This is a genomic window from Bacillus sp. COPE52 (genome assembly GCF_003355115.1).
Lineage (GTDB): Bacteria > Bacillota > Bacilli > Bacillales > Bacillaceae_G > Bacillus_A > Bacillus_A toyonensis.
In genome coordinates this window covers 790,900-848,570 of sequence record NZ_CP031292.1, presented here as the reverse complement: position 1 = coordinate 848,570, position 57,671 = coordinate 790,900, and the positions used below count along the sequence as shown (strand labels likewise).

The window sequence follows — 57,671 nt, the reverse complement described above, 5'->3', positions numbered from 1 at the left end:
CAAATCTTCATTATTATTGCGCTTCACACTAAATAAAATAATCAATTGTACTTTTTTATCTCCCCACTCAACAGCCTTATCAAGTGTACAAAATATCAAAAATGTTTCCTCACTTAATAACTGCATCGGATGCGGAATCGCCACTAAATTTCCAACCGCTGTCGGAGATGTATTTTCTCTTTCCATAACAGAAGCATAAAAATTTTCTGGCACATAGTTTTTCTCAGCGGCTTTCTCACATAAAAATTGAATAACTTCTTCTTTCGTAGAAGCACTACGATTTAAAAAGATTAAATCTTCTTTTATATATTGCTGCACACTATTATTCACATGCGTAAACAATTGCTGACCAATCGATTTAATCTCTTTATCATCAAATATTGAGTTCACTTTTATAACTGGAACAGGCAAACCACTCGGTATATGAATCGTACTAATAATACAATCTATTTTGTCTTTATAAAGGTCTTCTACTTTCAATTGATAATAACCTGTAATACCTACAATCTCTAATTTATCTCGAAACTGTGATAAAATTTTATATTTTAATAGTTGTGCACTCCCTTGACCAGTCGCACAAACTAGTAAACATCTTTTCTTTTGATTCTGCTCCTGCAAACGGCTCATCGCTCCGCCGAAATGAATAGCAATATAACCAATTTCACTTTCAGGGATCGATTCACCCGTATATTCACCAATTATATCTCCAACGAGAACCGCAATTTCAAAAGCATACGGATAATTCTTTTTCACTTCTGCCAAAAGAGGATTTCTCGTATTTAACTTATACTTCAAACGATTTAATAACGTTTTTAAATGAACACCAAATCCAAATAATAATTCTTCATCATAATAAAAAATAAGATTCCGTTCTTCCGCTACTTTAAAAAGAATATGTTGCATAAATGCATATATATCTTTTCCTAATAGCTCTTCTACATTTTCATAGCGATCTCTCGCTGTAACAGCAGTACTTAACAAATGCACTGTCACATATAATACTTCTTCTTCTGGAAATAAAAGTTTTAACTCTTTCTCTAAATCTCCTAAAATCTGCTTCGCAATTGTATATTCTTTCTTTATTATAAGTTCTGATTGCTCCACATGCAGTCCTGTCATATAATGTTGACTTTGACAACGCTTTAATGCGATTGCAATATGAATAACTAGATTATCAATTTCTATATCAGATAAATATATTGTTCCACCCTCAATATACTTTAATATAATTGAACGAATGAGTGATATATGAGGTAACGATACATATGTATCCGTCTGCTCAAATTGCTCATGAAACGGAGTATGTTCATAACGTGGTAAACCATATTGTGATAAACAAGAACGAATATTAAATTCCTCTCCCACAATACGTATACCATAATACGGTCTCTTTTCAATTTGCAATGTATAGCGACCGCATATATCTGTAACATCTTTCATAATTAAATTTACAGTTGATTTACTCACGTAAATTTCTTCTGCTAACTGCGAAAGCTTCACATATCCTTCTGTCGTTAAAACACGTTGTAAAATATACGCAACTCTTTCTTCATAAGAAGTTGGGATCTTTTCCGTCTGTTTTTGAAATAGACTCACACAAAACTCTTCAAATATCTTCGTTTGTATAATTTCTAGTTCATATCCAGTCCCTCTTTGCGATTCGATTTTCGCTCCGTTTTCTTCCAATATATCATTTAATAATTTTATATCTTTTTGAATCGTCTTCGTTGATACATGTAATCGGTTCGCTAAAAAAGCTCGATTTAACATCGATTTCTCTTCTAAAAACTCCTCTAAAATAGAAATTAATCGCTGATGCACCTTTGTCATAGCTCTTCCTCTCGCTCTTTATATATAAAGGGGGAAAAGCTGCTGAAATCAGTAGTTTTTCCCCTTTATATTCTCTCTATTTCTTTAATGTAAATCCGAATTTATCCCAAGCATGTAAATAATCTAGTAAGAAAATCTCTTCTTCTATAATTCGACCAACTACATTTGTTTTTCCTGTATTCACCATATCTTTTAATGCAATTTGTAATTCACCTTTATACTGGCCATATTGCTCATTATCAATTAAAAGATCGCCACGCTTAATTTCACGCGTATTATGAGGTTTAAACTCTTCTTTTTTATATTTCACACGACTTTGTGTAGAACGAATCATATATTCAGATACATCCCCGCGATAAAAATGAGGTTCTTCTAATACGATAATTCTTTCTAAATTTGTCGTTGTATCGTATAGTTCTATATCAAATGTTTGTTTCTCTTTATTTAACGCACCTAGTGCTTGTAATTCTTCTTCTGAAGCATAAGCGTTCGCAATAATAACATCATCAATTAATTCTGTCGCAAATAAATGCTTCGCTTGCGTTGTCATCGGTAATTCACGATGCTCTTCTAACGTACATAAACCTTCTGTTACTGGCCAAGGTCCGTATGTTGCATCAAATGATGAAATAAATGCAGCTGTTCTCATGCCGTAATCTTTAAATTGTTTCGAGCATGTAATGAAATGATCGTATGATAACCCCGAATAGCGGTGCGGATAAAAATTATGACAGCCAATTAAATTCTCACGGTTTGGTCTATGACTCATAATGTTATCTACATACTTCGTACCATTACTCATATTAATCTCAATTTTCAAACCATACGGATTATAAGTCATAATTGATTCTTCTAATCCTGAGAAACCAACATCTAAACGAATACCGTACGCACCTAATTCATGGAAGAATGATAAATCATTATACGAAATACCTAATTGTTCAAAAACAGATGGACTAATATCAACTAATACTTGGAACCCTAATGCATTCGCATGAGAGATCGTTTCTTTAAATTCTTCAATAATTTTCTCTTTTTCTCCATCCACAGATAGTAAACATGTGAACACACGTGTAAATCCGTATTTACTTGCTAATGTTACATATTCCTTATCTTTCTCTACCGTTGAATGTTCTGGATAAATAGAAATACCTAATCGTCTCATATGTACACGCCTCTTTCTTCATTGTTTTGTAAACCTTTTCAAATATATGTAGTAAAAAAGTATATATCCCCTTCTCATTCACTACCTTTTGAATCCGCTTTCTTTAAAGAAAAAACAATTTCTATCATTCATAACAACTACAAGTCTATACATCTATACTTTACATCTTTTTTTCATAGTTGTGTAGCGTTTACACAAATTTGTCAGTTTTTCATTTTAAAAATTGTTATCCGCTTTCAAGACACCTTCCTTGACTGCTACATTGACCAATACATATACTCAAAAGAAAAGAGATAAAGTGAAACTTTAATCAGTGGGGGGTTTTGTTCATCCCCCACCGATTATTAGCCTTCACCAATCGGGCGTTTGCGGGCAGCAGGGCTTCCACCTAACTTCTTTGCTCCAGCCAGATTTTGAGGTGGGAATTTTACTGTCCGCAAATAGCGGAAAAAATGTATATAGGGGATGAATATATGGGAGAGGCAATACTCGTAAAACGAGAACCGTTATGGACAAAAGAGTTTGTTGCTTTAATTTTTGCAAACTTATGTATGTTTTTAGGGTTTCAAATGTTAATTCCAACTTTACCTGTTTATGTGAAAGAAATCGGTGGCACAAGTTCAAATATCGGATTGGTCGTCGGTATGTTTACCGTTGCGGCACTTTTTGTTAGACCGCTAACTGGAAACGCCTTACAGAAATTTAATAAAAAAATCATTTTAATGATCGGTACTGCTATTTGTTTACTCGCTATGGGCAGTTACCTTTTCGCCTCTACCATTTTTCTCTTGCTTGCCGTTCGTATTTTACACGGAGCTGGCTTCGGTATTACAACGACTACATATGGAACTGTCGTTTCTGATTTAATTCCAGCAGCTCGCCGCGGAGAAGGCATGGGATATTTCGGACTTTCTGGAACCATTGCAATGGCTCTCGGCCCACTAATCGGACTATGGCTTATGCAAGCATATAATTTCAACGTTCTTTTTTTATGTGCACTTTCATGCACAATCGTTTCATTAATTTTAACGAAACTACTTCAAATCCAAAAAACGAAACAACCACCAAAACAATCATCTGGTACTTTTCTCGATGGATTTATTGAGCGCAAAGCTTTACTTCCTTCATTATTAATATTATGTATTACATTAATGTACGGAGGAATCGGCAGCTTTATCACACTATTTGCTACCGAAGTTGGCATTGCTGATATTAGTCTCTTCTTTTTATGTAACGCGCTAGCAATCGCTGTAACTCGTCCATTTTCCGGAAAGTTATATGATGCGAAAGGCCATACATTCGTCATCATTCCAGGGGTTATTATAACGTTCGCAGGTATTATTTTATTGTCGTATACAACGACAATTCCGAGCTTAATTATTGCGGCAGCCTGTTATGGAAGTGGTTTCGGAGCGATTCAGCCTGCGCTACAAGCATGGATGATCGACCGAGTAGCACCGCACCGACGAGGAGTCGCAACAGCTACATTCTTCTCAGCATTTGACCTTGGAATTGGTGCGGGAGCGATTATTTTCGGATTCATTGCACATTTTACAAACTATGCGACTGTATATCGTTATTCTTCCCTATTACTTATTGCTTTTCTGTTCATTTACATTACAAGTATAAGAAAACAAAAGCACGGAGATAAAAATACAGAAAAAGCTGCTGGATAATTTAGCGGCTTTTTTTCTTGCAAAAAAAGACTACTTAATAAATATTAAACCCCATGTTGGCTTTATAAAACTACATGCATTTCCCTACATATTTTTTTAACTATCATCAAAAAATATACAATGAACTTGTAGAAGATTTCTTTGATATACAATTGAATAATACTATTCTAAAAAGTGTGATTTCTTTACAAAAACACTATTTACAAAAGACGAAAACCATTAAAATACAGCTGTTTCTTTAAAGGATTGTAAACTTTTCACCTCTTTGTAAATTTAGTGTAAATTTTACTAGCAAACCGTTTACAGTGCCTCAAGGTTTAGTTAATAATTACATCGTACATGAAATTTAAGGAGTGGAATGCGTGGAATATAATGTTCAAGAAATGATCTTCCAATTCATTGGTGGATTAGGTATTTTCTTATTCGGGATTAAATACATGGGCGATGGACTGCAACAAGCAGCTGGAGATCGTCTTCGCGATATTTTAGATCGTTTTACAACGAACCCACTTATGGGTGTACTAGCAGGTATGTTAGTTACTGTATTAATTCAATCAAGTTCAGGAACAACCGCTTTAACAGTTGGACTTGTAAGTGCCGGATTTATGACATTAAGACAAGCAATTGGTGTTATTATGGGTGCGAACATCGGTACGACAGTTACTGCATTTATTATCGGGATTAAAATCGGAGAATACGCTCTCCCAGTTATGGCAGTTGGAGCGATTTTACTATTCTTCTTTAAAAATAAAAAAGTACATTCTGTAGGTCAAGTTGTATTCGGTTTTGGTATGTTATTCTTCGGTTTAGAATTAATGAGCGCAGGTATGAAACCTCTTCGTTCATTAGAGGCATTCCAAGATTTAATGATTAGCATGAGTGATAATCCAATTTTAGGAATTATTGTCGGTACAGTCTTCACTTTAATTGTACAAAGCTCAAGCGCAACAATCGGTATTTTACAAGAATTATTCGGTCAAGGTGCAATCGATTTACAAGCTGCCCTTCCTGTATTATTCGGTGATAACATCGGTACGACAATTACAGCTGTATTAGCAGCAATCGGTACTTCAATTGCAGCAAGACGTGCAGCATTAGTTCATGTTATCTTTAATATTATCGGTACCATTATCTTTACGATTATATTGATACCATTTACAAATTTAATTCAATATTTCCAAACGTCATTAAACTTGAATCCAGAAATGACAATTGCATTTGCACATGGAACATTTAACGTAACGAATACAATCATTCAGTTCCCATTCATTGCAGTATTAGCCTGGATTGTAACAAAAATTATTCGTGGTGAAGATGCATCTATTAACTTCAAACCGCAACATTTAAATCCAATCTTTATTGAACAATCTCCAGCTATTGCTTTAACAGAAGCTCAAAAAGAGATTATCCGTATGGCGGAGTTTTCATTAGATGGATTAAAAGAAGCAAACCAGTTTTTAAATACACAAGACAAAAAACACGCTAATATGGCTACTCAATTAGAAGGAGCTATTAACAATTTAGATAAAAAAATTACCGAGTATTTAGTTTTACTATCAGAAAAACCACTTTCATCAGCAGATTCTGAGAAGCATTCTGTTTTAGCTGGTGTTGTTGGAGATATTGAACGTGTCGGTGATCATGTAGAAAACCTTGTAGAACTTGTAGATTTCCAAATTTCAAACCGCGTTTCACTATCAGACGACGCACTAACTGAATTAAATGAAATGCTTGAATTAACAATTTCAACATTACAAGATGCAATCAATGCTTTAACAAACTTTGACACTGAACTAGCTCAAACTGTTATTGCAAAAGAACGTAAAATCGACCAAATGGAACGTGTTCTTCGCAAACGTCACGTAATACGTCTAAACGAACGCAGCTGTTCAGGCGATGCAAGCATCATCTTCGTTGACATGGTAAGTAACTTAGAGCGTATCGGTGATCACGCTGTAAATATCGCTGACGGTGTTTTAGGTGAACAAGGAAAAATCAATCTAAAACAATCATTATAATAGGAAAGAGACGCTCAAGTTAGCGTCTCTTTTTTATTTCATATTTACAACTGTTCTTCCTTTTAACTTTCCTTGCAATATGAGCGAAAACTTCTCATCTAATTTTTCTAATGTACATTCTTCTGTATAAGATAATAGTTCTAAGTTTTTCCACTCTGTCGCTAACAATGCCCACACTTCTCTTCTCATATCTACTGGACATTGTACGGAATCTATTCCTACAAGGCTAATACCTCGCAAAATAAACGGATATACTGTTGTGTGTAATTCATGCCCTGCCACATTACCACATGTCGTTACACAACCGGCATATCGTACCAATTTCAATGCTGTTTCTAACATCTTTCCGCCCACAGTATCGATAACCCCGGCGTATATTCCTTTAAGCATTGGCCTTCCTGATTCATCACTCAACTCTTCACGCTGAATTACCTTCTTTGCTCCTAAACGTAGTAACATCTCTTCTTCTTCCAATTTCCCTGTTGCTCCGACTACGTTATATCCTAACTTACTTAAAATACTAACCGCTACACTACCTACACCGCCCGTAGCACCCGTTACTAAAACATCTCCCATATTAGGCATAATTCCTGCTCCAATGAGCTTATATACCGATAGTGCAGCTGTAAAACCAGCTGTCCCATACATCATACTTTCCTTCAAAGACATTCCTTCTGGTAAAGAAACAATCCAAGATGATGGCACGCGAATATATTCTCCGAATCCACCAGACGTATTCATACCTAAATCATACCCCGTTACAATAACTTGATCCCCTACCTTAAAGGAACCATCTTCACTACTCACAACTTCTCCTGCAGCATCGATTCCTGGCGTATGAGGATATATTCTCGTTACACCTTTATTACCAGTAGCTGAAAGCGCATCTTTATAATTTAATGAAGAGTAATGAACTCGTATTAGCACATCTCCTTCAGGTAAACGATTGATTTCTCTCTCGACAAGCTTTCTTTCAAATTGATTATTTTCTTTTTCTTTCACGACGATTGCTCGGAATGATGTATGACCCATTATGCTCTCTCCTTCATCCGTAAAATTCTTCTTTATTATATAGAAGAAATAAGTAGTACTACCAATTTCTTATTGGCTATATTTCAACAAATCTTACTTCTCTCTCACTTTCTCACAATATATATTTTCATTTCTACTAAAAAAACATATACTTATCCTACATCTGAAAAATAACATATAGAAAATCTGACTTTTTATAAATAAATTGAATTTTTACGAAATGTAAATGATTTGTAATGTTTTTTTTCGTCAAATTTCATTATAATAAGTGGATGTGAGTGTCGTATTTCAATCCAAATGAAGGAGTACAAGAAATGGAGCAAAACCCATCTTTGCAAGAAAATACACGCAATAAACCGAAAAAAAGTAAGAAAAAAACAAAAATTATTATAAGCGTCATTCTATTCTTTTTAATAGTAGGAGGCGGTTATACGTGGTTTTTAGTAAATAAAGCATCTTCTGCTGTTCGAAATGCCGCACATGATTTAGCACGCGGTGATAAATCTGATTTACGTGATAAAGCTGTAAAACCTATTACGAACAATGTCTCTGTCTTAATAATGGGTGTTGATGAAAGCGATGTCCGAGGAAAAGAATATGGTGAAGCTATAAGAACAGATGCGCTGTTGCTTGCAACTTTTAATAAAGACAGCAAAACTGTTAAACTATTAAGTATTCCACGTGACACATATACTTACATTCCAGTAGAAAAGAAAAAAGATAAAATTACACACGCTCATGCATTCGGTTCTGCTAAAAACGGTAAAAAGGGTGGACCACAAGCAAGTATCGATGCAGTTGAAAGATTAATGAATGTTCCTGTCGATTACTTTGTAAAATTTAACTTTAAATCATTTATAAAAATTGTCGATGATTTAGGCGGCATTGAAGTCGATGTACCTGTTGAATTTTCAGAACAAGATAGTAATGATAATGCCGATGCAATTCACCTGAAAAAAGGTGTCCAAAAGTTAAATGGCGAAGAGGCTCTTGCTCTTGCTAGAACGCGACACATCGATAGTGATGCAATGCGTGGGCAACGTCAACAACTCGTTATTGAAGCTATTTTAAAGAAAATAACAAACGTTGGATCTGTAACAAAAGTTGGCAACATCATTGATGATATTAACGGACAATTCGTTACAAACTTAACATTCGATGATATGCTTTCATTCTATAAATATGGCGCAGATTCTTCAGTTGAAAAGTTACAAATTCAAGGTGATGACTGCTATATGGAAAAAGGTGATGATACATGTAGCAAATCTGCTGGTGGCGGTCGAACATATTACTACAATCCAGATAAAAAAGCACTAGCAAATGTTACGAACGAACTTCGTACTCACCTTGGATTACCTGCCTATACAAAAACTGACTTTGATTCGAAAAAAACAGATTCAGAGAAAACGAAAGACACTAACTCTGAGAGAACAAAAGACACTAACTCTGAGAGAACAAAAGACACTGACTCTGAGAGAACAAAAGACACTAACTCTGAGAGAACAAAAGACACTAACTCTGAGAGAATAAAAGACACTAACTCTGAGAGAATAAAAGACACTGACTCTGAGAGAATAAAAGACACTGACTCTGAAAATACAAACAAACGTGAGTCAAGTAACAACAACCATAATGATAATAACAATGAAGATATAAAAACATCATCTAATAACAATGAATAAAAAGAAACCGTACTCTATGGAGGTAGAGTGCGGCTTCTTTTTTTAAACATAAAAAATCAGAACTTTCCAACTATCTTTTTTAATATTTTTAAATTATAATAAATAATAGTAATCTATTCCAATTATCAGGGGGCTCATACATATGAAAGCTGCAGTAAAACATAACATTTCAGATTTTAAAGACTACTTAAAATCCAACGATATATACATGGAAGAAAATATAGATGAAAATGATGGTTCGGTGCATTTTTCAGTAGGATTAGAAACAGAAGCTGGCGCAAAAATTCAACTTATCGCTGCTTTCGAAAATGAAAATCCGACTGTGGATATATACTGCTTCAATGTTGCTCACGTACCTGACGAAACATCAACAAATGACATTTTACATGTCATCAATGAATTAAACACATCTTACCGATTTGCAAAATTCACACTAAATAAGCAAAATGCAATTGATATTTCAACATCTCTTGCATTCTCAGAACCAAACTTTAATCCGGCACTTGTTTTTGAGCATACGAGAATGCTGTATAAATTAGCGAACGACGAATATAAAAACTTAATGAAAGTTATTTGGGCATAAAGTAAAACTATAATCAGTGACGTTTTACTACCCACAAAACAAAAGGATGGGCTGCAAGCAGCACCATCCTTTTACTTCGATATCATATCAACCCACATTTTAACAGCAGTTCCTACAATTAAAGTGGACAATACATATTGCAGTACTTTTTGATTTAGCCTCTTCCCGACTCGTGCTCCAAGTGGCGCAGCAAATATACTTGCAACCGCAATAATTAGAGCTGGAATGATAACTACTTGCCCAGTAATCACTTTTCCTGTAGTAATCCCTATTGAGGAAATAAACGTAATAGCGATAGATGTTGCGATCGTCATGCGCAGTGGTAATTTTAAAATAACTAGCATAATGGGAACTAAAAGGAACGAACCTCCAGCTCCTATAATGCCTGAAGCTCCCCCTACAACGAACGCTAACAAGCTCGCTAACCATTTATTATACTTCACGTCTCCACTATTGTTTTGTTTCGGTACAAACATCATAATAGCTGCAATTGTAGCTAATGCTGCATAAACAACATTCACTGTATGTTCCTCTAATATGTTAGCACCGAAACTCCCTATGAAGCTTCCTAGTAATATACTAGCTCCCATATACATAACTAACGTTTTATTCATGTCATTACTTTTTCGGTATGCCCACGCACCTGCAAAAGTTGCAAAGAATACTTGTACCGCTGTAATACCGCTCACCTCATGTGCAGTATAACCAGTAAACCCTAGCAATACTGGAATGTATAAGATCATCGGATAATTAATAATCGCGCCGCCAATCCCAACCATTCCTGATATAAACGATCCTATAAACCCAATTATAAAAAGTAATACGACTAAGCTCACCTTACATCCCCCGCCTTCTTAAAAGAAGGTGATTTAAATGAATAAGTTTACATTCCCATCCGAAGCATCTGCTAAATATGCTCCTACCCCAGCAAACTCTACCCCTTCCATAATCTCTTCCTCTTTTAACCCTAATAAATCTACTGTCATTTGACAAGCTACAAGTTTAATTCCTTGTTCTTTTGCCAAATCAATTAAATCCGGCAAAGGCATTGCGTTATGTTTTTTCATAATGCCTTTAATCATCTTCGGCCCCATGCCAGCAAAATTCATTTTTGATAATCCCATCTTATCGGCACCGCGCGGCATCATCTTCCCAAATACTTTCTCTATAAAAGTCTTCTTTACTTTCACATGCTCATCTTTTCTAAGAGCATTCAACCCCCAAAAAGTATGAAATATAGTCACTTCTTGATCATAAGCCGCTGCACCATTTGCAATAATATAGGCAGCCATCGCTTTATCATAATCTCCGCTAAATAACACGATTGTCGTTTTCTTCTGTTGTTCCATGTTGTTCCTCCTCTAAATTACCTATAGGGGTATTTAATTGTTTATAAAAAGGCTCAAATCTTTTATCTCTATGCTATATGACTTTACCTTCCCAAGCTAACATACCTCCTACCATATTGATCGCTTGAAAACCGTAACCTTCTAAAAATTGAACTGCTCTTGCACTTCTTCCTCCCGAGCGACAAACGATAATGTATTCATTATTTTTATCAAGCTCCTGTATTCGAAACTCTAGTAAGCCTAACCTAATATGAAGCACGCCTGGAATTTTCCCTTCCCTCACTTCTTCCACTTCACGAACATCAATTACATGTATCTCTTCATTTCGTAACAATCTTTCCTCTACTTCTCTCGCTGTAATTTCTTTCATCTTAATATTCCTTTCCTTACAAAGCGTTCATACCACCTGAAACATTTATAATGCGCTGAAATCCTAATTTCTTTAATACTTTTGCTGCTTGCTTACTTCTCATCCCGCTCTGACAAATAACGATTACTTCCTTATTCTTATTTAATTGATTTGCCTTACTAACTAACTCATTTAGCGGGATATTCTGAAAGCCCTTCATATGGTTCCCTCTATATTCGCCTACTGTACGAACATCGATAAAGTACTTCCCCTGTTTTCCCACTATACTTTTTAATTCTTTTCCATTTATATTTTGAACACCTTTCACCGGTAAGAACCGTGAAATAACAAACCATGCAGCCAATACAACGAAAAGCGTACTTACTATTGTGTTCATATAACTCCCCCTCTACATTTATAAAATTATTTCTTTACTACGCCTTCTTAATCCAAAACTTTAGTACATCGCTTTCTTCTGCATGCTTTACGATGTCATGACCAGTTTTGTTTGCCCACGCTGGAATATCCTTAATTGACCCTTTATCCGTTACATGTACTTCTAACACTTCGCCCGATTGTAAAGTATCCATCGCTCTTTTCGTTCTTACAATTGGCATTGGACATGCTAAATCTTTCGCATCTAAAACTTGTTTTATATTCATCATCTATTCCTCCAATTTGTTATTAATTATGAACTGCACAGCGGTTTGGACCAATCTCCATTTCACGTTCTTCTTCCACACTCGGATGAATTTTCCCCATATTCGTTTGACGAATTTCTTGATAAGCATTCGGCTGAGGTGGTAGATTCTCCGTTACAATTTTGCGAAATTCATTCTCATCTTTCATATTTAATCCTGCATTCACTTCAAACAATTGTTTTAAATTAGCACTCACAACCCCATTTTCATCCATTTCACTTATTTTTGAATAATGAGCTGGTAAAACAATTAACTCTTGAGATAATTCCTTATAGCGCTTATATAATGTATTTCGTAAATCGCTCACCCAATCTTCAGCCTTACCAGCAAGATCTGGACGCCCGATTGAATCTACAAATAAAATATCGCCCGATAATAAATAGGAATTATCTACAATAAATGATGTACTCCCAATCGTATGCCCCGGTGAGTATAGCGCATCAATTTCGATTTTGGTACCCCCCACCGTAATAACAGATCCTTCTACAAGTGGTTCGTATAAGAAAACGACTTCCTCCGCATCTTTTGGAGGTAACCAATACGTACCACCTACTTTTTCAGCTAACTTACGACCGCCAGAAATATGGTCTGCATGTAAATGTGTATCCATTACATTCGTAATAGTAACTCCATGCTCTTTCGCAAACTTCTCATATGATTCAATCGTTCTTACTGCATCAATAACTGCTGCTTCACCGTTAGAAACGACCATATAAGATAAACAGCCTTTTCCAAGACGATTAAATTGATATATACTCCCTCCGCCCTGTACATCTCCTACTTTGAGCGGCTTTACATATTCACTCCAAGCTTTCATCCCACCAGCTAAATAGGAAACATCGTTGAAGTCAGCATCCAACAATTGCTCCGCGACAAACTGCGAAGAACCTTCTTTCGCACATACGACTAAAATCTCTTTCTCTCTCGGTAATTCATCTACAATATGGTCTACACCATCTAACAAGTCAAAATAAGGTTTATTAATAGAAGATACTTGTTTCCCTTCAATTTTCCAATCTTCATAATCCGTCTCATTACGAACATCTAAAATAAACAACTCTCCGAATAAAACTTTCTCTGCAACATCTTTTGCTTGTAACATCTTAATGCCCATTTAATTACCCCCATAGGTATATTTTCGTTTTAAAAATTTTATTTCTCCACATTTCCTTGCCACCCTAACATACCAGGAATGACATTTTTCACATTTGAAAAACCTTTCTCTTTCAACATTTGGCAAGCTACATCACTGCGGTTACCAGTTCGGCAAACAACATAAATTTGCTTCGTCTGATCTAACGATGTACTGTCTAGTTCACCTAGTGGCACCGAAATAGCAGATGGAATATGACCAAAAGCAAATTCTGCTGCTTCACGAACATCTAATACAATGCACTCTTCTCCGTGAGATAATATATCCTGTAATTCCGCATTCGTAATTGTATGAGGATATTTCACAACTTCATTCACTTCATGTTCATGCGCTTTCCTCACATAATGCATCAATATAGCACCCTCGTGTTTCGTCCCGATATATTGATGCCCTATTTTATTCGCCCAACTTTGTATATCTACCGTAGATCCTTTATCTGTTGCCTCAATTTCAATCACTTGCCCTGATGCCAATCCTTCCATCGCCTTCTTCGTCTTTACAATAGGCATCGGACAAGCCAAACCTTTACAATCTAAACTCATATCCACTTTTATACTCATTATCGATTCCTCCATATTCTATATACATATACCTGTAGGGGTATATTAAAACGTTTTTGAAAATCTGTCAACACTTATGTTTGACAGATTATCGGCTTTTTACAAGTAATTGAACGGCTTCTTTAATTAACTCTTCATTTGAACCATTGCCACTTTCAAACTGTTCACGCAAACATTGCTCTAAATTTGTTCCAACAACTAATCCAATTGTACGATCTAATGCAGAACGAGATGCCGTTAACTGTGTAATAACCTCTCGGCAATCTTTTCCTTCTTCCATCATACGAAGCACACCGCGCACTTGGCCTTCAATACGTTTTAATCTATTTTTCATATCTTGATTGTATTCCACTGTAGACCACCTCCGTAATTATAGCTATATTATATATTACTTTATAACCTTGTATAACATCATATACCCTTTAGGGTATATTGTAAAGGGGGATGTTTGTTTCTCAACCTTCTAGCGGTTAAGTGGTCTACTCTACCTTATTCCTTATAAACTCTTTGTAAAAAGATAATCCATATCGCCACCTAACGCTGCAGCTGTATCACCAGTTTCTCTAAAATCATGTGTATAAATTTTCTCAAATGAACCGAAATCTACTTGCTTATAAAATTCAAAACAAGGGAATCCATCATGCTCTCCTTGAATATCAATACTACCATCCTGTTTCACACATACATTTAATACATAATCCACAGGAGGTGCATACACATTTAACGGATTACTAGCGCTTGCACTCATTTTGAATTGCACACCGTCAGAACTCCATACAATATGAGTACACACAATATTTTCAGTACTCGCTTTTCCTGTTCTTTTATTCACAGAACCGTCTGGATTTGTAACCTTCTCTGTCGTAATACCCGTATTTGCATATGAAAACACTTCTTCTTTATAGAAATCAACTACTACCTCTTGCTCAACTCTAGAGCGCATAGTATTTACCGTATGTGGTGTAAATTCACGTGAATCACCTTCAAATTGGATTACTTTTCCTGTTTCCATATCCTTCTTAGCTTCCGTCCAAGACATTGGAATAAATACACTCGCTCTAATTTTTACGATATGAATCATAAGATACACCTCTATAATTTTATTTTAGATACTGCATAATATCGAGTAAAACAGACCACAATATCGCTCCATAATAAATAGCTTTCTCTTTTACGCTTACTACTTCCTTCTGAAAAATAGCGCTATATTTACAGCTAGATTATCGTTTTAAAGCTATATTCCATCTCTCCAGCTAGTGCTGCTGGGGTATCATCCGTTTTTCTGAAATCATGTGTGTATATGAATTCAAACGAACCAAAATCTACTTGTTTATAAAATTCATAGCAAGGGAAACCATCATGTAAACCTTCAACGTGCACAGCGCCACGTTCATTAACTCGTATAGTCAAAAAATAATCAGCTGCAGGTGCTGCCGCATTTAACGGATTGCTTGCACTTGCTCTCATTTCAAACGAAACTTCATCTTCACTCCATACAATATTTGTACATACAATGTTTTCTGTACTTGTTTCTCCTTTTTGATACTCAATTGAGCCATCTGGATTTGTAATTTTCACAGTGACGATACAAGCATCTGCATATGTGAAAATTTCTCTTTTATAAAAATCAATATTCACTTCTTGTTCTAATCTTGAACGCTTTGTATTCACAGCGTATGGTGTAAACTCACGTGCATCTCCAGCATATTCAAAAACTCTTCCCGTTGCAGGATCCTGAATAGGTTTCAGCGAAGCATACGGTGCAAATACACTCCCTCTAATTTTAACGATATTAACCATGTGAAACCTCCATCGATTCTATATTATATAAATCATTATTTGTTCTACCAACATAATATAGTCAATTTGATTGACTGTATTATGTATAGTACAATAAGCATTACATATAGTCAACTTAATTGACTACAAGTGCGGAGGTTATATATATGGATCAAACATTTAACGAGTTAGATCTTACATCGCTTTTATCATTATCATTTAGCACATTAATTACTGAGCTACATGACAAATTAAGTGAATTAGGATTTGAAGATATTAGGCCAGCACATGGTTTTATGTTCAAACGCATCCTCCCTAATGGGGCAACTGGTATAGAACTAGCTGAATATTTAGGGGTTTCCAAACAAGCTGTAAGTAAAATGGTGGATTCTCTTGAGAATAGTGGCTACGTTACACGTAAAACACACCCTACTGATAAAAGGGGTAAAATCATTGTTTTAACCGAACGTGGTTTAGCAGTAATGAAGGCAAAAGAAGAAATAGTAGCTGAAATAGAGCAGCGATGGATTGAAAACATAGGTACAGAACGAATGCAAATGCTAAAAGAAGATTTGACAACATTCGTTACTAAAGAAAATACAGAGAAATTATCATCAAATATACGACCTGTCTGGTAAACAAAAAACGAATCCATTTTGATTCATCTTCTTCAAAATGGATTCGTTTTTCTATAGCTGTATTAAAAATCATGAATTTCTTTAAATTTTATTCTACTGAATATATTTTTTACGCGTTATATAATTCCATAACTCTCTTCACAACCAACTCCGCAGTATTCTCCTCCGGTGGCATCAATAAATTCGTAACCGGTCCATACACAACAGGGCTTAATTCCACTTCATACCCACCATATGAGAATTCTTCCTTCGTTGGTAAATAACCAATATATCCATTCATATATCCACCAAAGAAAGCTAATTCATTTTGAAGAATCTCTTTCATTTCTAGGGCATTTTCTGAAAAAGGTTCCATCGGTATGCCAGAGAAAATCCCATCATTAACTTGAAACAGTTGCACTTCTAAATCAATACTTAACCGCCGCATACCTTGCTCATATTTCTCTAAAACGATAGCAAGCCATTCATCCGCATTCACACCCCACTGCTTCTCAGCTAGTTGGGCCATTTTTTGTATCTCATCAATTTCAGGAATATCCTTCAACTTCATTTGCATAGTACTTGAAACTGTCCTTACATTTACAATTGGGCTATATGTAACTGTTGGCAACATCGTTAATACATGTCCACTAAGCATGTAAGCCATTTGGTTTAATGCTTCCCTTGAACCGCGATACTTCGCATTCACATTTCCAGCAGCACCTTGAACAATAATAACTGGGCAGTTTACTATTTTCTCAAGAAGCTCTCTCGTCATCCCCGGATAATCTGCTGACAATACATCACTATCACCTTTTAAAACGTTCGGATGGGCAGTACAAAATATTACAACTCCAGATAACTCCTTCGTTTCAACATCTCTTATTGCTAACATCCCAATTCGCTTATCTACAACACCCTCTATATTCGTTCCCATCTTCGCTTTTCCATCAGATGTTCTCTCTCTTCGGTTTACTCCAATATTACCTGTCGTAACACTCCATCCAACTTCACATAGCTTCAAATTGTTATTCGCAGTAACAGCACCGTGTACTACATTATTTTACTAAAAGCGTTTTATACGACTGTACTAGCGGATCATCACCGACCGTTTCTGGACCGGAATGCGTATGAGTATAAACAACCGTTATTCGCTCAAATGGCACATGAAGCCTACTTGCTACTTGCTCACGAATAAAATTCGTATCTTCTACTAACATCCCAATATTATCAATACTTATAAACACCGTTTTTATTACATCTTTTTCAAATACAAAGATTGTCCCGTAAATACGCTCCTCAATATTATTAATTCCTGTATCTCTATGGTATCCAATAAAATCGATACCTAAAGGTGGCGTAATATCTACCTTACATACCCCTACTTGGCTCATTTGAATCGCTCCATTTCTCTATGTAACTCCCTTTCTTCAAGAATAGCATATTTAACTTTGCTCCAAATAAAAAGAACGGACATAGCATGCTATGTCCGTTCTTTCCATCACACATACTTCCGATGCACCATCTTCCCATCATAAGAAAACACAACGCCCTTACTCTCCACAATCGACTCCATATGCACCGTTCTTCCCCACAGCTGATGAAGATATGGTAATACCTTTTCTAAGTATTTTAAATCGAGCTCGATTCCTTCGTAACTATGTTTAATGTATAATTCTCCGTTCTTTAAGTAGTCTCCATCTTCTACTACTAAGTACGGGAATCCACCATTTGTCCGCATATTTACGAGTTGATCACGTACATGTTCCCATTCTTTATCAATTACTTTATATTCTTTTCCTTGGCGCTGGAATAAGTACATATCTTCTCGCATAACAAGATTTTTATTTAAGTAGTTTCTTAGGAACGATACGTCCCATTCAATTTCGCGTACTTCAAACATTTTCTCTCGACCAGAACCAGGCTTCACACCACGCCTTTTCATTTCTTCTGTCGGGTTGTTGTAGCGTTCTTCAATATCTTCAAACATTTTAATACCGAGGTAGTATGGATTAATGCTTGTTTTTGATGGCTGAACGACACCTGCATTTAATTTCGCAAATTCGATTGCTTCATCAGATGTTAAGTCCATTTCACGCAGTATACGTTGATGCCAGTAGGAAGCCCAGCCCTCGTTCATGATCTTCGTTTCAAGCTGTGGCCAGAAATATAACATTTCCTCACGCATCATCGTTAATATGTCTCGCTGCCAATCTTCAAGCTCACGGCTATATTCTTCAATAAAGAGTAGTAAATCTTTCTCTGGTTGGGGTGGAATCTTCTTCTTTTTGCGTATATTCGATCGTTCCCTCTTTTTATTTCGATCATCTAAATTCCATAAATCATCGTATTGTGATGCTTTTTTCTTTTCCACTTCTTCCTCTTCTAAATCATCAATACTCCATGCAAGTTTCGGACGCATAAGCGACGGATCAATATGCTCTTGAATGGCAAGTACGGCATCTAAAAATGTTTCTACCTCTGCCTTTCCGTACTTATGCTCATACGCTTTCACACGGTCCGCTGTTGCCGCCATACTCTCTACCATATCCCGCTTCGTATTTGAAAAACGAATATTATTTTTGAAGAAGTCACAGTGTGCTAAAACGTGCGCTACGATTAATTTGTTTTGGATTAAAGAGTTCGTATCTAATAAAAAGGCGTAACATGGATCAGAGTTAATAACGAGTTCGTATATTTTACTAAGTCCTAAATCGTATTGTAATTTCATTCTGAAAAATTGCTTCCCAAAACTCCAATGTGAAAACCTCGTCGGCATCCCATATGCACCAAATGTATAAATAATTTCCGCTGGGCATATTTCATAACGCATCGGATAAAAATCAAGCCCAAATCCAGTCGCAATTTCCGTAATTTCCGCAATCGCATATTGCAGTGCTTTATCGTCACTTGCTCTCATTATTTTCCCTCCTTACACTTTCCCTTAAGAAAGTGTATGATGGGGAACAAGCTTTCATGAGGATTGATTGCATAATAAAAAGACACCCTCGTAAAAACGAGAATGTCTCATCTATTAATCTTCAATAATCTCCATCTTCTCCGTAATCGGTGTACGAGCTTTTCCTTCTGGCGCTTTTTCGAAATAACCAATATGAAGAATTCCAACGATACGTTGGCCTCTTGTTAAACCGATTCCTTCTATAAATAATGGATTATAGTTTAATCCACCTGATTTCCAAACACAGCCTAAGCCGCGTTCCCAAGCAAGCAATTGGAAATTTTGCATAAATGCGCATGTTGCAGCGTAATCTTCGTCACGCTGAATTTGACGCGGATCTTCATTCATATATACAACGATTTGTGCAGGTGTGCTTAAGAAACGATCAGATAAAATTTTACCGCGTTTCGCTCTTTCTTCTTCTGTGAAAGAGTTTAATACCGCATCTACTAGTTTCTTACGGCCGTCCCCAATGTATAATTTACAATTCCATGGCTCACGGTGTTTATGATTTGGTGCCCATGTTGCATCGTTTAATAGTTCAATTAATAATTCTTTGTCTACTGCTTTATCTGTAAATGTACGAACAGATCGTCTTTCTTTAATAACATTTGCGATGGAAGTATATGTAGTCATATTTTTCTCTCCCTTATTTTTCATCTATATGTATAAGTTTGTTATTGATATTGATTTTCAATTTCGATTATAACCTAGTTTTTCACTATTAATCAATGTTTTATGTTGGAAAACATATAAAAAACTTCTTTTTCTACTGTGAATAAAAAAACTTAGCTTGTTCACAAGTTTTTCACATTTTATGGAAATGATATGTGTAAAGTTTTCCACATTATCCATCTAGGAGGAGTTTACATGTACAAAAAAATCGCAGTAAGTATGACTATGGCCGCATTATTATGCGGGGTATCTACCTTCCCTGCTTCTGCTACCACGCCAAAGGAAGTTGCAATGCATCATCATAAACCTATTTCAGAAGAAGAAATGCAATCGCTCGAAAAACTCGGCTATAATAAACATGAAATTTGGAAAGCTGCCCACATTGCAAGAATCAGCAAAAAAGAAACTAAGGACGTTTTGGCTTACTATAAGCAAAATAAATCTTGGGAGAAAACCGCACAACATTTCGGTGTAGATCCAAGTAAGCTTAAAAAGCATCATATGAATAAGGAAACAAAAAAAGCATTACTGCAACAATTAGCAACGATGCAAAAATCCACACCAGATGGACTAAAACAAAAAATGAAAGAATATAATATCGGCTTACGTCAGCTCACGGTATTAACAATCATCTCTCAAAAAAGTAATACCCCTCTTGATGATGTACTAAAAATGAAAAAAGATGGTATGGATATTAAACAAATCGCGGAAAAATTAAATGTTAAAAGAGAAGATATACGAGCAGAGATGATTAAATTAGTGAAGTCTATTAAAGAGAAGCAAACAAATTAACACGCAAAAAAGGAAGAGGTATTCACTGCTCTTCCTTTTCTTTATGAACTTTCAACTTTGAAGTATAAATTCCCGTCTTTCCCAAAAACTAACATAAACAAATGATGTAGTAAGGGGTGAGAAATTGTTTCGTTTATCGTCTAAAAAGAAGAAAAAAACAATCTGTTCCATTCCAGATTTTATCCAAACTATGAAAGAATCTAGTGATTTCGTTTCTTATAACATCGTAGAAGATGGGACGCTATGTTTGTTTTATTATAAATCTACAGCTGAATCACTCCTCATTAATCGATTCATTTTAACACCTATAAAAAGAGAATTGGATCACATTGAAACTATAAATGATATAGCAAATATCGTCACACTCGAAGGGATTATTACCAACCCTTCTATTGATGATATTCGTGAAAAATTATTAGTTGGGTATGTACTCATACAGCTTAAAAACGATTCTCAAACAGCAGAATATGTACTTATTCGTGCTGAAAGTTCAGTTTTAGGTACACGATTATATAACGATACCGAAAATGAATATAGTGTAATCGGTCCAAAAGTCGGATTTGTTGAAAATATTGATACAAATACACACTTACTTCGCCGAAATATAGTAACAGAGCAATTAGTTTTCAAAGAAGTTATAGTTGGCTCTATATCAAAAACAAAGGTTATAGTTGCTTACATCGAAGGCATTACAAATGAACAACACATCAATACTGCAATGCAGCGCTTACAAGACGTTGACTTTGATGTTCCTTTTGATGCAACTATGATTGAACAGTTTATTAGCGATAATAGTAACTCACCCTTCCCTGTTTTACTACCTACAGAGCGGCTAGACCGCTCTGTGTACGCATTACTGAATGGAGGCGTTGTTATTTTAACAGACGGTTCACCATACGCATTAGCTGGACCAGCGACGTTACTTGATTTCTTCGTCTCGCCAGAAGATTATTATTTACCATGGATAGCAGGCTCATTTCTTCGAATGGTTCGCTTTTTCGGAGCAGCATTCTCGCTATTTTCATCAGCTATTTATACAGCTGTATTAACGTATCACTATCAAATGATTCCTGCGGATTTACTAGGTCCGATTATTTTTTCAAGAGCTAATGTACCCTTTCCGCCCATTTTAGAAGCACTTTTTTTAGAAATCACAATCGAATTGCTCCGTGAAGCTGGAGCACGCTTACCTACAAAAGTTGGACAAACAATCGGCATCGTTGGCGGGATTGTAATTGGCCAAGCATCTGTTCAAGCTGCTTTAACGAGTAACATTTTATTAATTGCAGTTGCTTTATCAGCACTCGCTTCTTTTACAACACCAACTGTAAAAATGTCTTCTACTATCCGGATACTACGATTTCCACTTATCCTTTTAGCTGGTGCATTTGGGGGCTTAGGTCTCATTGTAGGATTCGTACTCATATTAGCTCATTTAATTCGCTTAAAATCACTTGGATCACCTTATTTATTACCTCTATATCCATTTCGCGGTTTAGGGACAGCAGAAGGACTCCTTCGTTTGCCGTTTAGTCAAACTGCTGGACGTGCCTCTTTTCTGAGACCAAAAAAGAAATGGCGCTATGACCCAAACAAAGCGAAAGAAAAACGTGACGGTGAAGAGAAATGAAAAATATTTTATTATGCTTTTCCATTATCATTTTAATTGTTCAATCTGGTTGTACAGAAGCACATATAGTTGATACACAGCGAATGATTCACGTAGGTGGATTCGATATAATAAAAGATAAAAAATTTCGCGGAACCATTTTATATCCCGATTACACAAAGGGCGTACAATCTAAACCAGAAACTCAATCAACTCATGCAGGTACAATTGAAACAATCTCTCCCCTTCTAAACGCCAAATCTCCACATACGATCGCTGTAGGTCAAATGCGTGTTGTCCTATTTGGGAAAGCATTTGGTGAACATGGACTTGGAGATGTTATTAACAACTTACAACGTGATCCTAACATTGGCCGTGATGTGCAGCTAGCACTTGTAGATGGTTCAGCAGAAGAATTACTGAAACATGTCAAAACAAATGGATCACTTTATCTATCTGATTTACTGGAGCAAAATATAAAAAACGAGACAATCCCGCGGACAGCTTTAAATATTTTTTTATATAACTTCTATTCATCTGGATGCGATCCATTTCTTCCTTACATTCAAGTATCAGAAGACAAATCTGCTTCCATTAAAGGACTTGCTTTTTTAAAAAAGGATAAAGTGGTTATGTACACCGATAAAAAAGAATCTTTTTTATTAAAATTACTTATTAATCCAACGAAAAATGGTCGCTACGAAGTTCCAATACGTCAAGGTAAGCATAAAGGATTGATCGCTACTCAAAACTTATCTGGAAAAAGTGTTTGTTCTCTTTCGCAAAACGGTGATATTCCGAAAGTTAACATTCACTTAAAATTAAATGGACTCGTAAAAAATGCTCCCAGCTGGCTTGATTTATCAAAGAGTAAAAATGTAACTTACGTAAAAAGACATGTAGAAAAAACACTTGAGAAGGATTTAAACGAATTAATAAAACAATTCCAAGAAAATAAAATCGATCCAATTGGTATACGTGAAGAAATTCGTAGTCATTCAAGAACATGGAACATAAAACAAATTCAAGAAATGTACCCTAATGTAGACGTTGCTGTTCATGTGCAAATCAATGTCGTGCAATCTGGTATCGGAGAATAGTGGAGGTGCTATAATGGCTGAACAAGATAAAACACATACTGTTTCCCCTTATTTCACATTCCTTCTATTACACTCCCTTCAAATTGGAGTAGGTGTGTTAGGGTACCAAAGGATTATTGCGCAATTTGCCGGTTATGATGCTTGGATTTCTCTTATTATCGCTGGTATTGCAACTCACATCGTGTTATTTTGTATGCTGAAAATGTTAGAAAAAGATAATGATTTAATGAATATTCATACGACATGTTTCGGAAAGTGGATTGGAACATTTTTTTCCGTATGCTTTGCTGCATACCTTCTATTATTTTGCCTTACTGTTCTTCGTTCATATATTGAAGTCATTCAAGTTTGGGTCTTTCCTACAATTAAACCGTGGAAATTAACTTTACTATTTTTACTTGTAACTTATTACATAATTAGAGGCGGCTTTCGTTCTGTGACAGGAATATGCTTTTGGGGCGTCATAATCCCGATTTTCGTACTATTTTTCTTAGTTTTCCCAATGAAATACGCACATGTCCGTAACATTTTCCCAATTCTCGCTCATTCACCTTTAGACATTTTAACTTCAGCGAAAGCATCTGCATTAGAGTTTCTTGGATTTGAAGCAATCCTTATCTTTTATCCATTTATAAAAAAAGGAAAATCGTTAAATAAATGGGCACATAGCGGTATTGCTTTTACAACCATTCTATACGTAATATTAGCGATTGTGTCCATTATGTACTATAGCCAAGGGCAACTACATCATACAATTTGGCCAACATTAACGATGCTAAAAATCATTAAAGTTCCTTTTATCCAAAGGTTTGAGTATATTATTATTTTCTTATGGTATCTTATTATTTTACCTAATCTTTGTTTAACGATCTGGTCTTCTTGTTGCATTACTAAGAAATCTTTTCGCATACCATTTAACATTACACTGCCATTTTTTATCGCAACTATATTTATTTCATCCTTGTATTTCACAAACCGCGAAAGTATCAATACATTGAATACAGTACTGTCTCAAGCTGGTTTATATATTGTATACGCTTATATCCCAATCTTATTTCTATTCCATTCATTGCGGTGGCGCTTCAAAAATAAGTCGAAAGAATCTTCACCCGACACACCATGATATTTGATACAATTTGATTAATACATGTGTAAAGGGGACAAGCGTATGAAGAAATATGTATTTTCTTTACTTGCAGTACTGAGTTTAATTCTTGCTGGATGCGGAGCTACTAGTACAAATGAAAAAAAATCATCTGAATCAAAAGAAGAGCATGACCATGCATCGCACACGCAGCAAGCTGACATTCAAGAAAAAACAAAAGGAGTCGACACACTTCCGGCCTTCCTAGACAAGCTTGATCCACAAATGAAAGACATTTACACTGTCGCTGGACAAAATGCAGAGCTATTAGATTGGATTCCATGTTACTGCGGTTGCGGTGAAAGTGTAGGACATAAAAACAATAAAAATTGCTTTATTCGTGAAATTAAGAAGAATGGTGAAGTTGTTTGGGATTCCCATGCAACGACTTGCGTCAATTGCCTAGAAATCGCAGTTGAATCGGCTGCGATGAAACAAAAAGGAAAATCAACGCTTGAAATTCGTAACTATATTGACAATAAATACAAAGAAGGCTATGGCAAACCAACACCTACGCCAATGCCAAAAGCTTAAAAAACGAGGAAATACCTCGTTTTTTTCATTCACTTTTTTTCTTAACAAATTCTTTCAAGTGTATTTCTCCTTACTTATCACACACTATATATAACTCTCGGTAAGGAGGGTACACAGTGCAAACATATAACGACTATGATAAAGCTCTCTATTACACGTATTGCTGTAATTGGGATAAATTACTCGTTCTCATGGTTCAGACGAACGATCAATTATTTTCTAAGCGTATTGAGCATTTTTTACATGCTTATCAATACAGTAAAGAACTACCAGAAGTTGATAAACAATTGCAGCTCCTATTTCAATATATTGACCACGCATCTCAAAAGTCACATGTAGAAGAAGTAGAGCAAATTCAAATGTAAAATATAGCGCTATTCTCTTTATGAGAATGGCGCTTTTTAAAATGTTGATATCAATAAATGTTTCTCCTTATAAAACTTTTATTGATAAACATATTTTTTCTTTCTTTTCCCTACTACTTCATACTATAATTTAGTATGTAACTATTATAAGTGAGGTATAAAATATGGGACGAGAAAAAAAGCAAGAATATGCTTTACTTACTGCATGGGGAGCTTCATTTATTGCTACATTAGGAAGTCTATACTTTTCCGAAATCATGAAATTTGAGCCTTGTGTCCTTTGTTGGTATCAGCGTATTTTTATGTATCCATTTGTTTTATGGCTTGGTATCGCTGTAGTAAAGAAAGACTATCGCATTGCAAGTTATTCTTTACCAATCGCAAGTATTGGTGCTTGTATTTCTTTATATCACTATGCAATTCAAAAAATTGCAGCATTTTCAGCTGCTGGGGCAGCTTGCGGCCGCGTACCTTGTACGGGAGAATACATAAACTGGTTCGGCTTTGTGACCATCCCGTTTTTAGCACTTATCGGCTTTATCACAATCGCTGTTTGTAGCTTTATCGTAATCAAAAACAAATAAGGAGATGAAAGAATGAAAAAAATGCTTATATTTGGCGGTATTATTATTGCCTTGTTTGCAGCAATTTTCGCTGTCACACAAATGGAAGAAAAAAATGCTTCAACTAGCCAAAAAATTGATAATGCTACTGGTAGTCAAACAGATGGTGCTGACTACTACACAAATAAAATCTCTCTTTCAGATCTCCAAAAGAATTTAAAAGAGAAAAAAGAAGAAACAGTATACTTTTATCAAACATCTTGCGTTCATTGCCAAAAATTATCTCCTGTCGTAGTACCGATGGCTAAAGACTTGAATGTTGATATGAAAGTTATGGATATTGAAAAATTAGATGCTCCTTGGGATGAATATAAAATTCAAGGTACACCAACAATCATTCATTTTAAAGATGGTAAAGAAGTGAGCCGTATTAGCGGCGAACAATCGAAAGACAAATTAAAAGAATGGCTTGAGCAAACGAAGAAATAACGAGAAAAGGAAACTCCTTCTACACATGAAATGGGCGTAAAACCTCACACTAATGTATAAGGAGGGGGTTTTATGCCAGAAGTAAAATGCTCTGTTTCCAATTGCTCATTTTGGGGACAAGGTAACTTTTGTCAAGCAAGTGCTATCATCGTTCAGCCTGATGTAGATGAAGCTGGTCAAACTGAAAATGATTCGTATACAAGCGCGGTTTTAACAAACGAGACGCTAGAAAGCTCTGTAGCAACGAGTGTAGAAACTTGTTGCCATACATTTAAACCAAAATATTAAACATAAAAAGCATACGATGAATCGTATGCTTTTTTACATTCCCCTCCAAAAATCATGCATGATAAAAAAGTACAAAATAACGAGGACAACCGTCCCACATAGGGTAATGCGCCTATATATACTCTTTTCTCCTTCCCTTGCTTTTACAAAAGCCCAAATAAATCCGAAGAACAATATTAAATCAACATATGGAACATAAAAGGAAAAGACGAGAAACGCATACAAATACACAATGAATAAACAGGTCGTTACTAAGAAAACTTTAAATGCAAATTCGCTTTTCATAATGTAACCGCCCCCTATCTGTATTGTATTATATTCAGCAAAATACAATAGTTGCAGTTAAACTCCAAGTAGAAATAAGCTACCGTCTATAAAACGGTAGCTATTACGGAACATTGTATTTCCGTTTATATATATTACTTAAAGTCGAAGTAGGAATTTGCTCGTAACGAATTTTTTCTCCTGTTTCATCTACAATATATAAATTGTTTCCTATATAATATATTCCATTTTTTCGTTTTGAGTACACCGTATATCTTTCATTCGGCAATACCGTTTTTACTTTTGTTAACTGCCCATTCGGTTCTTGCCAATATATATCCGCGCGATCTACTAACGTAAGTATTCCAATTTGCTCTTCTTCTACTTTACGACCATTCCAGCTCACAACACGATAACCAAGTGTATTTGCCTCATATTCCGGACTCGTATGAAAACGAGAAATGATTACTTTTGTTTGTAACTGTACTCGGTCATATAACCATTTTATATCCTTGTCATGCATGCGAATACAACCATTTGATTCCCTACTTCCAATCGTCCATTCCCGATTTGTCCCGTGAATCGCATATTCCTTTTTATCTAGTCCAAGCCACCTCGTACCGAGAGGATTGTTTGGTGCACCACCACGTATCTTTTTTCGATGGTATTCTTTATTTTTATATTTAGTTATAATACAAAAATTACCTTCTGGCGTAGGTGTACGATCTCTTCCAGTCGTTATCGGAAACGTTCTCGTATAGTTTCCTTCTTCAAAGAAAGACAGCTGATTCGTCGTAAGATTAACTAATATTAAATGATCTGTATTAGCAAAAACGCTAGCTGGTAGGCAGAAAAATAGGATTACGATAAACAATACTTTTTTCATCTAAATCCTCCCTAGCACTAACATCATAATAAATGCAATTAGCTTTACTTTGCTCTTATAAATGAAAACTATCCATTTACGATAACGCCTCCGTTTACATGTATCATTTGCCCCGTAACATAAGATGAATCGTCAGATGCTAAGTATACGTATGCTGGTGCTAATTCATATGGCTGACCAGGTCTTTGCATCGGAACATTGCTTCCAAACTGTGACACTTTCTTCTCATCAAAGCTCGATGGAATAAGAGGTGTCCAAATCGGGCCTGGCGCAACACCATTTACACGAATTCCTTTTTGCACTAACGATTGAGAGAGAGATCTTGTAAAAGCAACGATAGCTCCTTTCGTTGCAGAATAATCAATTAAAGTTTCATTTCCTTCATATGCAACGATAGACGCCGTATTTATAATGACATCCCCTTGTTTGAAGTGAGAAAGTGCTGCTTTCGTAACGTGAAAATAAGAAAAAATATTAATACGGAATGTTTTTTCTAACTGTTCTGCTGTAATATATTCTAGTCCTTGCTGCGGATATTGCTGTGCGACGTTATTCACAACAATATTTAAACCACCTAACTGCGAAACAGTCTCTTCCACAATATCTTTACAATGTTGTTCATTACTTAAATCTCCCGGTAGTAATACACACTTTACACCTTCTTTTTCAACACGTTGTTTCGTCTCATTCGCATCCTCCTCCTCATCTAAATAAGCAATTGCAATATTTGCACCCTCTTTTGCAAAAGCGATGGAAACAGCTCGTCCAATCCCACTATCTCCCCCTGTAATTAACACATTCTTCCCCTTTAACTTTTCACTTCCCTTATAATTGGGCTCTTCAAACTGCGGAAGTGGATTCATTAATGATTCAATACCAGGCTGTTTATTTTGATGTTGGGCTGGCATTGTTAAAAAGCTTTTTTGCTGTGGCATAACTTCCTTCAGCTCCTTTTCCTTATCATGTGCACAATAAAAAACTACAATTCACACATAGTTTTACGATTAATATTCGAATTTAAGACACAAAATATGAATTGTTGTAAACTTTTTATACAAAACTATTGCAAAATAGTTAAAAAACGAATATTATATATAACTGTTGTGAAAATTATTCGTAAACAGAAAGGATGTTTATATGTTTAACCTTTCAAAACATAAAACTTCTATTAAAACTGAAATTATGGCAGGTATTATTACCTTCTTAACAATGGCATATATCATTGTCGTAAACCCTGTCATCCTTGGGGATGCAGGTGTTCCATTTGAACAAGCATTTACAGCAACAATTATCGCTGCTGTTGTCGGAACATTATTTATGGCGATCTTTACAAACTTACCAATCGCAATTGCACCAGGTATGGGATTAAATGCTTACTTCTCTTACTCTGTTGTAAAAGCTCATGAAGGCATGACTTTCGCAATTGCATTCTCTGCTGTATTCGTAGCAGGTATGATTTTAATTTTGTTATCATTCACATCTTTCCGTACAAAATTAATGGAAGCCATTCCTGAAAACTTAAAACACGCAATTACTGCTGGTATCGGACTATTTATCGCCTTTATCGGTTTACGTTTAACAGGTATCGTTACAAAAAACGATGCAAACTTAGTTGGACTTGGTGATCTTCACTCTGCTCCAGTTTTACTAGCATTAGCTGGACTTGGAATTACAATTGTCCTTATGTCTTTAAATGTAAATGGTGCGCTATTTATCGGCATGCTATTAACTGGTCTTATCGCTTTCTTCACAGGACAATTAACGTTCTCAAACGGTGTTACATCAATGCCTGGATTACCAGAAGGAATTATCGTATCAAATCCAATTACTGCTGTATCTGATGTAATTAACTACGGATTATACGGCGTTGTATTCTCATTCTTCCTTGTTACACTATTCGATACAACAGGTACACTACTTGGCGTTGCGCAACAAGGTGGATTTATGAAAGACGGAAAGCTTCCAAAAGCAGGACGAGCTCTTCTATCTGACTCATTCTCAGCAACAATCGGTTCTATGTTCGGAACAACACCATCAACAGCTTACATTGAATCTTCTGCTGGTGTTGCAGCTGGTGGCCGTACTGGTTTAACAACAGTTACAGTAGCTGTTCTATTCGCATTAGCAGCTTTCTTTGGACCATTAGTGAGCGCTGTATCTGGTGTATCAGCTATTACTGCACCATCACTAATTATCGTTGGTAGTCTTATGATGGGTTCAGTTCGCCACATCGATTGGGATTCATTTGATGAAGCATTCCCAGCATTCTTAGTAATCTTAAGCATGCCACTTACATCAAGTATCGCAACAGGTATCGCACTTGGATTTATTTCATACCCACTTATGAAAGTGGCAAAAGGTAAATTCCGTTCTGTTCACCCACTTGTGTATGTATTCGGAATCTTGTTCGCTTATCAATTGATATTCTTACCACATTAAAATCCCTCTTTCTGAGGGATTTTTTATTTTCAAAAAACATTTGACAACTGTACAGAATCATGGAATAATTCAAAATAGTTAAATATTTGATGTCTTATCAAGAGCAGGTGGAGGGATGAGCCCTACGAAGCCCGGCAACCGACCCATTTATGGGCACGGTGCTAATTCTTACAACACGTTGTGTTGAAAGATAAGAGTAATATGATAAGACGTCTTTTCTATATGAAAAGGCGTTTTTTATTTTCACTCCCTCCCCTCTCTTCTTAGTTTAGGAGGGATTTTTTTATGAAAAAATTGTGTTCCATCGTACTTATTTTTCTATTACTTACATTGACGGCTTGTACAAATGAACAAGATGCTATCTCTTCACAAAAGCAACAAACGGTGAAAAAAGTAACTACAACAGTTGAAAATCATTTACAAACAGAAATTCCAAAGCAAATAAAAAAGCCATTAAAAATCGCATTAATTATGCAAATGTCTATCGGAACTTTTTCCTCTCAATATATTGAGGGCGTCAAAAAACAAGTCGAGCTATTTGGCGGTAGTGTACAAGTCTACAATTCTGATAACGATTTAGCAAAAATGGCTGCAAATTTAGATACTGCTATTAATTCAAAAGTGGATGGTATTTTAATTGATCATGGCCGATCTGAAGCATTAAAACCTGGGGTAGAAAAAGCGTTACAGGCGAACATTCCCGTAGTCGCGTTTGATAACGATCTACGCTTACCAGGTGTAACGATTATTGATCAAGATGACTATAGTCTTGCATGGAAATCATTAAAAACGTTAGCAGAAGATTTGAATGGACAAGGAAATATCGCAGTCGTATGGGTTGGCGGATTTGCTCCAATGGAACGTCGTAACGTTATCATTGATGCTTTTTATAAACGGTATCCAAATATAAAAGAAGTTGCGCGATTCGGTACTGCTAGTAATAACACACCACTTGATACACAAACACAAGTAGAAGCTTTACTAAAAAAATATCCGAAAGAAGGAGATTTACAAGCCATTTTCGCTTCGTGGGATGAGTTTGCTAAAGGAGCTGTTAAAGCACTTGAACAAGCTGGTCGTACAGATATAAAAGTATACAGCATTGACTTAAGTAATGAAGATTTACAACTTATGCAAAAAGAAAACTCACCTTGGTCTGCTACGGCTGCAACGGATCCAGCTGAAGTAGGGAAAGTTCAAGTACGATTCTTATACAAAAAAATTGCCGGTGAACAAACGCCAGATATTTATTCACTAGAACCTTATTTAGTAAAGAAAAATATTTTACCAAAAGAAAATATAACAATGGATCAATTATCAAAACATATAAACGGTTGGGGAGACTCGAAAGATGCGTATTCTCCTTGGATGAAAAAATTAGAGAAGGAGAAAAAATGATGACATTCTCTCTTCAAAACATTACACATTCTTATCATGCCGCTACACCTGTTCTAGAAGATGTTTCTATCCATATTCAAAAAGGAAAAGTTCATGCCCTACTAGGAATGAACGGTGCTGGGAAAAGTACTCTACTGAAAATAGCAACTGGTGAAATTCAACCAGTTGCTGGCGATATAAAAATTGATAATCAGTCTGTTTCCTTTACTTCGCCACGCGATGCAAAAAAGCACGGTATTTCTTTCGTAACACAAGAAGTAGATCACGGACTTATTCCGGGATTATCTGTATTAGAAAATGTACTTATCGATCATTTAGCAATGCAAAATAAAGTACTATTTTCAAAGTCAAAATTAGTCGCACTCGCTAAACAACATTTGCAAACTGTACAGGTAGATTTAAATGTTTCGGAAGATGTTTCAAACTGCTCATTACATGAAAAACAATTACTTCTTATCGCAAGAGCTTTATCCAACAATACAAATTATCTTTTATTAGATGAGCCTACTTCTTCTCTTGGACCGAAAGAAGTTGAAACCTTCGGACAACTATTAAAAGATTTAACATCAAAAGGAATTGGCATCATCTTAATTTCTCATCGTTTATCAGAGATTCGAAATTTTGCGGATGATGTAACTGTATTACATAACGGTAAAGTCGCACTTTCTGAAGCGATTACAAAGGTTACAGATCAACAAATTGTGGAATCGATGACTGGAAAACAACTGACACTTCCTATTAATGCAGCACCAAAACAAGGGAACGAAGAATTATTTAAAGCACAAGAACTTCCATTACACAAAAAACATTCTCCCCTTTCTCTCACCGTACGGAAAGGTGAAACTGTTGTGATATACGGATTAATTGGCAGTGGCAAAACAACACTTGCTGAAACGTTATTTGGTGCTCATCATACTTATCACGCAGAAATAAACGGTCAAAATATAACGATTAAAACACCGCGAGATGCGATTAAAGCGAAAATCGCACTTGTACCAGAAGAAAGAAGAAAACAAGGCGTATTTCTTTCGGAAGACATTATAAGTCACACTAATTTACACCAATCAGGTTGGAGACGAAAACAAACCGAATTAAATAATGCTACTACGGCAATTTCTTCTTTCAGCATTTCACCGAATGACCCAAAAGCCTTTATTCATTCACTTAGCGGTGGAAATCAACAAAAAGTCTCGATTGCAAAGTGGCATGGATTCAAACCGAATCTATTTCTTTTAGACGAGCCGACTAAAGGTGTAGACATAGCTGCAAAACAAGACATTTTTCAATTCATTCGTAACATTACTGAAAACGGAAGTTCCGTAATTTACTTCACAGGAGAACAAGATGAAGCACTGCATATCGCTGATCGCATTCTTATACTGGCAAACGGAGAATTTGTAGGTGAATACTTACCAAACGAACTATCTCCTGAACAGCTTTTACATTTATCTGAAGGGAGTTATTCCATTGAATCTCATTCATAAAACAAAAACTAAGAAACTATATTTACCTACTCATCTTTTTTATCAATTTAGTACGATTGCTATCATTATAGGTGTTACAATTTTCTTCTCTATCGCCAACGATTCTTTTTTAACATACAACAATATTAGTGATGTTTTACGCTCCATTTCTATCGTAACGTTACTTGCAATTGGTGTTACCTTTACATTAATTGTAGATGGGTTTGATTTATCGGTCGGCTCTACCGCTAGTTTAGCAACCATTGCCACTGCTTCCTGTCTCATTTTATATCGACAAGAACTATTAGTCACACTCCTTGTTCCTATTCTTTGTGGGCTATTAGTTGGATTATTAAATGCACTACTCGTTATCCGAATTAAACTACCAGATTTACTAGCTACATTAAGTATCATGTATATCGTGAATGGACTACACTTAACATTTTCAAAAGGATCTTCTATTTATGAAGGAATGTCTGGTGCCAAAGGACATTTTATTCCATCCTTTTTATTTATCGGTCAAGGTTCTGTCTTAGGAATTCCAGTCCCTGTCATTATCATGCTTATTGTCGTTTTGATTGCATATGTATTTTTAGAAAAAACAACGTACGGTCGTTTCTTTTATATGACAGGTGGGAATCGAGAAGCTGCTAGACTAGCTGGTATTCCTACTGATCGTTACCGTGTATATGCTTATATGATTAGCGGTTTACTTGCCTCTATTGGCGGTATTATTCTATGTAGCCGTGTTGGCACAGGACAAGTTTCAGCTGGCGCCCCATTATTAATGGATGCAGTTGCAGCTGCCTATATCGGTTATGCAATGTTCGGTGCTAAGAAACCAAATGTCATCGGAACATTTCTTGGTTCCGTATTAATCGGGATCATATTAAACGGCCTTACAATGATGAACGTTCCTTATTATGCACAAGATATCATTAAAGGCAGTATTTTAATTGCAGCTTTAGCCTTTTCATTTATTAAAAAGAAACGTAAATAAAGTGAAACTTTAATAAGTGGGGGTTTTCTTCCCCCCACTTATTATTAGGCTTCACCAATCGCGCATTAACGGGCAGTTGATCCCCCACCTAACTTCTTTGCTTTCGCCGAATTTTGAGGTGGGGGTCTTACTGCCCGTTAATGTGCTACTTTCCTTTTGCAACAATCACACGAACTACTTCAACGCAAGGAGCAGAAGACCGTTTGCTATTGCTGTAACACCTAAGAAGATTGCTATCATCAGCTCTCCCATTATTAAATACATAAATAATAGAAGAAATGAAAACCTCCTCTACGACCAAACTAATTAAAAGAGGTTAGAAACCTTTAATATTTCTCATTTACCTGTAATTCTTTACTATACTTTTGAATGAACACTGATGAAATAATCATTACCATTCCTATACTAAAACTAATAAGCTGATCTAATAACATTTCATCATGCATGAGCAAACGAAATAAAAATACACCACCAAAAATAAGCAACATAGTAAATCCAGTATGTCTAAGTCCTTTATATACATTTTCCATATGTATCACCTCTCCACATACCTTTATCCATATTATACCATACCCCAAAAATTTGTATAACCAACATTCGGTATTGAAACCACTAATAAAAAAGACTGCAGAGAAATTCTTCTCCGCAGCCTAATATTTATTTTTGCAAAAACGCCTGTAAATCTGCAAATTGTCTCTTTGCATCCTCATAGCCTTGCTCATATAAACTTTGTAATTTTGCTGTATCTTTTTCCATACGATCTACTTGAAGCGGCACTTCTGGGCGAATAACAAATAAATTCCCAGCTTGTTCTTCTTTTTCAATGTAGTGAAGTGTTTCATTATACACTTCATAACGATTCAGCATCGTGTTAACAAGGTTCGGATATTTTTTATAAGCTTTCGCTGCAACCCATCCAAACTTTGATTTTTTCTTTGCGTAACCATGATTTCTCGTTAAAATAACGACTGATTTTTTAAATCCGTCTTCTTGCGCTTTACGAACTGGAATCGGATCAGAAATCCCGCCATCTAACAATTGCTTACCGCGGTAATTTACTACCGGTGCAATGAAAGGCAATGAACTAGACGCTTGTAATAAATTTAGCGCATCATCATTCGTTCCTTCTTTTTCAAAATAAACAGATTGCCCTGTTTCACAATCTGTTGTCCCTACAAGGAAACGCTCTGGACTATTGAAGTATGTTTCAAAATCAAACGGCACATGCTTTTCTGGAATTTCATGAAAAATGAAATCCATATCGAATAGTTGACGTTTTTTCCACAAGTTTTTATACGATAAATATTGTGGATGTGATGCATAATCAATATTGACTGTTTTATTTCTATTTCTTTGTCTGGAAAGATACGACGCTGCATGACAAGCACCAGCCGAGACACCAATCACATATGGAAAATATAAATCTTGTTCCATAAAATATTCTAATATCCCGCCCGTATATACACCACGCATACCGCCGCCTTCTAATACTAACCCCGTATTTTCAAGCATGTTACTCTCTCCTCTATATATATTGACTCTTTAATTATTCACTATGTTAAGTATCTTTTTCTATTATATATGAGTTCTTTCAGAAATTATATTCAAAAGGCTTGAGAAAAAAGTATTTTTTCTTCCAATTATATTTCCAAATGATCAGAGACATCCTTTATAAACCTTTGAATAAAATCTTGCTCTTCTTTCGTATATCCATCTAAAAGTAACAGCCACTCTTCTTCCGCTTGTTTATGCAACTTTTCATGAGCTTTATATATTTCATTTCCTCTTTCCGTTAAGCGGAAGAAAATTTCTTTTTGATTATCTAACATTTGCATCTTCTCAACGAACTGCTTTTGAAATAACTTTGTACAAATTTTAGAGATCGCGCCCTTCGTCATTCCCATTTCTGTTGTAATAGCCGTTACATTCATGAGACCATTTTGTCCGATACACTCGATAACATGTAACTCAGATAAAGACATACCACTTACACCTGTTTCACGAAGAAACTTCTCATTATTTTCTTTCAAATGCTCTTCTTTTTTATGAAAAAGTGTACGAATATCCGAAATTATTTCCATTTGTTTCGCTGTACGTTCCAATCCGTTCGCCTCCTAAGTTTCCAAAGAAACAATTTAACTATATACCATTTTAAAATCATTTCTCCATCTTTACAAGTGAGAAAATCATGTTAAAATAAATTTAGTTTCCAAGGAAACTAAAAATAAGGAGGTTAGCAATTATGGAAAAAACCAAACTGAATTTCATTTTATATGTTGTCTGTATGAGTGCCTTACTCAGTTCCTTCGCTCAAAATATTTACACACCGATCTTACCGATGATTCAAAATTCGTTTCATACTTCTCTTTATCTTGTAAGTTTAACCGTTTCACTTTTCACATTCATTCTTGCGATTATGCAGCTCATATATGGACCTTTAATTGATACAAAAGGAAGAAAATCTGTCCTTATCCCTAGTTTAATTATTAGTACAATCGGCTCAATTGGTTGTGCTTTCTCACCAAACATTTACTTATTTCTATTTTTTAGAGCTGTTCAAGCTATAGGAATAGCGGCTATACCTGTAGTTGCAGCAACGATTATCGGTGATTTATTTGAAGGAAAAGAACGCGGAAAAGCGATGAGCCTTTATCAAATGTTACTCGCTCTCGCACCTGCGATCGGCCCTCTTATAGGTGGTTATCTCAGCAGTATACACGGCCACTTATCTGTATTTCTGTTTTTATCTACAATTGGCATCATCTTATTAATTATAAACATTTCACTACTTCCAGAAACAAAACCAAATGTAATTAAACAACCTAAAGCAAAAAAGAATTACTGGCTTATCTTAAAAAATAAAACTGGATTTTCTATTACACTTATTGGCTTTATTCAATTTTGTATGTATTTCTGTTTCCTCGTTTTTTTGCCTAGCATATTAACAAATATATATCATCTACACGCAAGTGAAATTGGTCTTATGTTTGTACCAATGTCCCTTTCTATTATGTTAGGAAGTTATTGCTACAAATTTTTGCAAAAACAGTTCACAACAAAGCAAGCTTTATTCATCACTAGTTTCTTCAATATTATATGTATCACTTTATTCTCTTTCGCATATAGCAACAATATCCCAACCGTCATTATCGTTACCTCTTTATACGGTTTTAGCATGGGACTTTCTATGCCAACTCACACTACTTTATTAACGGAAGAATTCGTACAAGAACGCGCAACAGCTATCGGTATGTACAACTTCATTCGCTATTTTGGCATGGGTACAGGACCTATTGTAGGTGGGTTTCTTTTATTTAATCAAAATTACTTTTGGATTTTCTTTATAGGAGCAGTTACATTTCTACTTATAGTTTTATACGCAATAAAAATGTTACGTTTCTCTACCGCACAAAAGGCAAAATAGAGCCCCAGAAAGGTGGGCTCTATTTAAGCTCTTTGATCGGCAACAATATGAATATCAATATACTTTGTTTGTCTCATAATTTCATTTACAATAGAACCTTTTCGTATTTCTTCCCACCTTGTTCTTGCAGATTGTCCAAGTAAAATTTGCGTCACTTGTAATCTTTTTGCGACTTCAATAATAACATCCGCTGGTTTTCTCCCTTTCGCCTCTTCTAATACAAAACTCGCATCAAATTGATTGGTTAACGATTTCCACTCTTCAATCGTCTGCTTTTTTCCAGCTGAAATAAAATCTATATTTTCCCTCTCAACGTTTAATACGTACAATTCAGCATTTAACCGATCAGCCATGCGCCATCCCCGTCTTATTAATTTCTCCGCTGTTGAACTGTATTGTACACAAACGAGAATTTTTTCTTTTACGCCAATTGGTTCTATTACTGTTTGGCTAATTTTCTCGTCCATATCATCAGCAACTTCTCGAAGTGATAACTCTCTGAGTGCCCCTAGATTATTAAGCGTAAAGAAATTTTGTAAGCTTTGCTGAATTTTTTCTTCCTTATATATCTTTCCATCTATTAATCTCTTCCTTAATACCTCGGGCGTTGCATCAACGAGCTGAATTTCATTTGCTTTTTGTAAAATAAAGTCTGGAATACGTTCCCGTACTTTTACATTCGTAATTTGAGCTACAATGTCATGAACGCTTTCTAAATGTTGAATATTAAACGCAGATAATACAGATATACCGGCATCTAACAATTCTTGCACATCCATGTAACGCTTCTTATTTTTAGACCCAGGAATGTTACTATGTGCAAGTTCATCCACTACAACTACTTGCGGGCCACGCTTTATAATTCCTTCTACATCAAGTTCATAAAATACTTTTCCTTTATACTCTATTTCTTTTAAAGGAACTTTTTCTAAATCAGCAATTGCTTCTTCCGTCTCTTTTCTACCATGTGTTTCAATTAAACCAATTACAATATCAATACCGTCTTTTTTCATCTCTCGTGCATCAAAAAGCATTTTATAACTTTTCCCTACGCCTGGGGCAGCCCCTACGTATAGCTTTAATTTTCCACGATTTTGTTGACGAATGTATTCTAAATATTCCTCTGGCGTTCGCCTTTGAAACGTCGGTTTATAATCATCCGCATACAAAACACTCACAACCCTTCTTGCGAAACAACACTACCTCAATCCGTTAGATTGAGGTAGTACTGTTACTATTTCATTAATTTCTGTAATTCTAAGTTTAACTTTAAGACGTTTACGCAATCTTCTCCAAATAAACCGAAGGCAGCACCTTCTGTTTGCTCCTTAATCAATTGATTTAACTTTTCTTTCGGAATATTCGTTAATTTAGAGATGCGATCTACCTGCACAGACGCTGCCTTTGGACTAATGTCAGGATCAAGCCCTGAACCTGAATTCGTCACTAAGTCTATCGGTACTTCTGTAACTGGAACGGTTGGATTTTGTTTCTTCCAGTCTTCCATACTTTTCTCTACTCGTTTCTCTAAATCTGGATTAGACGGTGCATAGTTATTTGAACCAGATGCTTCTGCTTTATATTCTATACTAGAGACACGTCCATGAAAATAACGTGGATCTGTGAAATTTTGACCGATTAACTTCGAACCAACTATTTCATCCTTATCATTATATATAAGACTTCCATCCGCATTATCCTTCATTACCGCTTGTGCAATACCAGTTACAATAAGCGGGTATACGAGGCCGCACAAAACTAAAAATGTAAAAGTAATACGAATAATTGGTGATAGTATACTTTGTTTCTTCGCCATCTTTTTCCCCTCTTCCTTATATGAACAAGCCGACAATCATATCAATTACCTTAATTCCAATGAACGGAACGATAACCCCGCCAAGCCCGTAAATGAGTAAGTTTCTGCTAAGCAATGCATTAGAGCTCATCGGTTTATATGCGATTCCTTTCATCGCTAATGGAATAAGTAATGGAATAATAACAGCGTTAAATATTAATGCTGATAAAATTGCTGACAGTGGTGACGTTAATTTCATAATGTTCAATGCTTCCATTTGCGGAATCGCAAGTGTAAACATTGCTGGAATGATTGCAAAATATTTCGCTATATCATTCGCAATACTAAACGTCGTTAACGCACCACGTGTCATTAACAATTGCTTACCGATTCCTACAACCTCAATAATTTTCGTTGGATTCGAGTCTAGATCAATCATGTTCGCCGCTTCTTTCGCTGCTGTCGTACCACTATTCATCGCTAATCCAACGTCCGCCTGCGCTAATGCTGGAGCATCATTTGTACCATCACCTGTCATCGCTACAAGTTTCCCTTTATCTTGCTCTGCTTTAATAACAGCAATTTTATCTTCCGGTTTACACTCAGCAACAAATTCATCTACTCCAGCTTCTTTTGCAATCGTTGCTGCTGTTAACGGATTATCACCTGTACACATAACCGTTTTAATCCCCATTTGGCGTAACTGTTCAAAACGCTCACGCATACCCGGTTTTACTGTATCCTTTAAATAAATTAAACCGTAAATACGATTATCTACTGCAACTACAAGTGGTGTTCCACCCTCTTTTGAAATGAAATCTGCTTTTTGATTTACATCTTTCGGAATTGTTCCGCCTTGTGACCCAACCCATTCAATAACGGCACCTACAGCACCTTTTCTCACTTTCGTTCCGTCTTGTAAATCAACACCACTCATTCTCGTTTCTGCTTTAAACGGAACAAACTCACCTTGTTCTGCAAGTTCTCTATTATATGATATAGATTTTCCCTGCACATACTCGATAACAGATCGACCTTCTGGCGTTTCATCTAAAACAGAACTAATAGCAGCCCACTTTCCAACTTGCTCAATCGTTTCATTTCCTACTGGAAGCAGTGTATGTGCCATTCGGTTCCCGAAAGTAATCGTACCTGTTTTATCTAAAATAATTGTATTAATATCGCCCGCAGCTTCTACTGCTTTCCCTGACATCGCTAACACGTTAAATTTTGTCACCCGGTCCATCCCAGCTATACCAATTGCCGATAATAACCCACCAATTGTCGTTGGAATTAAACAAACTAACAATGCTACAAGTACAGCTGTATCAATTTGAAACCCTAAATAATTCGTGAAAATTGGCAACGTCACAACAACGATTAAGAAAATAAGCGTTAAACTCGTTAATACTGTATTTAAAGCAATCTCATTCGGCGTTTTTTGACGAGCAGCCCCTTCTACTAATGAAATCATTTTATCAATAAATGATTCTCCAGGATTACTTGTAATAACAATTGTAATCTCATCACTTACGACCATCGTTCCGCCTGTTACGGAACAAAAATCGCCACCCGCTTCCTTTATAACAGGGGCTGATTCTCCTGTTATTGCAGATTCATCGACAGACGCTAACCCTTTTATTACTTCACCATCATTCGGAATCATTTCCCCTTGTTTTACGATAACAACGTCACCTTTTCTCAGATCAGTTGCTGAAACTTGAACAATGTCTCCATTTTCTTTTACGACATTTGCAAACACATCTTTCTTCGATTGTTTTAAAGAATCGGCTTGCGCTTTACCACGGCCTTCAGCTAACGCTTCTGCAAAGTTAGCAAATAAAACTGTAAATAATAGAATGAGAGAAACTGTTATATTAAACCATCCTGGTACACTACTAGAACTGCTTGGGAGAAAAGATAAAATGAACGTAATGATAAACCCAATTTCCACAATGAACATAATCGGATTCTTTATCATTACTTTCGGATTCAATTTCGCAAAGGATTGTTTCATCGCATGCGTCACGATATCACGATCCAACGTTTTCGCTTGTCTAACTTCATCTTCTACAGCATGTATTTGTGAATCGTTCAATTGTTTTTCTTTTACTACTACCGGTCTCATTATTTACCCTCCATTACTTCAATGTAAGAAATTCTGCAATTGGGCCAAGTACTAACATCGGGAAAAATGTTAATGCACCAACAATTACAATCGTTCCAATAAAGATTCCTCCAAATAAACCATTATCCGTACGGAACGTTCCGACTGTTTCTGGTACTACCGTCTTCTCTTTCAATGAAGCTGCTACAGCTAGCATCGTAATTAAACTGAAATAGCGTCCTAAAAACATAACTAAACCAGTCGTAATATTCCAAAACGGTGTATTATCTGCTAATCCTTCAAATCCAGATCCATTATTCGCAGCTGACGATGTGTATTCATATACAACTTGCGTTAAACCGTGAAAACCGGAATGAGAAATCGCATCCGTTCCTAAACTTGTTGAAAGAGCTAATGCAGAAAATCCTAAGATAAGTAATGGATGAAATAGAATCGTTACTGCAATTAATTTCATTTCCTTACCTTCAATCTTTTTACCTAAAAACTCTGGTGTTCTTCCGACCATTAACCCAGATATAAAAACTGCAATAATTGCATACATAATAATATTAATAAAGCCCGCTCCAACACCGCCGTATACTGTATTCAACATCATATTTACGAGTGGAACTAAACCGCCAATTGGCGTTAACGTATCATGCATCGTATTAACGGCCCCTGTTTCAGCAGCTGTCGTTACTGTTGCGTATAGTGAAGAAAATACTGTTCCAAATCGTACTTCTTTCCCTTCTGTACTTCCTTGTACATGTTCGATACCCATTCCATTTAATGCCGGATTCCCGTTTAGTTCAGATGTCGTAATCGTTATAAATCCTAGTAAAAACACCATGAATAGTGAAACGAAAAGGATACGCCCTTGTTTTTTATTTCCTACCATTCGTCCGTACGTAAATGGAAGTGCTGTTGGTAATAACATCATAAGCATCATTTGCAAAATATTACTCATTTGTCCTGGATTTTCAAAAGGATGTGTAGAGTTTGCCCCGAAAAATCCACCGCCGTTATTCCCAAGTTCCTTAATAGAAACGAATGATGCAACAGGCCCGCGTAAAATACTTTGTTTTGCTCCATCAATCGTTTGTGCTGTAACCGCCCCATCTAACGTTTGTGGTACACCAAGTGCGACAAAGACTAACGCTGCAATAAATGCGATAGGAAGAAACACTCTCGTTAACGCCCTCGTAAAATCAACGAAAAAGTTACCAAGTTCTTTTCCAGCAAGTCCTCTTATAAAAGCCATAACAATCGCTAACGTCGTTGCTGGTGCCGCAAACATTAAAAATGTAATCCCGATTAATTGTGATAAATAAGATAAACCATTTTCACCGCTGTAATGTTGTAAGTTTGTATCAGCCATAAAACTAATCGCTGTATTAAAAGCGAGCGTAGGCTCCATCCCTTCAATATGCGCTGGATTTAATGGCAATACACCTTGTAATCTAAAAATGAAATATACAACGACAATCATAAATCCGTTGAGTAGAACTAATGATAATGCATACTGTTTCCACGTTTGATTGTATCCTTTTACACCTGTAATTTTAAAAATAAGTTTCTCAAAAGGCCCGAATACTTTATCTAGCATTTTGCTACCTTGAAAGGCTTTCTCTAAATAAATCCCCGTTGGCTTTGCTACTAAAATAAACAAGAGCATTGTAATAATGACTGCAACCCAAATCATAATGAATGATTCCCCCTAATTAAAACTTTTCTGGATTTAATAATGCGTATACTAAGTACACCGTAATCGCTGCAACAATAACCGATAAGGCAATCATCATGATTGCTTCCCTTCTTTCACAACTTTATCTGACCAACTTGCAAGACTTGCCATCGATGCTACTAATACAACAAAAATTCCGATCATCACAACATCTAACATAACAATCCCTCACTTTTAATGTTAAAATTTACCATTAAAATATTAAAAAAGAACACTGAGCTCTACTCAGTGTTCAAAAAATGAACAACAAAAAGTAAACCTCCTCTCTAAACGCTTACGAGGTTAGCTGTCGGATTCGGGCCTAAAGAGTAGCCCTACTTTCAAAACTGAAAGATTCACCCCAAGTGACGATGCACAAAATTGGTTCCCCCGCTCCATTTCTGGAACTCAGCGATTTTAGGTTTTTTTTGGAAATTTGATAAATGATTTATGAGAGTAAATATACTCCTCTATATTTCACTTGTAAAGAGGTAAATTACTTAAAATAAGAAAATATTACGCTATTTAAACGCTTACATTACGTATTATTAATATTCTTTCATCTGTTTTCTTGTCTTTTCTTTCTTTTTCATAGAAATGACCTTTTATATATAAAAAAAGAGCGAATGTATATAAGCACCCCACTTAGGCACACTTAACATTCGCTCTCGTTTTCATTCAGAATTTATTTACCACGTAAAAAAGCACGTAAATTTCTCCCACGGATATAAACTTGTGATAATTCTGCATGTAACTGCTCATATTCAATAATATCCGCCTCTAAATACAAAGCATCTTTTGATGGTAATAAAATATATGGACCTGGAAAAATAGGATCAATCTGTGCCAATTCTTGAACCCTCTCGATCGATACCGCCCAACGATTTGCTATATCTCCAAATAGTAGTACCTTCATCATTTCTTCCCCCGCCCTATTCAAAAAATAAAAACGAAATATTATCACAGTTCGTAAACACGACAAATTTAGCTCCAATTGTTTCATAGAGCCGCGCTGGATATCGTTTATTCCTTGTAACAACAGTAATAGGCGCTTGAAAAGAAAAACGAATGTGTTCTGTGAAGAAACTAACTGTTGGAAGCTCATCCCCTAGTAAAATCACCTTCTTAATTCGTGTGCACATACTAGTAAAATCTTTCTCCTTATTACAGCTATAAGCTGATTCAAACCCATAATCTCTAACTTCAGCCGCTATCTCTTCATTGACTGTAAAAATAATTAACTCATGCTGAAATGCTACTAGCTCTCTTAAACTCTTTACCTTGTTTTTTTCTCCAACACAAATAAGTGTTAGTTCCATGTACCTCATCCTCCTTAGCATAAAAGAATTCAAACGTAGATTGATATTCCCCTATACTAATCGGATCGATGAAGTGATGTATCCATCATGGCACCGTCCTCTCTCAAAACGCTTACGAAGTTAGCTGTCGGATTCGGGCTTTGAGAGTAGCCCTACTTTCAAAACTGAAAGATTCACCCCAAGTGACGATGCACAAAATTGGTTCCTCCGCTCCATATATTTGGACTCAGCGTATTACAAAAAAATGTATTCTGGCTGATATATTACTCTTGTATTTGGAAAAAGTAAACAAAAAAAGCCAGTTGTAAAACTGGCCTTTTCATTCTTCATGCTTATGCTTTATTCAATTTATACGCAAAATGATTCGTCGGTCCATGACCACTACCAATATTCAATGGCTCTTCAATTGCTATACTAATAAATCGTTTTGCCTCTTGAACTGCTTCGTCCATTGAGTATCCTTTCGCAAGTCCAGCTGTAACTGCTGAAGCAAATGTACAGCCACTTCCGTGCGTTTGTTTCGAAGGAATTCGTTCACTTCTAAATTCAATAAACTCTTCTCCATCAAAGAGTAAATCAATTACTTCATTACCTTGATATTCCGCATGTCCGCCCTTCATAAGCACATATCTAGCACCTAATTCGTGCAATACTTTCGCAGCTTTCTTACTATCTTCTATATTATGAATCTCCATCCCAGTTAACACTTCAGCTTCTGGAACATTCGGTGTAATAACTGTTGCTACTGGTAATAAATATTCCTTTAATGCTTGAACTGCTTCTTGCTGTAATAATGATGCTCCGCCCTTTGCAATCATAACAGGATCTAGCACAATATTATTCCAACCAAATTTCTTAATCTGTTCTGCCACAATTTGAATAATTTCACTACTAAATAACATCCCTAGTTTCACTGCATTTGGTGTTAAATCCGTACCAATTGAATTCAGCTGTTCCGTAATACCTTCTAATGGAACAGGATATACCCCTTGAACGCCAAGCGTATTTTGAGCAGTAATTGCCGTAATTGCCGTCATCCCATACACACCAAGCTCTTGGAATGTTTTTAAATCCGCTTGAATACCAGCACCACCGCCGCTATCAGATCCTGCAATTGTTAAAGCTTTATTCACTTCCATCTCACTCATCCTTTTCTATCCAAAATAGCGATGATAAATCGTCTTTGCTTCGCTTATATCTTTCGTTCCATGTACCAGTACACGGCCATCTTTGAAGGCAACTAACCTCTTTTCTTCAACAGAGAAAGATAGTAAATATGGATTTACATTTAAATCATTCACACGGCCTTCTAGTAGCTGTTTATATTGTTCAAAATCTATTTCTTCTTTATGAGGTGGTCTAATTTGAACTGTATTTCTCCCGCATAAAACTGCTGTTTTCGATGTGTTCTCTTTATTTAAATACGGATATAATGCATTCTCTCCGCACGAAGGACAATTATGTTTGCGAAGTTTTTGCACATTCATACATGAATACTCATTCTTCCACATATCAAACGATACAAGTCCATCTCGAAGTGATTTATAATCTTCTACTAACAGTTTAAGAGCTTCTGTTACTTGATGAGAAACGACAAGAGATACAGCAGGTGATATAATACCCGCTGTATCACATGTCGCCCCGCCAAGCGGAATCGATTGTAATAAACATGATAAACATGGTGTTTTACTAGGAAGAATTGTGTAAGAAAGACCGTAACTGCCTACACATGCACCATAAATCCATGGAATAGAATATTTTTGTGCTATATCATTCACAATAAAACGTGTTTCAAAATTATCAGTCGCATCAATCATTACATCAACGTTTGTAACAAGTTCTTCTAGCTCCTCAGCTGTTACATCTTGAACGAGGGCCTCTATTGTTACATCACTATTAATCTCTTCTAAACGCTTTTTAGCCGCTATAGCCTTCGGAAGATTATTTTTCACGTCGCTCTCTGCATACAATTGTTGTCTTTGTAAATTACTCCAATCGACATAATCACGGTCAACAATTGTTATCTTCCCAACACCAGCTCTTACAAACATTTCTGCATTTGCACTACCAAGTGCGCCTGCGCCGATAATAAGCACATGCTTTTCTCTTATCTTTTGCTGTCCTTCTTCCCCAATTGGAGAAAATAGTTCTTGGCGAGAATATCGATTATTCAACTACACTCATTCCTTCTAAAGGACTGCTTGCAGTTGCACAACGTTTACGTGCAATACGCCCCGCTTCAAAGCCTATGCGACCTGCCTCAATACCTAACTTCATTGCGTATGCCATCTTAATAGGATCTTTTGCTCCTGATACAGCCGTATTTAATAACACACCATCTGCTCCTAATTCCATCGCAAACGCTGCATCAGCTGGGCTACCAATACCTGCATCAACGATAACCGGTACTGTCGCTTGTTCAATAATGAAGCTTAAATTTAACGGATTTACAATACCAAGCCCTGAACCGATTGGTGATGCTCCTGGCATAATTGCATGCACACCTAGTTCTTGTAATTTACGTGCTAATACAACATCATCAGATGTGTACGGAAGTACGATAAACCCTTCTTCTAGTAACATTTCAGATGCCTTTAACGTTTCTACTGGATCAGGTAACAACGTTCTATCATCACCAATAACTTCAACTTTGATCATGTCACAAAGCCCTGAAGCTTTTGCTAATTTTGCAATACGAACAGCTTCTTCAGCATTTTTTGCTCCAGCTGTATTTGGTAATAACGTATATTTTTTCACATCAAGCTTCTCTAATAAATTAGGTTGCTTTGCATCAAATATATCCATACGACGTACTGCAAACGTTAAAATTTCAGCTTCAGAAGCGTCAATTGCTTTTTGCTGTACGTCAAAATCAGGGAATTTCCCTGTTCCTAATAAAAGTCTAGACTGAAATGACAATGGTCCAATGTTTAACATAATCAACCGCCTCCTACGAAAGTTACAATCTCAATTTGGTCTCCATCAAAAACAGATGTATCTGTATGATCATCTTTTTGTAAAATATCTTTATTACGCTCTACTACAACAATTCTGTTATCTAACTCTAAATGTGTAAGTAACTCAGCTACTGTTTTTACACTCTCTGGTACTTCAATTTGGTTACCATTAATTTTTAAATTCAAACTTCCATCCCCTTTCTAAACCGTTTTAGAAAGCAATGAATCTAGCAAGTGATTCTCCTGCTTTCCTTCTATTAAATCCGCCATATATTGACCAGAAACAGGGCTTAATAAAATGCCGTTTCGATAATGGCCCGTACAAGCATATAAACCTTTTATTTCTTCATGTTCTCCCATATAAGGAGCTTCGTGATTCGATTGTGGTCTTAATCCTGCCCATGCGCTTTCCCACTCTGCTTCTTTTAAAGCTGGCAATATTGTATAAGCACGCTCTAATATAGAAGTAATGCTTTCCGGTTGTACAGTTTTATTAAACGTATGCGACTTCATCGTTGCTCCAATTACGTAACGTCCGCCGCGCTTTGGAGCAATATAAAATCTTTCTTGGAAAATAGGTGCCTTTAAAAGTGGTTTTCTACTTCTTACCGCTACTACTTCTCCTTTAACTGGATATGTACCCCATTCGCGGTGAAAATGACCTAGTAACTTCGTGCTCCATGAGCCACCGGCAATCACCACTTTTTCGCATGTGATTATACCTTCGCTCGTAACAATACCAGTCACTTTATTATTTTCAATACGAATATCAAACACTTCTGTCTGTTCATATATATCCGCACCGGAAATTGATGCAGAATGCGCGAATGCTTTCGTAAGCTCTGGTGCAATAACGTGACCATCTTTCGGATAATATACCGCTCCTATAATGGATTCGGATAGAAATGGCTCTTTTTCCCGTAAATGGTCTCCCGTTAGAAAATATGAATCTTCACCTGTTTTCTGTTGCCAATCCATAATGTGAAGAATTCTTTCCTTCTCATCTTCGTTTTGTGCAATACGATATATCCCTTTCTCCTCATATCCAATATCAATACCCGTCTTTTCACGTAAAACTGTTGCAAGTTGTGGAAATATAGCTCGGCTTTCTCTAGCAAGTTCAAATAGCGGGTCATACGCATCCCATTCTGCTTGAACACCAAGCAGGCCAGCAGCTGCTTTAGAAGCTTCCGATGCAATTTTTTGCTTCTCTATAATTGCTACTTTATGTCCTCTTTCTGCTAGAAAATGTGCAACTGAGCTACCAATTACACCACCGCCAATAATCGCTACATCATACTTCTCACACATGTTTTTCCGCCCACTTTCTTATTGATTCCTTATAAGATTTCGCTTTGCTATATGGGTTACTACTACTTACAATTCCGGACATAACTGCTATACCGCTTACACCGTTAGTAAGAACATCTACTGTGTTTTCTGGGGTAATTCCTCCAATCGCTGTAATCGGTATAGATAAACAGCTTGCAATGTCTGAAATTTCTTCAAGTCCTCTCGCTGGCACACCTTTTTTACAATCTGTCGGAAATACATGACCATAAACGAGTGAATCCGCTCCATTTTTAAATGCTACTATCGCTTCCTCTAACGAGTGTACTGAATAACCGACATGCAAATAAGAAAACTTTTCTTTCACTAACCTTGCATCTGCGCTTCGGTATCCTAGTTGAACACGCGGAATGTTTAATAAAATGGCGATATCAATTCGATCATTTATAACAAGCTTAGATGCTGGAAAGCCTTTTTTCAAAAGACTTTCCACCCCTTCATATAATTCCTTCGTACTTTTCTCACGCTCACGAATATGCAAATAATCAATCTCACTCTCAATTTGCATCGCTACATTCACTAACTCTTCGAATGGCATATGGCCATTTGAGATTACATGGAGCTCATTTTTCATATTCATTCGCCTACTTTAAAATGTTTTCGAATAATTCATCGGCAGGAACAATTTCTTTCGTCATTCCTTTGTCTTTCAACCATTTGTTTTGTTTCTCCCATGACTCTTTTGAATCTGATAAAAATGGCTCATCTTTCGTTTCCATCTTCTCTAATAAAATTTTCATGCTTTCTTTTTCAACTTCTGGTACAAGCGGGAAGTTTTCTTTTTCTTGATGATCTAATAAAATATTTAATGCTTCATCAGGGCTTTTCTTCATAAAGTCATACCCTTTTTTTGCCCCACGTAAAAAGGCTTGCAATGCTTCTTTATCTTTTTTCAACGTTTTATCACCTGTTACGAAAACAAGTTCATGATAATTCGGCACACCATATTCTGCTGGATTAAAGTACGCTGGTTCATGGCCTTCATGACGCATAACAGGTACTTCATGGTTAATGTATGCTCCTGTTACAGCATCCACTTTTTTCGTAATTAACGCTGGTACTAAATCAAAGCCAACATCAACTACTTTCACCGTATCAGGATTACCACCAGCTTCTTTTATCATCGTTTTTAAATATGCTTCACTTAAAGGAGTTCCAGAATATCCTACTGTTTTTCCTTCTAAATCTTTCGGTGATTGAATACCTGCTGATTTCAGCGATACGACATGATTTAACGGTGAACGTACGACAGCTCCAATTGATTTCACTGGAATTTGTTCATTTGCTCTGGCCATAACAACATCTGGCTGATAATACAAACCAACTGTCACTTTCCCTGCTGCAGCTAAAGTTAATGGATCAGTTGGATTAGAAGGGAATTTTATATTTACCTTTATTCCTTCTTCTTTAAAGTAGCCTTTTTCAATTGCTGCATAAATAAAGCTATGTACCGCATTTGGGTACCAATCGAGCATAACCGTTATTTCTTTCTCTTTTTTACTTTTATCTGATGCTGAATTACTCGAACATCCTGCAATCATTGCAACTAATAATGTAAACACAAAGATGCGTTTTAAAAATTTCATGAATGCTTCCTCCAACTAATGAATTTCTTTTCTAATATGGAAATAAGTATGACGAAGAAAATAGCTAATAATGATAACAATACAATGGGTGCAAATACACCAGCTCCATCTAACTGTGTCATCATTCTCTTACTGAAATAACCAAGCCCAGCTTGTGCACCGAGCCATTCACCTATTGCTGCCCCAATTACACTAAGCGGAACTGCAATTTTTAAAGCTGAAAAAAAATAAGGAAGAGCAGACGGTAACTTTAACTTAAGAAAAACATCTTTCTTCGTTGCTCCATATGTAACTAAGAGCTCCTCCCATTCTTTTTTCGTACTACGCAGTCCGTCATACGTATTGACCGCAATAGGGAAAAACGTAATTAAAACTGTAACAACAACCTTACTCCAGATGGTATATCCAAACCATAAAACGAAAAGCGGAGCAAGCGCTGTAATAGGAATCGTTTGTGAGGCAACTAATAATGGATAAAATGCCCTTTCCATCCATGTACTCGCATTCATTAACATCGCTAGCCCTACACCTAATACGATAGAAATAACAACACCTATTAAAACGACGTATAACGTTGCCGGTAAATGAACCGTAAATAATATGTCTTTTAGTTTCCATATCTTCATTACAATTGCTGACGGTGACGGTAAAATGTACATTTCATCTACAATTCTTGCTCCTATTTCCCACATAACGAGTAAAATGCTAGAAAGTGTAATGGCATGAACTAATTCTTTCAATCGGTTCATCATACGAGTACCTGCCTTTGTAACATACTAAGAAGCTCATCTTTCAGCGCTAACACATCCGGTTTATATAAATCTTTTCGTGTTCTGTTATGATCAAGCGGCACAATCCGTTCAGTCAAAGTAGTTATCGGCTGCTGTTCCACCACTAAAATTCGATTCGAAAGAAACAACGCTTCTTCCACATCATGAGTGATAAATATAATTGGTTTTTCCCACTCTTTCCATTGTTCAAACAACCATTCTTGCAAAGATGCCTTCGTTAAAGCGTCCAATGCGCTAAACGGTTCATCTAGCAATAATATCTCTCCGCCTGTTAATAATGTTCGGATAAAAGATACGCGCTGCCTCATACCGCCAGATAAATCTTTCGGGTATTTTCCCTCGTATCCTTGTAAACCAAATTTATGTAGCAGTTCCTTTGCCTTTACTTGTGCTTCTTTCTTCTGTACACCCTGACATTCTAGTGGCAAAGCAGCATTCTCAATAATTTTTCTCCACGGCAGGAGCATATCTTTTTGAGGCATATACCCTACAGGATGACTTTTTGTTTCTGTCAGCTCTATCCGTCCAGTACTGACTTCTTCTAAGCCTGTAATAAGACGAAATAGAGTACTTTTCCCGCAGCCACTTGGCCCAATAATGCTTACAAACTCTTTCTCTTGTATAGAAGCATTTAATTCATCGATGATTGGCTTCTCATCATAATGAAAAGAAACATTATGAAACTGTAGTATGTTCTTGCTCCTCAAATCCCCACATCTCCTTACGATAGGACATATCCCAGAATAAATATTCAAATCGACTGGAATATAAGAAAATCTCCTCTAATCTTTCTAGCTCTCGCTCTGACTTTCCAATTGCCATTTCATCTAATAAATCTATTAACCAAATACAAAGGTTGCCGTATTCTTCAGAACTATATCCTTGAATCCACTCACCAAAGAACTCATGATCTCTCGCTCCAGGAATATCATTTAAACGCTTTCCAATTTCCCAATAACTCCACATACATGGAAGAAGTGCTGCTATTAATTCCGCAAGTGTGCCATTTTGAGATACAGACATCATGTAATTTGTATAAGCTAAATTTTTAGCAGATGGTTTTGCTGATTCTATCTCCTCTATAGAAATTCCAAGCCTTTTTGCATACTGTTTATGGATCGTCATTTCTCCATTTAATATTCCATCAATTTGTTCAGCAAATTTTCCCATTACTTGTGGATTCGTTGCCTTTACAACACCGATGGCATATAGCTTTGCATAATCTAACAAATATAAATAATCTTGAATAATGTAATACTGAAACTTATCTTTTTCTAACGTGCCATCCCCCATCCCTACTACAAATGGATGATTATGACTCATCTCCCAAACTGGTTGTACAGTTTCTAACAATCTATTACAAAATTTCATTTCTATTTCCCCCTTCAATATATGTATCTAAATAAAAAACCACTTCTATAATCAGAAGTGGTTACAACAAATAAAATTATAGCTTATTCGTTGTTCCACTTCCCTTCGCTAGTATTACCTAGATCAGGTGTTGTAAGGGTTAAGGATTATTCCTCTCTCAGCACGAAAAGCACCCCTAGTGGTTTCAATATAAAATTTTCAAATAAAAAAGCCCCGTTTCTATACGCAAAGAAACGGGGACTCATCATTAGTGTCCGAATTGCTTCCCTACGCTAGCATAATCTAGATCAGGTAATGAAAAGGATCAAAGACTTAAGGTCTTACTCTCAGCTGGCAACACCAGCTCTCCTAGCAAACTATAAAATTATCACTGTCAGTATAACACCCTAATAAGACATCATCAACTATTTTAATTTTCTCAATTGTCAACAAAATTACAGAGTTATATAATACTTATTATTCTATTTCGTAAAATAAAATCCCAATTAATTCTATAAAAAGGAATCATTATCCTGAAAAAATTTATTTTTATATTGATTTCATATTACATTTATGTGAATACACCCACTATATTATATCTTTATACTATAATAAAATTACAACTAACTATACAACTAGAGGAGGTCTCTATTATATGAATATGAAAGCTACAGCTCTAACAGCAACTACTGTCGCAATCGCCTCATTACTTCCTTCTATGGGCGAAACAAATGTACAAAAAGCAAACGCTGAACAATTATCTAATGTCAAAACTGGATATGTCAAAGTCGATCAAGTAGCCTTACATAAAGAAGATAATACAAATAGCATATCCCTTGATACAATTCGCTTTAATACGAAAGTTAACATACTTAAAACAACGAAGGATTGGTATAAAGTATCTGTTAATAATAAAGTAGGCTATGTACAAAAAGATGCTATTCTGCAAAAAAACAAACTTCAATCTACTAATCAATACATCGTCAATGCTAATGCATTGAACGTTCGCTCTGAACCTAATTTAGAATCTTCCATTTTAGATGTATTACCAAATGGTAAGTTCGTGACTATTCAAGGAGAACAAGGCGAATGGTATAAAATTTCACATAACGGTCAAACAGGTTATGTACAAAAAGCATTCGTATCTAATGGTTCGCAGCCCTTAGTAAAAGGAATCACAGTTCAAAATGATACGAAATATACTGTTGCAACACCTAAATTAAATGTACGTAGCAATGCTAGCACAAATGGCACTCTACTTGGTTCTTTACAAAACGGTACACAGGTACAAGTAGTAGAAACAGTAGGAACTTGGTATAAAATTCGTTTTGGCACAGGATACGGGTATGTGGCCAAACACTATGTGGTACAAAATCAACAGCAATCACAAGCTCAAACAGCTCAATCTTCAGCTATTCCAGCAGTTTTCAAATTCCCTACTCAAGGAAAAATCAGCTCAACCTTTGATATACGCTGGGAACAAATGCATTATGGAATAGATATTGCAGCACAAGGTAACGTCTCCATTCAAGCTGCCGCTGCAGGTAAAGTTATTAAATCATATTATTCAGCTAGTTATGGCAATGTAGTGTTCATCGCCCATCAAATAAACGGGAAATTATATACAACAGTTTATGCTCATATGAAAGATCGCACTGTACAAGCTGGTGATCAAATACAAACTGGACAATTACTAGGTCATATGGGTAACACAGGTCATTCATACGGACAACACCTCCATTTTGAATTACATAATGGAGAATGGAATTTTGAAAAAACAAATGCAGTAAATCCACTGCCGTATTTAGTTAGGTAAATTGTATGCCACGCAATATACCTCTCTTCATTGAATACTTAGCCTTTTTAGGTTTAATCTGTTGTTTAATAATTTACAATACAAACACTGTATTTTTATCTATTATCATTGCTTTTGTTGCTCTAGAAATTATGATGGAGTCATTTCAAGTGCGACTAAAGCAAAAAGTTGCCCATGTTTATAATGCTATTTTTCTATTAAGTGCCCTTATAACAAATGTTATTAGTAATGGCTTTTATTTATCTACTATAATTCCCGTATTCTTTATGGCTGTTTTATTATTCATAGCTAGATACATTAATGTCCCTAATAATAAAAAACATGAACAAGAAGCTTAGAAAGAGGAGACACTGTGTACCAATCTTTCAAAGATAACACAATGAAATATATATTAAATTTATACGAAAAACTAAATACTTTTTTTGGTATACAAGGAAGTTATACTGCACAACTTCTCCTATATGGAATGTTATTTCTCATCTTAATCACTTTCTCCTTGTTTTACTAACAAAAAAGGATCTCACATAACATTGAGATCCTTTTTAATTTATATTAATTTTTCATATGTAAAATACTGTTTAGCCACAAGCATATTTTTCATAAATAAAACTAAGATTATATTTTTTCTCTAAACCCATTCTTTGTTCATCGTCACACCAATAGAAAAGAATATCATGAATCGTCGCATAACGCTTATTTTTAAGAAATAGTTTAAAGAATGACGGTAAACAATCATGTAATTGTATAAATATATAATTGCGTAGTATTTCCTCTTTATATTCAATGCCCTTACAAATATACAGTAATTCTTCACAATAATATGCATGCTGTGGAACTTGAATCATTTCGAAAAATGGCACGTATGATAATAACTTTCCGATAAAATGGTTATATCGATCCATTATCCCTATTGTCATATGTTCCATCATTTCTTTCATCACATATAAATAATCATCTACATGAGTTGTCTTTAGTGGGTCTAATCGATCTGAAATTTGAGAAAGTACAGCTCTTTGACAAGCTAAAACTACTTGACTAGGTCCATAATATGATAGAAAATCTGTACACTTACGATACTTTCGTAATAAGTCATGTGTATATAAATCATACACAAAAGTATTACAATACATCGCTAGACTCATCATATCACTATTCAGCTGCTCTTTTGACTGTGCTTTAGCCCTCTTACACATATAGAAAAATGTAAACTCTAATATTTCTTTTTGAGATAATAGATGTTTACAATTTGTTATACATTTCTCATTAAATTTAACTCTATCCCAAATTTCTACATCCCCATCTGTTAATTCCCCGACACGATATTTAATAACTAAATAGTTTAAAGCAACTGCTTGTGTCAAAAGATCCCATGTTTCATATTCCAATGAAGTTTGGACAAATTCAGCTAGCCCTTGTGTTACCATAAAAGTATTTGCCTCTTCATACCAACCAATCTCTTGACATAAACGAAGAATACGTACTAAGGTTGGAATTTCATCTTTATGAAACTGTGGTAAATTCTTTACTCTATTCATTCCATAAACGATAACTGCTGCTAAATTTTCTTCTTTATAAAATTCTTTTTCTTTCCATGCTAATATAGTTCGCTCTTTTCCTTCACCTTTTGGGTGGCAAGGTACAAGTAAAGATAATAATTCAGCAAAATTATTTGGTTCTATATATGTATCTGTAACCAAATTCCAATTTGGATCGCCCTGTACAGCCCTCATATAATTCCCCTTCCCTTTTTATCCCGCTATTTGCCTGGCAGTAAGACGCCCACCTCAAAATCCAGTGAATACGAGGAAGTTAGGTGGGAAATAAAACTGCCGGTAAAAGCCCGATTGGTTCAACGAATAATCATTGGAGGATGGACAAAACCCCCAATAATTAAAGTTTCACTTTATCTACGTAGGAAATATTAATTCATTATTACAACACTAAAAATAAATATTGTTATATTCAAAACCTAACATAATACTTATATCTATCAGTATATCACTTTTTCTCTTATTTAAAATTAGGAATGAAAAATTTAAATAAACTGTCGAAAACCTGAACTATGTACTTATTATATAATGTCTCAGATACATCACGCTAATATATTAGTTTAATCCACATATACTAGAATAATGTATCTGATTTTTATCCATCATTTATCCCACTATTTGCGGACAATAACACTTTCACTAATTAAAAGTTTAACTTTATTCCGTACGTTCCGAGATTTCACTTAAAGCGAACCCAGCTTGATCATCTGCCGCTTCTCTTATGGCTAAATCACCTAATGCTAGCATCCCGACAAGTTGACCGTCCTCAACTACTGGCAATCGTCTAATTTGATACTGTGCCATTAATTCTGTAGCTTTTTCAATAGAATCATCTGGAGAAACCGAAACAATGTTTGTCGTCATTACATTTGTAATTTTATTAGACCCAGGATGTTTTTCAGCAATCCCTCGAACAACTAAATCTCGATCAGTAACAAGCCCAACGACTTGTTCATTTTCAAGAACAGGAATCAATCCAACTGATTCTTCCTTCATTTTTACAGCAGCCTCATATACATTATCTAACGGTGTACAATGTACAATATGAGTACTCATAAAGTCTCTAACTTGCGTCATTTTTTATCTCCTCCTTTTAATACATACCATAGTTTTTCCTAAATCCCTTTATTTATTTGAGGAAAATAAGATGATAAAAAAGAGGATTATACACAATAAAAAAGAGCCAGCATATTGCTGACTCTTTCTTTATGACCCGTACGGGATTCGAACCCGTGTTACCGCCGTGAAAGGGCGGTGTCTTAACCACTTGACCAACGGGCCATGGCTCCGCAGGTAGGACTCGAACCTACGACCGATCGGTTAACAGCCGATAGCTCTACCACTGAGCTACTGCGGAATAAATATATGGTGGGCCTAAATGGACTCGAACCATCGACCTCACGCTTATCAGGCGTGCGCTCTAACCAGCTGAGCTATAGGC

At 35.9% G+C, this 57,671-nt stretch carries 62 protein-coding genes, 2 tRNA genes, 1 pseudogene and 5 riboswitches (1 of these 70 running past the window's edge); of the genes and pseudogenes, 21 read left to right on the top strand and 44 right to left on the bottom strand.

Features of this window, described 5'->3' with window-relative positions; genetic code table 11:
• A protein-coding gene (locus DPQ31_RS04155) for a BglG family transcription antiterminator (RefSeq protein ID WP_000169807.1) crosses the window boundary here: on the bottom strand, nucleotides 1-1,830 show its 5' portion. Its footprint begins 111 nt before the window's first position; the window shows 1,830 of its 1,941 coding nt (coding positions 1-1,830); it begins with the start codon at nucleotides 1,828-1,830; the stop codon falls past the left edge of the window.
• Nucleotides 1,831-1,906: 76 nt separating this feature from the next.
• Nucleotides 1,907-2,995, bottom strand: coding sequence for a DUF871 domain-containing protein (locus tag DPQ31_RS04150; RefSeq protein ID WP_001253372.1), 1,089 nt, complete (start codon nucleotides 2,993-2,995; stop codon nucleotides 1,907-1,909).
• A 473-nt stretch (nucleotides 2,996-3,468) separates the two neighbouring features.
• Here DPQ31_RS04150 and DPQ31_RS04145 point away from each other — a divergent pair, with 473 nt between their 5' ends.
• A complete protein-coding gene (locus DPQ31_RS04145) occupies nucleotides 3,469-4,671 on the top strand; it encodes an MFS transporter (protein ID WP_000503250.1) in 1,203 nt (400 codons plus the stop codon).
• A gap of 362 nt (nucleotides 4,672-5,033) precedes the next feature.
• Nucleotides 5,034-6,689 (top strand): Na/Pi cotransporter family protein, encoded by a 1,656-nt coding sequence (locus DPQ31_RS04140; RefSeq protein ID WP_000456282.1) that lies wholly within the window; start codon nucleotides 5,034-5,036, stop codon nucleotides 6,687-6,689.
• 33 nt (nucleotides 6,690-6,722) lie between these two features.
• On the opposite strand, the gene DPQ31_RS04135 is transcribed toward DPQ31_RS04140, so the two are convergent.
• Nucleotides 6,723-7,787, bottom strand: a complete 1,065-nt coding sequence (locus DPQ31_RS04135) for a YhdH/YhfP family quinone oxidoreductase (RefSeq protein WP_315969887.1) — start codon at nucleotides 7,785-7,787, stop codon at nucleotides 6,723-6,725.
• 248 nt (nucleotides 7,788-8,035) lie between these two features.
• Between DPQ31_RS04135 and DPQ31_RS04130 the strand changes: the two genes are divergently transcribed.
• Together DPQ31_RS04130 and DPQ31_RS04125 are read left to right on the top strand one after the other, a co-directional pair.
• Complete coding sequence (locus DPQ31_RS04130) at nucleotides 8,036-9,403, top strand: LCP family protein (protein ID WP_208731567.1); 1,368 nt, start codon at nucleotides 8,036-8,038, stop codon at nucleotides 9,401-9,403.
• Nucleotides 9,404-9,545: 142 nt separating this feature from the next.
• On the top strand, nucleotides 9,546-9,986 hold the full coding sequence (locus tag DPQ31_RS04125; protein ID WP_000642358.1) for a hypothetical protein: 441 nt from the start codon (nucleotides 9,546-9,548) through the stop codon (nucleotides 9,984-9,986).
• Nucleotides 9,987-10,057: 71 nt separating this feature from the next.
• Here DPQ31_RS04125 and DPQ31_RS04120 read toward each other — a convergent pair whose 3' ends face one another.
• The 10 genes from DPQ31_RS04120 to DPQ31_RS04075 all read right to left on the bottom strand — a co-directional run bounded on the left by DPQ31_RS04120 (nucleotide 10,058) and on the right by DPQ31_RS04075 (nucleotide 15,898).
• Complete coding sequence (locus DPQ31_RS04120; protein ID WP_016107861.1) at nucleotides 10,058-10,822, bottom strand: sulfite exporter TauE/SafE family protein; 765 nt, start codon at nucleotides 10,820-10,822, stop codon at nucleotides 10,058-10,060.
• A 33-nt stretch (nucleotides 10,823-10,855) separates the two neighbouring features.
• Nucleotides 10,856-11,335, bottom strand: coding sequence for a DsrE/DsrF/DrsH-like family protein (locus tag DPQ31_RS04115; protein WP_000437728.1), 480 nt, complete (start codon nucleotides 11,333-11,335; stop codon nucleotides 10,856-10,858).
• Between the two features lie 73 nt (nucleotides 11,336-11,408).
• Entirely contained in the window at nucleotides 11,409-11,705 is a 297-nt protein-coding gene (locus DPQ31_RS04110) for a rhodanese-like domain-containing protein (RefSeq protein WP_098710681.1), read from the bottom strand.
• A 16-nt stretch (nucleotides 11,706-11,721) separates the two neighbouring features.
• A complete protein-coding gene (locus DPQ31_RS04105) occupies nucleotides 11,722-12,081 on the bottom strand; it encodes a rhodanese-like domain-containing protein (RefSeq protein WP_001092541.1) in 360 nt (119 codons plus the stop codon).
• Nucleotides 12,082-12,118: 37 nt separating this feature from the next.
• Nucleotides 12,119-12,349: a sulfurtransferase TusA family protein gene (locus DPQ31_RS04100; RefSeq protein WP_002038023.1), complete on the bottom strand. Its 231-nt coding sequence runs from the start codon at nucleotides 12,347-12,349 to the stop codon at nucleotides 12,119-12,121.
• Between the two features lie 19 nt (nucleotides 12,350-12,368).
• Entirely contained in the window at nucleotides 12,369-13,499 is a 1,131-nt protein-coding gene (locus DPQ31_RS04095; protein ID WP_098912379.1) for an MBL fold metallo-hydrolase, read from the bottom strand.
• Between the two features lie 38 nt (nucleotides 13,500-13,537).
• Nucleotides 13,538-14,113 (bottom strand): sulfurtransferase TusA family protein, encoded by a 576-nt coding sequence (locus DPQ31_RS04090; RefSeq protein WP_106081034.1) that lies wholly within the window; start codon nucleotides 14,111-14,113, stop codon nucleotides 13,538-13,540.
• Between the two features lie 73 nt (nucleotides 14,114-14,186).
• Nucleotides 14,187-14,450: a metal-sensitive transcriptional regulator gene (locus DPQ31_RS04085; RefSeq protein WP_000456206.1), complete on the bottom strand. Its 264-nt coding sequence runs from the start codon at nucleotides 14,448-14,450 to the stop codon at nucleotides 14,187-14,189.
• Nucleotides 14,451-14,594: 144 nt separating this feature from the next.
• Nucleotides 14,595-15,179: a DUF3238 domain-containing protein gene (locus DPQ31_RS04080; RefSeq protein ID WP_097959558.1), complete on the bottom strand. Its 585-nt coding sequence runs from the start codon at nucleotides 15,177-15,179 to the stop codon at nucleotides 14,595-14,597.
• A 134-nt stretch (nucleotides 15,180-15,313) separates the two neighbouring features.
• Complete coding sequence (locus DPQ31_RS04075; RefSeq protein WP_208731566.1) at nucleotides 15,314-15,898, bottom strand: DUF3238 domain-containing protein; 585 nt, start codon at nucleotides 15,896-15,898, stop codon at nucleotides 15,314-15,316.
• 146 nt (nucleotides 15,899-16,044) lie between these two features.
• Here DPQ31_RS04075 and DPQ31_RS04070 point away from each other — a divergent pair, with 146 nt between their 5' ends.
• Nucleotides 16,045-16,515, top strand: a complete 471-nt coding sequence (locus DPQ31_RS04070) for a MarR family winged helix-turn-helix transcriptional regulator (protein WP_000372894.1) — start codon at nucleotides 16,045-16,047, stop codon at nucleotides 16,513-16,515.
• Nucleotides 16,516-16,624: 109 nt separating this feature from the next.
• Here the strand turns inward: DPQ31_RS04070 and DPQ31_RS04065 are convergent.
• The 3 genes and pseudogenes from DPQ31_RS04065 to DPQ31_RS04055 form a co-directional block, all read right to left on the bottom strand.
• A pseudogene (locus tag DPQ31_RS04065) lies at nucleotides 16,625-17,888 on the bottom strand (neutral/alkaline non-lysosomal ceramidase N-terminal domain-containing protein).
• A 107-nt stretch (nucleotides 17,889-17,995) separates the two neighbouring features.
• Nucleotides 17,996-19,414, bottom strand: coding sequence for a stage V sporulation protein SpoVR (spoVR, locus tag DPQ31_RS04060; RefSeq protein WP_001202698.1), 1,419 nt, complete (start codon nucleotides 19,412-19,414; stop codon nucleotides 17,996-17,998).
• A gap of 114 nt (nucleotides 19,415-19,528) precedes the next feature.
• On the bottom strand, nucleotides 19,529-20,089 hold the full coding sequence (locus DPQ31_RS04055; protein ID WP_002093832.1) for a nitroreductase family protein: 561 nt from the start codon (nucleotides 20,087-20,089) through the stop codon (nucleotides 19,529-19,531).
• Between the two features lie 234 nt (nucleotides 20,090-20,323).
• On the opposite strand from DPQ31_RS04055, the gene DPQ31_RS04050 reads away from it, so the two are divergent.
• The 9 genes from DPQ31_RS04050 to DPQ31_RS04010 all read left to right on the top strand — a co-directional run bounded on the left by DPQ31_RS04050 (nucleotide 20,324) and on the right by DPQ31_RS04010 (nucleotide 27,012).
• Nucleotides 20,324-20,920 carry a hypothetical protein gene (locus DPQ31_RS04050; RefSeq protein ID WP_000276987.1) on the top strand — a complete coding sequence of 199 codons (597 nt, stop codon included), beginning with the start codon at nucleotides 20,324-20,326 and terminating at the stop codon, nucleotides 20,918-20,920.
• A 124-nt stretch (nucleotides 20,921-21,044) separates the two neighbouring features.
• Entirely contained in the window at nucleotides 21,045-22,550 is a 1,506-nt protein-coding gene (locus DPQ31_RS04045; RefSeq protein ID WP_016107851.1) for a spore germination protein, read from the top strand.
• Nucleotides 22,547-23,629: a spore germination protein GerYC gene (locus tag DPQ31_RS04040; protein WP_087971095.1), complete on the top strand. Its 1,083-nt coding sequence runs from the start codon at nucleotides 22,547-22,549 to the stop codon at nucleotides 23,627-23,629. Before DPQ31_RS04045 ends, DPQ31_RS04040 begins: the two co-directional genes overlap by 4 nt.
• Before the next feature lie 13 nt (nucleotides 23,630-23,642).
• The gene (locus DPQ31_RS04035) at nucleotides 23,643-24,752 is read left to right on the top strand and encodes a GerAB/ArcD/ProY family transporter (RefSeq protein WP_199634330.1); all 1,110 of its coding nucleotides are present in this window, start codon (nucleotides 23,643-23,645) and stop codon (nucleotides 24,750-24,752) included.
• Nucleotides 24,753-24,797: 45 nt separating this feature from the next.
• Nucleotides 24,798-25,307: a PCYCGC domain-containing protein gene (locus DPQ31_RS04030; RefSeq protein ID WP_000761015.1), complete on the top strand. Its 510-nt coding sequence runs from the start codon at nucleotides 24,798-24,800 to the stop codon at nucleotides 25,305-25,307.
• Between the two features lie 116 nt (nucleotides 25,308-25,423).
• Nucleotides 25,424-25,672, top strand: coding sequence for a YhdB family protein (locus DPQ31_RS04025; protein ID WP_001195459.1), 249 nt, complete (start codon nucleotides 25,424-25,426; stop codon nucleotides 25,670-25,672).
• 164 nt (nucleotides 25,673-25,836) lie between these two features.
• Complete coding sequence (locus DPQ31_RS04020) at nucleotides 25,837-26,256, top strand: disulfide formation protein C (RefSeq protein WP_000532269.1); 420 nt, start codon at nucleotides 25,837-25,839, stop codon at nucleotides 26,254-26,256.
• Nucleotides 26,257-26,268: 12 nt separating this feature from the next.
• The gene (locus tag DPQ31_RS04015) at nucleotides 26,269-26,724 is read left to right on the top strand and encodes a thioredoxin family protein (protein ID WP_000738433.1); all 456 of its coding nucleotides are present in this window, start codon (nucleotides 26,269-26,271) and stop codon (nucleotides 26,722-26,724) included.
• Between the two features lie 72 nt (nucleotides 26,725-26,796).
• Nucleotides 26,797-27,012 carry a DUF1540 domain-containing protein gene (locus tag DPQ31_RS04010; RefSeq protein WP_098912375.1) on the top strand — a complete coding sequence of 72 codons (216 nt, stop codon included), beginning with the start codon at nucleotides 26,797-26,799 and terminating at the stop codon, nucleotides 27,010-27,012.
• A gap of 33 nt (nucleotides 27,013-27,045) precedes the next feature.
• Here the strand turns inward: DPQ31_RS04010 and DPQ31_RS04005 are convergent, their stop codons facing one another.
• The 3 genes from DPQ31_RS04005 to DPQ31_RS03995 form a co-directional block, all read right to left on the bottom strand.
• Nucleotides 27,046-27,297, bottom strand: coding sequence for a hypothetical protein (locus DPQ31_RS04005; protein ID WP_000834196.1), 252 nt, complete (start codon nucleotides 27,295-27,297; stop codon nucleotides 27,046-27,048).
• Between the two features lie 103 nt (nucleotides 27,298-27,400).
• Nucleotides 27,401-28,162, bottom strand: a complete 762-nt coding sequence (locus tag DPQ31_RS04000) for a L,D-transpeptidase (protein WP_208731565.1) — start codon at nucleotides 28,160-28,162, stop codon at nucleotides 27,401-27,403.
• Between the two features lie 68 nt (nucleotides 28,163-28,230).
• On the bottom strand, nucleotides 28,231-29,097 hold the full coding sequence (locus tag DPQ31_RS03995) for an SDR family oxidoreductase (RefSeq protein WP_208731564.1): 867 nt from the start codon (nucleotides 29,095-29,097) through the stop codon (nucleotides 28,231-28,233).
• 202 nt (nucleotides 29,098-29,299) lie between these two features.
• Here DPQ31_RS03995 and DPQ31_RS03990 point away from each other — a divergent pair, with 202 nt between their 5' ends.
• From DPQ31_RS03990 to DPQ31_RS03975, 4 genes are all read left to right on the top strand, one after another.
• On the top strand, nucleotides 29,300-30,601 hold the full coding sequence (locus tag DPQ31_RS03990; RefSeq protein WP_000482720.1) for an NCS2 family permease: 1,302 nt from the start codon (nucleotides 29,300-29,302) through the stop codon (nucleotides 30,599-30,601).
• A 91-nt stretch (nucleotides 30,602-30,692) separates the two neighbouring features.
• Nucleotides 30,693-30,798, top strand: a riboswitch (SAM riboswitch).
• A gap of 88 nt (nucleotides 30,799-30,886) precedes the next feature.
• On the top strand, nucleotides 30,887-31,999 hold the full coding sequence (locus tag DPQ31_RS03985) for a sugar ABC transporter substrate-binding protein (protein WP_098139560.1): 1,113 nt from the start codon (nucleotides 30,887-30,889) through the stop codon (nucleotides 31,997-31,999).
• A complete protein-coding gene (locus DPQ31_RS03980; protein WP_208731563.1) occupies nucleotides 31,996-33,483 on the top strand; it encodes a sugar ABC transporter ATP-binding protein in 1,488 nt (495 codons plus the stop codon). Before DPQ31_RS03985 ends, DPQ31_RS03980 begins: the two co-directional genes overlap by 4 nt.
• Entirely contained in the window at nucleotides 33,467-34,462 is a 996-nt protein-coding gene (locus DPQ31_RS03975) for an ABC transporter permease (RefSeq protein WP_087971091.1), read from the top strand. Before DPQ31_RS03980 ends, DPQ31_RS03975 begins: the two co-directional genes overlap by 17 nt.
• 326 nt (nucleotides 34,463-34,788) lie before the next feature.
• Here the strand turns inward: DPQ31_RS03975 and DPQ31_RS03970 are convergent, their stop codons facing one another.
• The 3 genes from DPQ31_RS03970 to DPQ31_RS03960 form a co-directional block, all read right to left on the bottom strand.
• Nucleotides 34,789-34,992, bottom strand: a complete 204-nt coding sequence (locus tag DPQ31_RS03970; protein WP_097959552.1) for a hypothetical protein — start codon at nucleotides 34,990-34,992, stop codon at nucleotides 34,789-34,791.
• Between the two features lie 127 nt (nucleotides 34,993-35,119).
• Entirely contained in the window at nucleotides 35,120-35,974 is an 855-nt protein-coding gene (locus DPQ31_RS03965; protein WP_000892699.1) for a patatin-like phospholipase family protein, read from the bottom strand.
• 128 nt (nucleotides 35,975-36,102) lie between these two features.
• Nucleotides 36,103-36,564 (bottom strand): MarR family transcriptional regulator, encoded by a 462-nt coding sequence (locus tag DPQ31_RS03960; protein ID WP_087971089.1) that lies wholly within the window; start codon nucleotides 36,562-36,564, stop codon nucleotides 36,103-36,105.
• A gap of 140 nt (nucleotides 36,565-36,704) precedes the next feature.
• Here DPQ31_RS03960 and DPQ31_RS03955 point away from each other — a divergent pair, with 140 nt between their 5' ends.
• A complete protein-coding gene (locus DPQ31_RS03955; protein WP_098139556.1) occupies nucleotides 36,705-37,886 on the top strand; it encodes an MFS transporter in 1,182 nt (393 codons plus the stop codon).
• Between the two features lie 23 nt (nucleotides 37,887-37,909).
• Here the strand turns inward: DPQ31_RS03955 and kdpDN are convergent, their stop codons facing one another.
• The 18 genes from kdpDN to tenA all read right to left on the bottom strand — a co-directional run bounded on the left by kdpDN (nucleotide 37,910) and on the right by tenA (nucleotide 52,885).
• Complete coding sequence (gene kdpDN / locus DPQ31_RS03950; RefSeq protein WP_087971088.1) at nucleotides 37,910-39,064, bottom strand: KdpD-like non-kinase potassium sensor; 1,155 nt, start codon at nucleotides 39,062-39,064, stop codon at nucleotides 37,910-37,912.
• A gap of 56 nt (nucleotides 39,065-39,120) precedes the next feature.
• Nucleotides 39,121-39,702 carry a K(+)-transporting ATPase subunit C gene (kdpC, locus tag DPQ31_RS03945; protein ID WP_208731562.1) on the bottom strand — a complete coding sequence of 194 codons (582 nt, stop codon included), beginning with the start codon at nucleotides 39,700-39,702 and terminating at the stop codon, nucleotides 39,121-39,123.
• 16 nt (nucleotides 39,703-39,718) lie between these two features.
• Entirely contained in the window at nucleotides 39,719-41,809 is a 2,091-nt protein-coding gene (gene kdpB, locus DPQ31_RS03940) for a potassium-transporting ATPase subunit KdpB (protein WP_140158630.1), read from the bottom strand.
• Between the two features lie 13 nt (nucleotides 41,810-41,822).
• Nucleotides 41,823-43,490 (bottom strand): potassium-transporting ATPase subunit KdpA, encoded by a 1,668-nt coding sequence (kdpA, locus tag DPQ31_RS03935; protein WP_000638325.1) that lies wholly within the window; start codon nucleotides 43,488-43,490, stop codon nucleotides 41,823-41,825.
• 19 nt (nucleotides 43,491-43,509) lie between these two features.
• Entirely contained in the window at nucleotides 43,510-43,590 is an 81-nt protein-coding gene (gene kdpF, locus DPQ31_RS03930; RefSeq protein ID WP_000972378.1) for a K(+)-transporting ATPase subunit F, read from the bottom strand.
• Nucleotides 43,587-43,691: a SipW-dependent-type signal peptide-containing protein gene (locus tag DPQ31_RS03925; RefSeq protein ID WP_000887889.1), complete on the bottom strand. Its 105-nt coding sequence runs from the start codon at nucleotides 43,689-43,691 to the stop codon at nucleotides 43,587-43,589. The genes kdpF and DPQ31_RS03925 overlap by 4 nt, the downstream gene beginning before the upstream one ends.
• Nucleotides 43,692-43,789: 98 nt before the next feature.
• Nucleotides 43,790-43,935, bottom strand: a riboswitch (cyclic di-AMP (ydaO/yuaA leader).
• Between the two features lie 261 nt (nucleotides 43,936-44,196).
• Nucleotides 44,197-44,430: a hypothetical protein gene (locus DPQ31_RS03920; RefSeq protein WP_002059283.1), complete on the bottom strand. Its 234-nt coding sequence runs from the start codon at nucleotides 44,428-44,430 to the stop codon at nucleotides 44,197-44,199.
• Nucleotides 44,431-44,443: 13 nt separating this feature from the next.
• A complete protein-coding gene (locus DPQ31_RS03915) occupies nucleotides 44,444-44,830 on the bottom strand; it encodes a hypothetical protein (RefSeq protein ID WP_141523614.1) in 387 nt (128 codons plus the stop codon).
• A gap of 93 nt (nucleotides 44,831-44,923) precedes the next feature.
• Nucleotides 44,924-45,072: riboswitch (cyclic di-AMP (ydaO/yuaA leader) on the bottom strand.
• Nucleotides 45,073-45,162: 90 nt separating this feature from the next.
• The gene (gene thiD / locus DPQ31_RS03910; protein ID WP_098139552.1) at nucleotides 45,163-45,969 is read right to left on the bottom strand and encodes a bifunctional hydroxymethylpyrimidine kinase/phosphomethylpyrimidine kinase; all 807 of its coding nucleotides are present in this window, start codon (nucleotides 45,967-45,969) and stop codon (nucleotides 45,163-45,165) included.
• Between the two features lie 15 nt (nucleotides 45,970-45,984).
• Complete coding sequence (thiF, locus tag DPQ31_RS03905; protein WP_199634326.1) at nucleotides 45,985-47,004, bottom strand: thiazole biosynthesis adenylyltransferase ThiF; 1,020 nt, start codon at nucleotides 47,002-47,004, stop codon at nucleotides 45,985-45,987.
• Entirely contained in the window at nucleotides 46,997-47,767 is a 771-nt protein-coding gene (gene thiG, locus DPQ31_RS03900) for a thiazole synthase (RefSeq protein WP_000932007.1), read from the bottom strand. Before thiG ends, thiF begins: the two co-directional genes overlap by 8 nt.
• Nucleotides 47,768-47,769: 2 nt before the next feature.
• A complete protein-coding gene (gene thiS, locus DPQ31_RS03895; RefSeq protein WP_001049505.1) occupies nucleotides 47,770-47,973 on the bottom strand; it encodes a sulfur carrier protein ThiS in 204 nt (67 codons plus the stop codon).
• A 15-nt stretch (nucleotides 47,974-47,988) separates the two neighbouring features.
• Nucleotides 47,989-49,098 (bottom strand): glycine oxidase ThiO, encoded by a 1,110-nt coding sequence (gene thiO / locus DPQ31_RS03890; RefSeq protein ID WP_087971084.1) that lies wholly within the window; start codon nucleotides 49,096-49,098, stop codon nucleotides 47,989-47,991.
• Nucleotides 49,091-49,711, bottom strand: coding sequence for a thiazole tautomerase TenI (gene tenI, locus DPQ31_RS03885; protein ID WP_087971083.1), 621 nt, complete (start codon nucleotides 49,709-49,711; stop codon nucleotides 49,091-49,093). Before tenI ends, thiO begins: the two co-directional genes overlap by 8 nt.
• Nucleotides 49,712-49,721: 10 nt before the next feature.
• The gene (locus tag DPQ31_RS03880) at nucleotides 49,722-50,723 is read right to left on the bottom strand and encodes an ABC transporter substrate-binding protein (protein WP_000670425.1); all 1,002 of its coding nucleotides are present in this window, start codon (nucleotides 50,721-50,723) and stop codon (nucleotides 49,722-49,724) included.
• Nucleotides 50,720-51,472, bottom strand: a complete 753-nt coding sequence (locus DPQ31_RS03875) for an ABC transporter permease (RefSeq protein ID WP_208732079.1) — start codon at nucleotides 51,470-51,472, stop codon at nucleotides 50,720-50,722. Before DPQ31_RS03875 ends, DPQ31_RS03880 begins: the two co-directional genes overlap by 4 nt.
• Nucleotides 51,472-52,221 (bottom strand): ABC transporter ATP-binding protein, encoded by a 750-nt coding sequence (locus DPQ31_RS03870; protein WP_208731561.1) that lies wholly within the window; start codon nucleotides 52,219-52,221, stop codon nucleotides 51,472-51,474. The genes DPQ31_RS03875 and DPQ31_RS03870 overlap by 1 nt, the downstream gene beginning before the upstream one ends.
• Nucleotides 52,190-52,885 (bottom strand): thiaminase II, encoded by a 696-nt coding sequence (tenA, locus tag DPQ31_RS03865; RefSeq protein WP_000666918.1) that lies wholly within the window; start codon nucleotides 52,883-52,885, stop codon nucleotides 52,190-52,192. Before tenA ends, DPQ31_RS03870 begins: the two co-directional genes overlap by 32 nt.
• A gap of 83 nt (nucleotides 52,886-52,968) precedes the next feature.
• Nucleotides 52,969-53,072, bottom strand: a riboswitch (TPP riboswitch).
• A 60-nt stretch (nucleotides 53,073-53,132) separates the two neighbouring features.
• Nucleotides 53,133-53,245: riboswitch (TPP riboswitch) on the bottom strand.
• A 274-nt stretch (nucleotides 53,246-53,519) separates the two neighbouring features.
• Between tenA and DPQ31_RS03860 the strand changes: the two genes are divergently transcribed.
• A complete protein-coding gene (locus tag DPQ31_RS03860; RefSeq protein ID WP_098977171.1) occupies nucleotides 53,520-54,680 on the top strand; it encodes an SH3 domain-containing protein in 1,161 nt (386 codons plus the stop codon).
• A 5-nt stretch (nucleotides 54,681-54,685) separates the two neighbouring features.
• On the top strand, nucleotides 54,686-55,018 hold the full coding sequence (locus DPQ31_RS03855) for a hypothetical protein (protein ID WP_001137815.1): 333 nt from the start codon (nucleotides 54,686-54,688) through the stop codon (nucleotides 55,016-55,018).
• A gap of 240 nt (nucleotides 55,019-55,258) precedes the next feature.
• Here DPQ31_RS03855 and DPQ31_RS03850 read toward each other — a convergent pair whose 3' ends face one another.
• The 4 genes from DPQ31_RS03850 to DPQ31_RS03835 all read right to left on the bottom strand — a co-directional run bounded on the left by DPQ31_RS03850 (nucleotide 55,259) and on the right by DPQ31_RS03835 (nucleotide 57,587).
• Nucleotides 55,259-56,410 (bottom strand): DUF3965 domain-containing protein, encoded by a 1,152-nt coding sequence (locus DPQ31_RS03850; RefSeq protein ID WP_001203043.1) that lies wholly within the window; start codon nucleotides 56,408-56,410, stop codon nucleotides 55,259-55,261.
• 477 nt (nucleotides 56,411-56,887) lie between these two features.
• The gene (locus tag DPQ31_RS03845; RefSeq protein WP_000195538.1) at nucleotides 56,888-57,307 is read right to left on the bottom strand and encodes a CBS domain-containing protein; all 420 of its coding nucleotides are present in this window, start codon (nucleotides 57,305-57,307) and stop codon (nucleotides 56,888-56,890) included.
• A 132-nt stretch (nucleotides 57,308-57,439) separates the two neighbouring features.
• Nucleotides 57,440-57,511, bottom strand: a tRNA-Glu gene (locus DPQ31_RS03840).
• 1 nt (nucleotide 57,512) lies between these two features.
• Nucleotides 57,513-57,587: transfer RNA gene (locus DPQ31_RS03835), tRNA-Asn, on the bottom strand.
• Between the last annotated feature and the right edge of the window lie 84 nt (nucleotides 57,588-57,671).

Excerpts from the sequence above, each read along its gene's own strand:
- DPQ31_RS04150 (WP_001253372.1), bottom strand. The coding sequence starts at position 2,995 with ATGAGACGATTAGGTATTTCTATTTATCCAGAACATTCAACGGTAGAG.
- DPQ31_RS04145 (WP_000503250.1), top strand. The coding sequence starts at position 3,469 with ATGGGAGAGGCAATACTCGTAAAACGAGAACCGTTATGGACAAAAGAG.
- DPQ31_RS04130 (WP_208731567.1), top strand. The coding sequence starts at position 8,036 with ATGGAGCAAAACCCATCTTTGCAAGAAAATACACGCAATAAACCGAAA.
- DPQ31_RS04125 (WP_000642358.1), top strand. The coding sequence starts at position 9,546 with ATGAAAGCTGCAGTAAAACATAACATTTCAGATTTTAAAGACTACTTA.
- DPQ31_RS04115 (WP_000437728.1), bottom strand. The coding sequence starts at position 11,335 with ATGGAACAACAGAAGAAAACGACAATCGTGTTATTTAGCGGAGATTAT.
- DPQ31_RS04110 (WP_098710681.1), bottom strand. The coding sequence starts at position 11,705 with ATGAAAGAAATTACAGCGAGAGAAGTAGAGGAAAGATTGTTACGAAAT.
- DPQ31_RS04105 (WP_001092541.1), bottom strand. The coding sequence starts at position 12,081 with ATGAACACAATAGTAAGTACGCTTTTCGTTGTATTGGCTGCATGGTTT.
- DPQ31_RS04100 (WP_002038023.1), bottom strand. The coding sequence starts at position 12,349 with ATGATGAATATAAAACAAGTTTTAGATGCGAAAGATTTAGCATGTCCA.
- DPQ31_RS04095 (WP_098912379.1), bottom strand. The coding sequence starts at position 13,499 with ATGGGCATTAAGATGTTACAAGCAAAAGATGTTGCAGAGAAAGTTTTA.
- DPQ31_RS04090 (WP_106081034.1), bottom strand. The coding sequence starts at position 14,113 with ATGGAGGAATCGATAATGAGTATAAAAGTGGATATGAGTTTAGATTGT.
- DPQ31_RS04080 (WP_097959558.1), bottom strand. The coding sequence starts at position 15,179 with ATGATTCATATCGTAAAAATTAGAGCGAGTGTATTTATTCCAATGTCT.
- DPQ31_RS04075 (WP_208731566.1), bottom strand. The coding sequence starts at position 15,898 with ATGGTTAATATCGTTAAAATTAGAGGGAGTGTATTTGCACCGTATGCT.
- DPQ31_RS04070 (WP_000372894.1), top strand. The coding sequence starts at position 16,045 with ATGGATCAAACATTTAACGAGTTAGATCTTACATCGCTTTTATCATTA.
- spoVR (WP_001202698.1), bottom strand. The coding sequence starts at position 19,414 with ATGAGAGCAAGTGACGATAAAGCACTGCAATATGCGATTGCGGAAATT.
- DPQ31_RS04055 (WP_002093832.1), bottom strand. The coding sequence starts at position 20,089 with ATGACTACATATACTTCCATCGCAAATGTTATTAAAGAAAGACGATCT.
- DPQ31_RS04050 (WP_000276987.1), top strand. The coding sequence starts at position 20,324 with ATGTACAAAAAAATCGCAGTAAGTATGACTATGGCCGCATTATTATGC.
- DPQ31_RS04040 (WP_087971095.1), top strand. The coding sequence starts at position 22,547 with ATGAAAAATATTTTATTATGCTTTTCCATTATCATTTTAATTGTTCAA.
- DPQ31_RS04035 (WP_199634330.1), top strand. The coding sequence starts at position 23,643 with ATGGCTGAACAAGATAAAACACATACTGTTTCCCCTTATTTCACATTC.
- DPQ31_RS04030 (WP_000761015.1), top strand. The coding sequence starts at position 24,798 with ATGAAGAAATATGTATTTTCTTTACTTGCAGTACTGAGTTTAATTCTT.
- DPQ31_RS04020 (WP_000532269.1), top strand. The coding sequence starts at position 25,837 with ATGGGACGAGAAAAAAAGCAAGAATATGCTTTACTTACTGCATGGGGA.
- DPQ31_RS04015 (WP_000738433.1), top strand. The coding sequence starts at position 26,269 with ATGAAAAAAATGCTTATATTTGGCGGTATTATTATTGCCTTGTTTGCA.
- DPQ31_RS04010 (WP_098912375.1), top strand. The coding sequence starts at position 26,797 with ATGCCAGAAGTAAAATGCTCTGTTTCCAATTGCTCATTTTGGGGACAA.
- DPQ31_RS04005 (WP_000834196.1), bottom strand. The coding sequence starts at position 27,297 with ATGAAAAGCGAATTTGCATTTAAAGTTTTCTTAGTAACGACCTGTTTA.
- DPQ31_RS04000 (WP_208731565.1), bottom strand. The coding sequence starts at position 28,162 with ATGAAAAAAGTATTGTTTATCGTAATCCTATTTTTCTGCCTACCAGCT.
- DPQ31_RS03995 (WP_208731564.1), bottom strand. The coding sequence starts at position 29,097 with ATGCCACAGCAAAAAAGCTTTTTAACAATGCCAGCCCAACATCAAAAT.
- DPQ31_RS03990 (WP_000482720.1), top strand. The coding sequence starts at position 29,300 with ATGTTTAACCTTTCAAAACATAAAACTTCTATTAAAACTGAAATTATG.
- DPQ31_RS03985 (WP_098139560.1), top strand. The coding sequence starts at position 30,887 with ATGAAAAAATTGTGTTCCATCGTACTTATTTTTCTATTACTTACATTG.
- DPQ31_RS03980 (WP_208731563.1), top strand. The coding sequence starts at position 31,996 with ATGATGACATTCTCTCTTCAAAACATTACACATTCTTATCATGCCGCT.
- DPQ31_RS03970 (WP_097959552.1), bottom strand. The coding sequence starts at position 34,992 with ATGGAAAATGTATATAAAGGACTTAGACATACTGGATTTACTATGTTG.
- DPQ31_RS03965 (WP_000892699.1), bottom strand. The coding sequence starts at position 35,974 with ATGCTTGAAAATACGGGGTTAGTATTAGAAGGCGGCGGTATGCGTGGT.
- DPQ31_RS03955 (WP_098139556.1), top strand. The coding sequence starts at position 36,705 with ATGGAAAAAACCAAACTGAATTTCATTTTATATGTTGTCTGTATGAGT.
- kdpC (WP_208731562.1), bottom strand. The coding sequence starts at position 39,702 with ATGGCGAAGAAACAAAGTATACTATCACCAATTATTCGTATTACTTTT.
- kdpB (WP_140158630.1), bottom strand. The coding sequence starts at position 41,809 with ATGAGACCGGTAGTAGTAAAAGAAAAACAATTGAACGATTCACAAATA.
- kdpA (WP_000638325.1), bottom strand. The coding sequence starts at position 43,490 with ATGATTTGGGTTGCAGTCATTATTACAATGCTCTTGTTTATTTTAGTA.
- kdpF (WP_000972378.1), bottom strand. The coding sequence starts at position 43,590 with ATGATGATTGCCTTATCGGTTATTGTTGCAGCGATTACGGTGTACTTA.
- DPQ31_RS03925 (WP_000887889.1), bottom strand. The coding sequence starts at position 43,691 with ATGTTAGATGTTGTGATGATCGGAATTTTTGTTGTATTAGTAGCATCG.
- DPQ31_RS03920 (WP_002059283.1), bottom strand. The coding sequence starts at position 44,430 with ATGATGAAGGTACTACTATTTGGAGATATAGCAAATCGTTGGGCGGTA.
- DPQ31_RS03915 (WP_141523614.1), bottom strand. The coding sequence starts at position 44,830 with ATGGAACTAACACTTATTTGTGTTGGAGAAAAAAACAAGGTAAAGAGT.
- thiD (WP_098139552.1), bottom strand. The coding sequence starts at position 45,969 with ATGGAAGTGAATAAAGCTTTAACAATTGCAGGATCTGATAGCGGCGGT.
- thiG (WP_000932007.1), bottom strand. The coding sequence starts at position 47,767 with ATGTTAAACATTGGACCATTGTCATTTCAGTCTAGACTTTTATTAGGA.
- thiO (WP_087971084.1), bottom strand. The coding sequence starts at position 49,098 with ATGTGTGAGAAGTATGATGTAGCGATTATTGGCGGTGGTGTAATTGGT.
- tenI (WP_087971083.1), bottom strand. The coding sequence starts at position 49,711 with ATGAAAAATGAGCTCCATGTAATCTCAAATGGCCATATGCCATTCGAA.
- DPQ31_RS03880 (WP_000670425.1), bottom strand. The coding sequence starts at position 50,723 with ATGAAATTTTTAAAACGCATCTTTGTGTTTACATTATTAGTTGCAATG.
- DPQ31_RS03875 (WP_208732079.1), bottom strand. The coding sequence starts at position 51,472 with ATGAACCGATTGAAAGAATTAGTTCATGCCATTACACTTTCTAGCATT.
- tenA (WP_000666918.1), bottom strand. The coding sequence starts at position 52,885 with ATGAAATTTTGTAATAGATTGTTAGAAACTGTACAACCAGTTTGGGAG.
- DPQ31_RS03860 (WP_098977171.1), top strand. The coding sequence starts at position 53,520 with ATGAATATGAAAGCTACAGCTCTAACAGCAACTACTGTCGCAATCGCC.
- DPQ31_RS03855 (WP_001137815.1), top strand. The coding sequence starts at position 54,686 with ATGCCACGCAATATACCTCTCTTCATTGAATACTTAGCCTTTTTAGGT.
- DPQ31_RS03850 (WP_001203043.1), bottom strand. The coding sequence starts at position 56,410 with ATGAGGGCTGTACAGGGCGATCCAAATTGGAATTTGGTTACAGATACA.
- DPQ31_RS03845 (WP_000195538.1), bottom strand. The coding sequence starts at position 57,307 with ATGACGCAAGTTAGAGACTTTATGAGTACTCATATTGTACATTGTACA.